Source organism: Streptococcus sp. 2_1_36FAA (assembly GCF_000161955.2).
In the GTDB taxonomy this organism is placed as follows: domain Bacteria; phylum Bacillota; class Bacilli; order Lactobacillales; family Streptococcaceae; genus Streptococcus; species Streptococcus gordonii.
Map to the genome: position 1 here is coordinate 57,672 of NZ_KI391976.1, position 57,671 is coordinate 115,342.

Annotated in this window: 52 protein-coding genes and 1 pseudogene (2 of these 53 cut by a window edge); 8 read left to right on the forward strand and 45 right to left on the reverse strand. The window is 40.3% G+C overall.

What is annotated here, in order from left to right; all coding sequences use genetic code 11:
- From HMPREF0847_RS08155 to HMPREF0847_RS08205, 12 genes and pseudogenes are all read right to left on the reverse strand, one after another.
- Positions 1-1,297 carry the 5' portion of a Na/Pi cotransporter family protein gene (locus HMPREF0847_RS08155; protein WP_008808552.1) on the reverse strand. The gene continues 335 nt to the left of window position 1, outside the view, so only the first 1,297 of its 1,632 coding nucleotides appear in the window; it begins with the start codon at positions 1,295-1,297; its stop codon lies beyond the left edge, outside the window.
- Between the two features lie 144 nt (positions 1,298-1,441).
- Positions 1,442-1,789, reverse strand: coding sequence for a 30S ribosome-binding factor RbfA (rbfA, locus tag HMPREF0847_RS08160; RefSeq protein WP_008808551.1), 348 nt, complete (start codon positions 1,787-1,789; stop codon positions 1,442-1,444).
- A gap of 185 nt (positions 1,790-1,974) precedes the next feature.
- Positions 1,975-3,705, reverse strand: coding sequence for a translation initiation factor IF-2 (gene infB, locus HMPREF0847_RS11590; RefSeq protein ID WP_371106298.1), 1,731 nt, complete (start codon positions 3,703-3,705; stop codon positions 1,975-1,977).
- Positions 3,706-4,052: 347 nt separating this feature from the next.
- Positions 4,053-4,836 (reverse strand): annotated as a pseudogene (locus HMPREF0847_RS11595) (translation initiation factor IF-2 N-terminal domain-containing protein); the annotation flags it as partial.
- A 17-nt stretch (positions 4,837-4,853) separates the two neighbouring features.
- Positions 4,854-5,153, reverse strand: a complete 300-nt coding sequence (locus tag HMPREF0847_RS08170) for a YlxQ-related RNA-binding protein (RefSeq protein WP_008808549.1) — start codon at positions 5,151-5,153, stop codon at positions 4,854-4,856.
- Complete coding sequence (rnpM, locus tag HMPREF0847_RS08175) at positions 5,146-5,442, reverse strand: RNase P modulator RnpM (RefSeq protein ID WP_008808548.1); 297 nt, start codon at positions 5,440-5,442, stop codon at positions 5,146-5,148. Before rnpM ends, HMPREF0847_RS08170 begins: the two co-directional genes overlap by 8 nt.
- 10 nt (positions 5,443-5,452) lie before the next feature.
- Positions 5,453-6,694 carry a transcription termination factor NusA gene (gene nusA / locus HMPREF0847_RS08180; protein ID WP_008808547.1) on the reverse strand — a complete coding sequence of 414 codons (1,242 nt, stop codon included), beginning with the start codon at positions 6,692-6,694 and terminating at the stop codon, positions 5,453-5,455.
- A 44-nt stretch (positions 6,695-6,738) separates the two neighbouring features.
- The gene (rimP, locus tag HMPREF0847_RS08185) at positions 6,739-7,227 is read right to left on the reverse strand and encodes a ribosome maturation factor RimP (RefSeq protein ID WP_008808546.1); all 489 of its coding nucleotides are present in this window, start codon (positions 7,225-7,227) and stop codon (positions 6,739-6,741) included.
- A gap of 111 nt (positions 7,228-7,338) precedes the next feature.
- A complete protein-coding gene (trmB, locus tag HMPREF0847_RS08190) occupies positions 7,339-7,974 on the reverse strand; it encodes a tRNA (guanosine(46)-N7)-methyltransferase TrmB (RefSeq protein ID WP_008808545.1) in 636 nt (211 codons plus the stop codon).
- Positions 7,971-8,765: a cell cycle regulator CcrZ gene (ccrZ, locus tag HMPREF0847_RS08195; RefSeq protein WP_008808544.1), complete on the reverse strand. Its 795-nt coding sequence runs from the start codon at positions 8,763-8,765 to the stop codon at positions 7,971-7,973. Before ccrZ ends, trmB begins: the two co-directional genes overlap by 4 nt.
- Before the next feature lie 40 nt (positions 8,766-8,805).
- Complete coding sequence (locus tag HMPREF0847_RS08200; RefSeq protein WP_008808543.1) at positions 8,806-9,861, reverse strand: ABC transporter permease; 1,056 nt, start codon at positions 9,859-9,861, stop codon at positions 8,806-8,808.
- Entirely contained in the window at positions 9,858-10,589 is a 732-nt protein-coding gene (locus HMPREF0847_RS08205) for an ABC transporter ATP-binding protein (protein ID WP_008808542.1), read from the reverse strand. Before HMPREF0847_RS08205 ends, HMPREF0847_RS08200 begins: the two co-directional genes overlap by 4 nt.
- 138 nt (positions 10,590-10,727) lie before the next feature.
- On the opposite strand from HMPREF0847_RS08205, the gene HMPREF0847_RS08210 reads away from it, so the two are divergent.
- The gene (locus HMPREF0847_RS08210; RefSeq protein ID WP_020992775.1) at positions 10,728-11,144 is read left to right on the forward strand and encodes an HIT family protein; all 417 of its coding nucleotides are present in this window, start codon (positions 10,728-10,730) and stop codon (positions 11,142-11,144) included.
- 10 nt (positions 11,145-11,154) lie between these two features.
- Positions 11,155-11,457: a hypothetical protein gene (locus HMPREF0847_RS08215; RefSeq protein ID WP_008808540.1), complete on the forward strand. Its 303-nt coding sequence runs from the start codon at positions 11,155-11,157 to the stop codon at positions 11,455-11,457.
- A 49-nt stretch (positions 11,458-11,506) separates the two neighbouring features.
- Here the strand turns inward: HMPREF0847_RS08215 and lytR are convergent, their stop codons facing one another.
- The 5 genes from lytR to HMPREF0847_RS08240 form a co-directional block, all read right to left on the reverse strand.
- Positions 11,507-12,721 (reverse strand): glycopolymer--peptidoglycan transferase LytR, encoded by a 1,215-nt coding sequence (gene lytR / locus HMPREF0847_RS08220; RefSeq protein WP_037622565.1) that lies wholly within the window; start codon positions 12,719-12,721, stop codon positions 11,507-11,509.
- 6 nt (positions 12,722-12,727) lie between these two features.
- Positions 12,728-13,252, reverse strand: coding sequence for a GNAT family N-acetyltransferase (locus HMPREF0847_RS08225; RefSeq protein WP_008808538.1), 525 nt, complete (start codon positions 13,250-13,252; stop codon positions 12,728-12,730).
- Complete coding sequence (tsaE, locus tag HMPREF0847_RS08230) at positions 13,252-13,698, reverse strand: tRNA (adenosine(37)-N6)-threonylcarbamoyltransferase complex ATPase subunit type 1 TsaE (protein WP_008808537.1); 447 nt, start codon at positions 13,696-13,698, stop codon at positions 13,252-13,254. The genes HMPREF0847_RS08225 and tsaE overlap by 1 nt, the downstream gene beginning before the upstream one ends.
- Before the next feature lie 82 nt (positions 13,699-13,780).
- Positions 13,781-15,205 carry an NCS2 family permease gene (locus HMPREF0847_RS08235; RefSeq protein WP_008808536.1) on the reverse strand — a complete coding sequence of 475 codons (1,425 nt, stop codon included), beginning with the start codon at positions 15,203-15,205 and terminating at the stop codon, positions 13,781-13,783.
- 105 nt (positions 15,206-15,310) lie between these two features.
- On the reverse strand, positions 15,311-15,913 hold the full coding sequence (locus tag HMPREF0847_RS08240) for a DUF1361 domain-containing protein (RefSeq protein WP_008808535.1): 603 nt from the start codon (positions 15,911-15,913) through the stop codon (positions 15,311-15,313).
- 160 nt (positions 15,914-16,073) lie between these two features.
- On the opposite strand from HMPREF0847_RS08240, the gene HMPREF0847_RS08245 reads away from it, so the two are divergent.
- Positions 16,074-16,886, forward strand: a complete 813-nt coding sequence (locus tag HMPREF0847_RS08245; RefSeq protein WP_008808534.1) for a Cof-type HAD-IIB family hydrolase — start codon at positions 16,074-16,076, stop codon at positions 16,884-16,886.
- Between the two features lie 149 nt (positions 16,887-17,035).
- On the opposite strand, the gene ilvA is transcribed toward HMPREF0847_RS08245, so the two are convergent.
- The 7 genes from ilvA to HMPREF0847_RS08280 form a co-directional block, all read right to left on the reverse strand.
- Positions 17,036-18,286: a threonine ammonia-lyase IlvA gene (gene ilvA / locus HMPREF0847_RS08250; protein WP_008808532.1), complete on the reverse strand. Its 1,251-nt coding sequence runs from the start codon at positions 18,284-18,286 to the stop codon at positions 17,036-17,038.
- Between the two features lie 186 nt (positions 18,287-18,472).
- Entirely contained in the window at positions 18,473-19,495 is a 1,023-nt protein-coding gene (gene ilvC, locus HMPREF0847_RS08255; RefSeq protein ID WP_008808531.1) for a ketol-acid reductoisomerase, read from the reverse strand.
- A gap of 91 nt (positions 19,496-19,586) precedes the next feature.
- The gene (gene ilvN, locus HMPREF0847_RS08260) at positions 19,587-20,063 is read right to left on the reverse strand and encodes an acetolactate synthase small subunit (RefSeq protein WP_008808530.1); all 477 of its coding nucleotides are present in this window, start codon (positions 20,061-20,063) and stop codon (positions 19,587-19,589) included.
- Entirely contained in the window at positions 20,056-21,771 is a 1,716-nt protein-coding gene (locus HMPREF0847_RS08265; RefSeq protein ID WP_392391711.1) for an acetolactate synthase large subunit, read from the reverse strand. The genes ilvN and HMPREF0847_RS08265 overlap by 8 nt, the downstream gene beginning before the upstream one ends.
- Positions 21,772-22,236: 465 nt before the next feature.
- Positions 22,237-22,923, reverse strand: coding sequence for a Bax inhibitor-1/YccA family protein (locus HMPREF0847_RS08270; RefSeq protein ID WP_008808528.1), 687 nt, complete (start codon positions 22,921-22,923; stop codon positions 22,237-22,239).
- 17 nt (positions 22,924-22,940) lie between these two features.
- Positions 22,941-23,432, reverse strand: a complete 492-nt coding sequence (locus HMPREF0847_RS08275; protein WP_008808527.1) for an HD domain-containing protein — start codon at positions 23,430-23,432, stop codon at positions 22,941-22,943.
- 44 nt (positions 23,433-23,476) lie between these two features.
- Positions 23,477-24,217: a TrmH family RNA methyltransferase gene (locus HMPREF0847_RS08280; protein WP_008808526.1), complete on the reverse strand. Its 741-nt coding sequence runs from the start codon at positions 24,215-24,217 to the stop codon at positions 23,477-23,479.
- A 68-nt stretch (positions 24,218-24,285) separates the two neighbouring features.
- Here HMPREF0847_RS08280 and HMPREF0847_RS08285 point away from each other — a divergent pair, with 68 nt between their 5' ends.
- Together HMPREF0847_RS08285 and yidC are read left to right on the forward strand one after the other, a co-directional pair.
- The gene (locus HMPREF0847_RS08285; RefSeq protein WP_008808525.1) at positions 24,286-24,564 is read left to right on the forward strand and encodes an acylphosphatase; all 279 of its coding nucleotides are present in this window, start codon (positions 24,286-24,288) and stop codon (positions 24,562-24,564) included.
- Between the two features lie 76 nt (positions 24,565-24,640).
- Positions 24,641-25,573 (forward strand): membrane protein insertase YidC, encoded by a 933-nt coding sequence (gene yidC, locus HMPREF0847_RS08290; protein WP_008808524.1) that lies wholly within the window; start codon positions 24,641-24,643, stop codon positions 25,571-25,573.
- Positions 25,574-26,226: 653 nt separating this feature from the next.
- On the opposite strand, the gene greA is transcribed toward yidC, so the two are convergent.
- The 12 genes from greA to nrdR form a co-directional block, all read right to left on the reverse strand.
- Positions 26,227-26,709 (reverse strand): transcription elongation factor GreA, encoded by a 483-nt coding sequence (greA, locus tag HMPREF0847_RS08300; RefSeq protein WP_008808523.1) that lies wholly within the window; start codon positions 26,707-26,709, stop codon positions 26,227-26,229.
- Positions 26,710-26,806: 97 nt separating this feature from the next.
- Entirely contained in the window at positions 26,807-28,450 is a 1,644-nt protein-coding gene (mltG, locus tag HMPREF0847_RS08305) for an endolytic transglycosylase MltG (RefSeq protein ID WP_037622567.1), read from the reverse strand.
- Between the two features lie 63 nt (positions 28,451-28,513).
- The gene (locus HMPREF0847_RS08310) at positions 28,514-29,014 is read right to left on the reverse strand and encodes a GNAT family N-acetyltransferase (RefSeq protein WP_008808521.1); all 501 of its coding nucleotides are present in this window, start codon (positions 29,012-29,014) and stop codon (positions 28,514-28,516) included.
- 3 nt (positions 29,015-29,017) lie between these two features.
- Complete coding sequence (locus HMPREF0847_RS08315) at positions 29,018-29,527, reverse strand: GNAT family N-acetyltransferase (protein ID WP_008808520.1); 510 nt, start codon at positions 29,525-29,527, stop codon at positions 29,018-29,020.
- Between the two features lie 12 nt (positions 29,528-29,539).
- The gene (murC, locus tag HMPREF0847_RS08320) at positions 29,540-30,871 is read right to left on the reverse strand and encodes a UDP-N-acetylmuramate--L-alanine ligase (RefSeq protein ID WP_008808519.1); all 1,332 of its coding nucleotides are present in this window, start codon (positions 30,869-30,871) and stop codon (positions 29,540-29,542) included.
- Positions 30,872-31,028: 157 nt separating this feature from the next.
- A complete protein-coding gene (locus HMPREF0847_RS08325; protein WP_008808518.1) occupies positions 31,029-31,679 on the reverse strand; it encodes a hypothetical protein in 651 nt (216 codons plus the stop codon).
- Positions 31,680-31,730: 51 nt separating this feature from the next.
- Positions 31,731-34,820, reverse strand: a complete 3,090-nt coding sequence (locus HMPREF0847_RS08330) for a DEAD/DEAH box helicase (protein WP_020992778.1) — start codon at positions 34,818-34,820, stop codon at positions 31,731-31,733.
- A gap of 325 nt (positions 34,821-35,145) precedes the next feature.
- Entirely contained in the window at positions 35,146-36,456 is a 1,311-nt protein-coding gene (gene der, locus HMPREF0847_RS08335) for a ribosome biogenesis GTPase Der (protein WP_008808516.1), read from the reverse strand.
- A 42-nt stretch (positions 36,457-36,498) separates the two neighbouring features.
- Positions 36,499-37,215: an NADPH-dependent oxidoreductase gene (locus tag HMPREF0847_RS08340; protein WP_008808515.1), complete on the reverse strand. Its 717-nt coding sequence runs from the start codon at positions 37,213-37,215 to the stop codon at positions 36,499-36,501.
- Entirely contained in the window at positions 37,212-38,111 is a 900-nt protein-coding gene (gene dnaI, locus HMPREF0847_RS08345; protein ID WP_008808514.1) for a primosomal protein DnaI, read from the reverse strand. The genes HMPREF0847_RS08340 and dnaI overlap by 4 nt, the downstream gene beginning before the upstream one ends.
- Positions 38,112-39,266 (reverse strand): DnaD domain protein, encoded by a 1,155-nt coding sequence (locus tag HMPREF0847_RS08350; protein WP_008808513.1) that lies wholly within the window; start codon positions 39,264-39,266, stop codon positions 38,112-38,114.
- Positions 39,267-39,740 carry a transcriptional regulator NrdR gene (gene nrdR, locus HMPREF0847_RS08355; protein ID WP_008808512.1) on the reverse strand — a complete coding sequence of 158 codons (474 nt, stop codon included), beginning with the start codon at positions 39,738-39,740 and terminating at the stop codon, positions 39,267-39,269.
- Between the two features lie 178 nt (positions 39,741-39,918).
- On the opposite strand from nrdR, the gene HMPREF0847_RS08360 reads away from it, so the two are divergent.
- The gene (locus tag HMPREF0847_RS08360) at positions 39,919-40,335 is read left to right on the forward strand and encodes a hypothetical protein (protein WP_008808511.1); all 417 of its coding nucleotides are present in this window, start codon (positions 39,919-39,921) and stop codon (positions 40,333-40,335) included.
- 142 nt (positions 40,336-40,477) lie between these two features.
- On the opposite strand, the gene HMPREF0847_RS08365 is transcribed toward HMPREF0847_RS08360, so the two are convergent.
- From HMPREF0847_RS08365 to HMPREF0847_RS08390, 6 genes are all read right to left on the reverse strand, one after another.
- Positions 40,478-41,293, reverse strand: coding sequence for an endonuclease/exonuclease/phosphatase family protein (locus HMPREF0847_RS08365; RefSeq protein ID WP_008808510.1), 816 nt, complete (start codon positions 41,291-41,293; stop codon positions 40,478-40,480).
- Positions 41,294-41,310: 17 nt separating this feature from the next.
- Entirely contained in the window at positions 41,311-43,503 is a 2,193-nt protein-coding gene (locus HMPREF0847_RS08370) for a PTS transporter subunit IIBC (protein ID WP_008808509.1), read from the reverse strand.
- Between the two features lie 359 nt (positions 43,504-43,862).
- Positions 43,863-44,552, reverse strand: a complete 690-nt coding sequence (locus HMPREF0847_RS08375) for a response regulator transcription factor (protein ID WP_008808508.1) — start codon at positions 44,550-44,552, stop codon at positions 43,863-43,865.
- 12 nt (positions 44,553-44,564) lie between these two features.
- Positions 44,565-45,989 carry an NADP-dependent phosphogluconate dehydrogenase gene (gndA, locus tag HMPREF0847_RS08380; protein WP_008808507.1) on the reverse strand — a complete coding sequence of 475 codons (1,425 nt, stop codon included), beginning with the start codon at positions 45,987-45,989 and terminating at the stop codon, positions 44,565-44,567.
- 139 nt (positions 45,990-46,128) lie between these two features.
- Positions 46,129-47,610: a flotillin family protein gene (locus tag HMPREF0847_RS08385; protein ID WP_008808506.1), complete on the reverse strand. Its 1,482-nt coding sequence runs from the start codon at positions 47,608-47,610 to the stop codon at positions 46,129-46,131.
- A 102-nt stretch (positions 47,611-47,712) separates the two neighbouring features.
- Complete coding sequence (locus tag HMPREF0847_RS08390) at positions 47,713-48,243, reverse strand: YceD family protein (RefSeq protein WP_008808505.1); 531 nt, start codon at positions 48,241-48,243, stop codon at positions 47,713-47,715.
- A gap of 97 nt (positions 48,244-48,340) precedes the next feature.
- Here HMPREF0847_RS08390 and HMPREF0847_RS08395 point away from each other — a divergent pair, with 97 nt between their 5' ends.
- A complete protein-coding gene (locus tag HMPREF0847_RS08395; protein ID WP_008808504.1) occupies positions 48,341-49,210 on the forward strand; it encodes an Rgg/GadR/MutR family transcriptional regulator in 870 nt (289 codons plus the stop codon).
- A gap of 339 nt (positions 49,211-49,549) precedes the next feature.
- Complete coding sequence (locus HMPREF0847_RS08400) at positions 49,550-50,785, forward strand: MFS transporter (protein WP_008808503.1); 1,236 nt, start codon at positions 49,550-49,552, stop codon at positions 50,783-50,785.
- A 150-nt stretch (positions 50,786-50,935) separates the two neighbouring features.
- Here HMPREF0847_RS08400 and HMPREF0847_RS08405 read toward each other — a convergent pair whose 3' ends face one another.
- The 3 genes from HMPREF0847_RS08405 to htpX form a co-directional block, all read right to left on the reverse strand.
- Complete coding sequence (locus tag HMPREF0847_RS08405; protein ID WP_008808502.1) at positions 50,936-55,666, reverse strand: glycoside hydrolase family 70 protein; 4,731 nt, start codon at positions 55,664-55,666, stop codon at positions 50,936-50,938.
- A 66-nt stretch (positions 55,667-55,732) separates the two neighbouring features.
- Positions 55,733-56,626 carry an XRE/MutR family transcriptional regulator gene (locus HMPREF0847_RS08410; protein WP_008808501.1) on the reverse strand — a complete coding sequence of 298 codons (894 nt, stop codon included), beginning with the start codon at positions 56,624-56,626 and terminating at the stop codon, positions 55,733-55,735.
- A 385-nt stretch (positions 56,627-57,011) separates the two neighbouring features.
- Positions 57,012-57,671 carry the 3' portion of a zinc metalloprotease HtpX gene (gene htpX, locus HMPREF0847_RS08415; RefSeq protein WP_008808500.1) on the reverse strand. Its footprint extends 234 nt past the window's final position, so the window shows 660 of its 894 coding nt (coding positions 235-894); its start codon lies beyond the right edge, outside the window; the stop codon is at positions 57,012-57,014.

Consider the following 57,671-nt stretch of genomic DNA (forward strand, 5'->3'; position numbering starts at 1 on the left):
GAAGCAAGGCTTCACCGTGGTCCCCAATTCTCTCCAAATCTCGAGAAGAGTCTAGGATATTGGTTAAGACTTCACTTTCTTTTTGATTCAGCTGTTCTCCAGAAAGATCAATGAGATAACGTGTCAGTTCTTCGTCAATAGCATTGATGGCCACTTCCGTCTTATGACCCTTGTCTGCAGATTTTTCAGTATGGTTGATCAAATAATCATAGGACAGTTCAAAAGATTTGACAGCGTAGCTTCCCAAATGAAGCAATTCTTTCTTAGCATTTCCTAAGGCTAATGATGGTGCTTGCTTGATCAGGATCTTATCCAGATACAGAGGTTCGTACTTAACAACCTCATCTTCACCAGGGATTAGTTTGGTCACTATATAAGCAAGAAAACCAATCAGTGGGAATTGAATAATGGTATTGGTAATGTTGAAGGCACCATGAGAGAAAGCAATCGTCATCTCAGGCGATAGATGCAAGGTCGATTGGAACCACTGAACCATATTGGTAAAGGCCCCAAGAAAGAGCAGACAGACCAAGGTCCCAAAAACGTTAAAAAGCACATGAGATGCTGCAACACGTTTAGCAGCAATATTAGCACCCAAGGAAGCAATAATAGCTGTTATGGTCGTCCCGATATTGTCCCCAAAAAGCACCGGTAGGGCTCCTTGAAGACTAATCAAATCACTAGCATATAGATTTTGCAAGATACCAATCGTAGCAGATGAAGCCTGAATCAGCAAAGTCAATCCTGTTCCGACAAAAACTCCCAAGACTGGATTTTTGCTGAGCTGAATCATATAATCTTTGAAGACCTGTAAATCCTTAAGAGGTTCCATCGCTCCGCTCATCAGATTCAGCGCAAAGAATATCCCTCCAACCCCGAAGAGGATCCGACCGATATTGTTTATAGCACGGTTTTTAGTAAAGAATATACAAACTGCCCCGACAAAGAGAATTGGAAGGGCATATTCCCCAAGCTTAAAACCAATGATGAAGGAAGTCACTGTTGTTCCGATATTGGCTCCCATGACAATCCCGATGGCCTGGCGCAAGGTCAGAAGCCCCGCACTTACCATACCGACAGTGATAACTGTCACACCTGAGCTGGATTGGATAAGTGCTGTCATCCCAATTCCAACTAGGATACCTAAGATAGGATTGCTGGTATACTTATCGATAAAATAACGTAGGCGATCACCAGCGGCTTGTTGCAGACCATCACCCATCATCTTGATACTATAAAGAAATAGTCCCAAACCACCTAAAAAGTTAAAAATAATATCTTGCCAATTAATGGACATTCTTTGCCTCCTAAAACCTCTTTCGAAGTATTCCTTTTATATTTTATAGAATAATCTTCAAAGTCACAAGACTTTTTTCAAAAAAAATGAAAAAACTATACTATTTTGTGCAAGAAAAAAAGACCACAGAAGGTCTTTTTCCTATTATTTATCCAAATCCCGCAACATTTGGTCAATCTTATTGCCATACTCAATTGACTGATCTTTAACAAATGTCAAGTCTGGGATCTTATACATTTTTAAATTGTGTCCCAACTCACGTTTGATGGTTCCAGTTGCTTTTTCAAGTCCCAACTGTGCTTTTTGATTATCTGATGCTAGATCACTCATAATAGTATAGTAGACCTTGGCCATTGATAAATCACCCAGCATTTGCACATCAGTGATGGTCACACCTTGGACACGCGGATCGCGGACTTTCTTTTGCAAAATCTCATTGACTTCGCGCTTGATTTCCATTCCAACCCGGTCCACACGGAAATGATTTGCCATTGGATTTCCTTTCTATTTCTTTCTCTGTAAGATAAGCTAGGCTCAGCCTAGCTTATTTTTATTTGGTGATAGAAGCTAGCCGTCTCATTTTGAGAAATGACTTGATCTAGGATTTCAGTAGAATCTATCATCCCTATCAACATTGATCTCATGAATACGGACTTAAAAACTTCAGGATTTAGCTTTTATTTTTTAATTTCTTCCATGATGTAGGCTTCAATTGTATCATCTACTTGAATATCATTATATCCTTCAATCATGAGACCACCTTCACGGCCGTTTGTAACTTCTTTGACATCGTCTTTGAAGTGCTTCAAACTAGCCAGCTGGCCGTCATAAATCACGACGCCGTCACGAATCACACGGACCTTAGAGTCACGGGTAACTTTACCGCTGACAACCATAAATCCACCGATGGTACCAACTTTAGAAACCTTAAATGTTTCACGGATAAGGGCTTCACCGATAATTTTTTCTTGGTATTCAGGGTCCAGCATTCCCTTCATGGCGTCTTCCACTTCTTCGATAACCTTGTAGATGATGCTGTGGAGACGAATTTCAACGCTATCAGACTCCGCTTGCTGACGAGCTTGTGGAGTAGGGCGGACATTGAAACCGATAATAACGGCATTTGAAGCTTCAGCCAAGGTTACGTCTGATTCATTGATAGCACCAACCGCTGAGTGGACGATGGTTACCTTCACTCCCTCTACTTCAATCTTTTGTAGGGAAGCAGCCAAGGCTTCAACAGAACCTTGTACATCGGCTTTGATGATGACATTAACAGACTTCACTTCACCCGCTTTAAGGGTATCAAATAGATTTTCAAGGCTGACACGGTGAGTGGCTTGACGTTGCTTAAGCAGAGCCCGTTTAGCACGTTCTTCACCGGCTGCACGCGCAGCTTTTTCATCTTCATAAACAGCGAAATGATCACCAGCCATTGGTGTTTCGTTCAGACCTGTGATAGAAACTGGTGTAGATGGACCAGCCACTTTGACACGACGACCTAAATCATTTGTCATCGCACGGACACGACCAAAGGTATTACCGACAACGATAGGATCTTGAACGTTCAAGGTACCTTGTTGGACAAGCAAGGTCGCAACAGCACCTTTTCCTTTATCCAAACGGGCTTCGATAACGGTACCGATGGCACGGACTGTTGGGTCAGCCTTAAGTTCTTGAATTTCAGCTACAAGAAGGACTGTTTCCAACAATTCATCGATATTTTGGTTAAACTTAGCTGAAATTTCCACAAACTCAGAGTCTCCTCCCCAAGCTGTTGACATAACGCCATGCTCTGCCAATTCACCGATAACACGTTCAGGATTAGCGCCTGGCTTATCAATCTTGTTGATAGCAACAATGATTGGAACGTTAGCTGCTTTTGAGTGGTTGATCGCTTCAATAGTCTGAGGCATAACTCCATCATCAGCTGCAACGACCAGGATAGTGATATCCGTAACAGAAGCACCACGTGCCCGCATAGATGTGAAGGCTGCGTGTCCTGGTGTATCTAGGAAGGTAATCTTCTTGCCACCTTCGACGATTTGGTAGGCACCGATATGCTGAGTAATTCCTCCCGCTTCACCTGTCGCAACGCGTGAATTACGAAGAGTATCCAAGAGTGTTGTTTTACCATGGTCAACGTGACCCATGATAGTCACAACTGGTGGACGTTCTTCTAAAGCATCTTCATTGATGTAGCCTTCTTCGACAAAGAAACGTTCAATATCAGCAGTGTCAACTTCGACCTTCTTCTTAGCTTCGATACCATAGTCTACCATAAGGAGTTCAATAGTATCACCATCAAGAGATTGGTTTTGTGTTGCCATAACGCCCATCATAAAGAGCTTCTTAACGATTTCTGCTGGTTCACGTTTGATCCGTTTTGCAATTTCTGCCACGGTCATGCCGTCTGTATATTCAAATTCTGTTGGCAATTCATGGAATTTACGCTCTGTAACAGGTTTTGGAGTCGCATTATTATTCCGATTGTTTTTGCCTTTTTTCGTTTTCTTATTGTTATTCCAATTACTATTCTTTTGATTTCTCACTTGATTTTGACTGCTTCGATTCTTTTGTTGTTTTCTTGGACCATCTTCTTCGTGATCAAAGTTATCACGTTCCTTATCTGGTCGTGCTTGTTTCTTCCGACGCGTATCTACAGCAGGCTCTTGAGTTGTTGGAGCTGGTGTTGCTGGTGCTTGCGCTGTAGTTTTTGGAGATTCTACTTCTACAAATAAATCTTCCAATTTAGCTTGTTCTTTACGCTTATTCTGCTCCCGCAAAGCTTCCTTGTTAGCCTTAGCCTGTTTAAAGCGCTCTTCACTAGAACGAGCATACTCAGCATTTTGCTCAGCTTTCAAGGCTGCTGCCCGCGCTTTAAAGTCAATCTTTGGCCCCTGGTTAAAGGACTGGCGTTGTTGATTGTATTGTGATTGACCTTGATTGCGATGTTGATTGCCTTGCTCTTGACGATTACGACGATCATTGCGATTTTGACTATTACGGTCATTGCGATCGTTTTGGTTATTTCGGCGATCGTTGCGATCATTGCGGTTTCCTTGCGGTCTTTGTTGACCCTGTTGTTTACGACGCTCTGCCTGCTCTTTCGCCCGTGCCTCTCTTTCCGCTTTAAAGTTACGGCTTTGTGGACGTGTAACTTTTGGAGCAGTAGTTCCTTGTGCTTGTTCTTGCTTACTAGCTGGGGCTTTTGCACTAGCTGCTTCCACAGGCTTAGGAGATGATGCTGGGCTAGGTGACGGCTTGTTTGTTGCCTGTTCAGTCTTATCCTTTGCAGGCTTAGACGGTGTCGCCTCTGTTTTTATTGGTTCAGTACTTGGTTTTGCTTTAGCCTCAGAAGTACCAACCACTGCCTTTTTTGCAGAAGCAAAACTGGCTACAATCTTATCCGCAGCAGCAGCTTCAACACTTGATGAATGACTTTTAACATCCAAGCCTAGCTCTTTTGCCCGCTGAACAATTTCCTTACTTTCTTTTCCCAGTTCTTTTGCGATTTCGTATAATCTTTTTTTAGACAAATCCTTGTCCTCCTGTTCTATTGCATAATAGACCTCATTTTCTTTGTAAAACCAGCATCTGTGATGGCAAGCACTTTTCTTGCTTTACCAATCGCAGAGCTCAATTCCAGTGTTGAAAACACGGTTGATACATCTACTTGGTAATAGTGGCTTTTATCTTTAATTTTTTTACTCAAATTTGGAGCAGCGTCATGGGCTAGAAAAACCAGTTTGGCCTTCCCTTCTTGAATAGCCTTAACGACTAATTCTTCACCAGAAATAATCCGTCCTGCTCTTTGTGCCAGACCTAGTAGATTTGCGACTTGTTGTTTATTCAAGACCTAACTCTCTTCTTTTCACTTTGTGATCAACATAAGCAATCAATTCATCATAGAAAGCTTCGTCCACTTCCATATTAAAACTGCGATTAAAGACTTGTTTCTTTTTAGCTTGAAGCGCTTCTTCGTTATCCAGTTTGATATAAGCGCCGCGGCCATTTGCCTTACCGGTTGGGTCAATAAATACTTGACCTTCCTTGTTTTTAACAATTCGCAGTAAATCACGTTTGTCAATCACTTGGTTTGAAACAACTGATTTTCTTAAAGGGATTTTTCGTGTTTTTGCCATACTTGCCCCCTTAGTCTAGCTCTGTAACTTCGCTTTCTTCAAGGTCTGTTGCTAGTGCTGCTGTAGTCATTTCTTCCATTGCCTGGTCAGTATAGGTCAGATTTGCATCATCTTCGTAGACAACTTCCTCTGCCACTTCTCCAAAGCCACCCAATTCATTAGCTGCTTCCATCGCTTCAAACTCACTTGCTGATTTGATATCAATACGATAGCCTGTCAAGTGAGCAGCCAAGCGAACGTTTTGTCCGCGACGGCCGATGGCCAATGACAACTTATTATCTGGAACGACCACTAGGGCACGTTTATTATCTTCTGCGTTAAAGATAACTTGGTCCACTTCAGCTGGTGCAATAGCATTGTAGATGAATTCAGCTGGATCTGCTACCCATTCGATAACATCAATATTTTCTTCAACAGGAACCATGCGATCGCTCTTGGCATCGTATTTTGCTGGGTGGAATTTGCTAGTGATTTTCTTGATATTAGCTCCACCACGACCAACGATTGTACCAATCGCATCTACATTTGGATTGTGGCTACGCACAGCAACCTTCGTACGATCTCCTGCTTCACGAGCCACACTCATGATTTCTACAGTTCCGTCGTAAACTTCTGGGATTTCTTGTTCCATCAGACGTTTAATCATTTCAGGATGGCTACGGCTTACAAAGACATTCACTCCACGTGGGTTGTCTTCAACCTTGTAAACGAAAACTTCGATCCGATCATGTGAAGCAAAGACTTCGCCAGGAATCTGATCTTGTTTAGAAAGTTGGGCTTCGATACTACCTAGGTTCACATAGATAAAGCGGTTGTCAAAGCGTTCTACTGTACCTGACATGATTTCATTTTCATGTTCCTTATAAGTGTTATAAGTAATGGTACGAGTTTGCTTGCGCATCTTTTCCATAATAGTCTGTTTAGCAGACTGAGCGGCCACACGACCAAACTCAGCAGGAGCTTCTTCAAATTTAATCTTATCTCCTAGTTCATAAGCAGAACTAATAGCAAGCGCATCTTTCAAGCTGATTTCTAAACGACTGTCAAAGACTTCGTCAACCACTTCACGAACTGTATAAACATGGAAGTCACCCTTTTTCTCATCGAAATCAATCAAAGCACTATCTGCTTGACCATAACGACGACGATAAGCAGAACGAAGAGATTCTTTAACTGCGTCAATAATGTCTTCTTTTTTGATACCTTTATCTTCTTCTAAGATGCGGAAAGCATCTAGCATTTCTTTACTCATGTTTTCTTCGCTTTTGCTAGGCAAAAGCAATCCTTTCTTTTATTCTAAAACTTAACAGCGAGTCTTGCCTTGGAAACAAGACTATAGGGAATGTCAATTTCTTTCTTACGGGTTTTGTCCATATATTCTATGGTCAGAACATCCTCTTTAAACTGGAGCAAGGTCCCTTCAAATACCTTTTGTTTATCTAAGGATTTATACAAACCAACATGAATATATTGACCAACTGCTGCTTCCACCTGCTCTTTGGTCTTAAGTGGCCGCTCCAAGCCAGGGCTAGTCACTTCAAGGAAGTACTGCTCAGGAAAGGGATCCGGCTTAATCGTATCCAGCAAGGGACTGATAATATCTGTCAAATCAGCTGTATCATTGACGGTGATTCCTTCTGGCTTGTCCACAAAAACACTTAGGACATAGTCGCTACCTATCTTGCCATACTCTACATCAACCAATTCAAATGGCGCTGTAATAGCTGGCTCAATCACTGCCGTTACTAACTCTACAATTGTTGCGATAAGACTGCACCTCCTCATAGATAAGAGGCGAAGAATGATCTCCGCCTCACTTTCTAATATTCACTAAACTGTATTATAGCACTCCTCTCTTTAAAAAGCAAGAGATAGAGGCTTTTTCAGCATTTTTTATTAAAATACTGCTTCTACTCGGTAAATAACCTGCCCTTTGCTAGAAAATTTTTGTTCATACTCTGTCAGAACATTTCCTTCAAAGTCGCTCGTATGTAAGTCAAGCCAGACCCCTTTCAGCTTCATACCATACTGAGAAAAGCTAACCAGGCTGTACTCAAACAAACCACGATTGTCTGTCTTAAAATGGACTTCTCCTTTTTCAGGTAAAATCTGCTTAAAGGTGTCTAGAAAAGACTTATAGGTTAAGCGTCGTTTCTCATGGCGTTTTTTGGGCCAAGGATCAGAAAAATTCAAATAAAGTCGCTCAATTTCCCCGTCAGCAAAATAATTGGTCAAATCAGAACCATCCACCCAGAGCAATTTGATATTAGGGACATCGGTTGCCAAGACCTTGTCAAGAGCGTAGCTGAGAACTGATTTTTGGATATCAATTCCGATATAATTGATATTTGGGTTGGCCTTGGCCATACCAGTAATAAAGGCCCCTTTACCACTTCCAACTTCAATATGAATCGGGTGATCATTACCAAAAAGCTCCTGCCATTTTCCTTTAGCATCAGCTGGATTTAAGACGACATATTGGGGATTGGCTTCTAGAAGCTCTGTAGCCCCCTTGCGATTTCTTACTCTCATGATTCCTTTCTGTATTTGGCCCGGAAATTGCGCAAGGCATAAATTTCACGGTTCACATTTTCTAAATCGTTATTCTCATAATACTTTGCGACTTGGCAAAGGTAGCTATACTGGCTGTACCAGTAGAGCTTCTCTAAGACCTTTTCATTGTATTTATAGCCATAATAAATCAGCCATTCTTCCCAACGTGCTTCTGGAATATAGTGACTGAGCAAATGCGCTACGTCGAACATTCTATCTGTTAAGCGGACAGAGTCCCAATCAACGAGGTATATCAATCCACTCCTTGTTTCTACCCAGTTACTATGACGCACATCCCCGTGCACAATAGTTGCATAATCTTCTCGGAAGGCAGGCAAGTTTTTACGTAAGTCTGCAATGATGGACTGTAAATACTGGTTGCTCTTCAAGGCCATAGGCACTTTTTCTACCCAGTTATCTAAGAGATCATTAGGATGTTCTAAAGCGTAACCTAGTTTTGTCAACTGAGTCATCAGTGGCCGTGACCGGTGCAGTCGGATTAAAATATCAAAAATTTGCTTTCTTTCCAAACCATCTGGTCCTAAAATTTCACCAGACAGCCATTCTTGTGCAGTCATCACATTGCCATCAGGAAGACGGCGGCTCCATAGAAGTTGCGGAGCAATTTGTTCCTTAGCAAGCCCTGCCAAAATTGGAGTCGTATTCATCTTCACAAATACACGCTCTCCATCAGGATAACTGCCCATATAAGCCTTCCCGCTCTTACCATTTATAGGCGTTAGGGTCAGTTCATTATCGTTCAAGTCCATTCTTACCCTCCATCAAAGTTTCCAATCTATTTTACTAGTTTTAAGCCCTTTCGTCAACCAATCCTTTAAGCTTATAAGGCAGATAAACTGCGTAAAGTATCAGGTATACAAGAAGGATAAAAAGGACCATTATTTTTTCTTTAAAAAATAGCAGAGCTACCAATAATTCTACGAGCAATACGACTGCTCCAATGCTAGTGATAACTCGTTTAGCTCCTTTTACCTTTGCACTTTCCTCTAGAGGGAAGAGTTTGATTAAATATTGATAATCATAAGCATCATACAAGGCTAGAAGCTGAAAGAGCAAGAGGTACTGAAAAAGACCGACAAAGATTGTTGCAATCATGCTTTGAGGTAGAAAAATAATAATCAGCAAAGATAAAATCAGCAAACGTAGACTAAGAGCAAAAAAGTCCCCATTTCTCAAATAAGAACGCAAGAAGAGATTGTCCCAAACTTTCTCTTGGTTCTTGGATAGGCGGTTGGTCAAGAAATCTAAATAAGCTCGTCTTTTTACGCTACTTGATATGCCCTTAACATTCGTAAAAAGAGCAAAAAATTGCAAAATTCGCTGTTTACGTCTCTCTTCGTAAGCAATTAAAGACTTCCAATCAAGCCCTTCCTGCAAATAGAATTTCCGACTTTTCCATTGAAATACCAGAGCTTTCAAAGCAAATAGGAACAAACAATATAAAGTAAAGCCCCATATAGGCACACCTAAAGCTAGAAATAGAGGAGCCAACAGAAGCAAAGCCAAGGTTTGCAAAATTCCCCAAAGAATAAAAGAATTTCTCGTTTGTTTTCCGACATAGACACGGACTTCTTCTTCCTTAGCCAAAAGAAAGAGGCTATCTGGCTTTTCAAGATAGGTAGCAATCCTGCCCATAAAAACCAAGCCCAGTGAAAGGAGGACTAAGGCTAGCCAGATAGGCAAATGATTCTTAGGAAAATTTCGAAGCAGCTGGCTGTATTGAACCGCTGTAAAACCCAAGAAAACCATTAAAAATAGAACAAAGTGGTCATTCAAAACATAGCGCAGATATTTTACACACTGGTTCCGAAAATCCAGTCTGCGCTTAGCAAATACTTCTCTCATAGGGCAGCCTCTTCTGTCAAAGCTAGGTAGATTTCATTGAGACTTGCTTCTGGCAATGAAAATTCTTCTCTCAACTGTGCTAAATTTCCTTTAGCCCGTACCTGACCCTTGTGCAAGATAACAAAAGAATCACACATTTTCTCTGCCGAATCAAGCACATGAGTACTCATCAGGATAGACTTCCCTTTAGCCTTTTCTTCTGCCAAGAGCTCAATCAAATCGGAGATGGCCAGAGGATCCAATCCTAAAAAGGGTTCATCCACAATAAACAAACTAGGGTCAATCACAAAGGCACAGATGATCATAACCTTCTGCTTCATTCCCTTTGAGAAATTAACCGGAAACCAATCTAACTTGTCTTTAAGACGAAAAATCTGAAGCAATTTTTCCACTCGATCTATTGCTGTTTGCGAGTCAATGTCATAGGCCATAGCAACCGTCTCGATATGTTCCTTCAAGGTTAATTCTTCGTAGAGACTCGGTGTTTCAGGGATAAAACCAATCTTTTTGCGATAGGCTGTCCTGTCTGACTTCAGACTCAAACCATCTATCAAAATCTCCCCTTGATAAGGCGTCAATAGGCCGATTATTTCATTGATGGTTGTTGATTTTCCAGCTCCGTTTAGACCAATCAGTCCGACAAGCTGACCGTCTCCAACTTCAAAACTGACATCTTTCAAAACAGGAATATTGACATAGCCACCTGTAAGCCCTTTTATTTCTAACATTTTTTCTCCAATTTCTGGTATAATATCTGTATTGTGGGTACTGCTCTTGAGCCAACAAGACGTCTCCTTTTTAAGACGATAAGCTCAGTATTGCAGTCTCCTCTATTATATCAAAATCTAGCCAAAGAGGTGCATTTTATGACAGATTGTATTTTTTGTAAAATTATTGCAGGAGACATCCCTGCGGCTAAAATCTATGAAGACGAAGCCGTTCTAGCCTTTCTTGATATTTCACAAGTAACGCCTGGTCACACACTTGTTGTCCCAAAGCAACACTTTCGTAACCTTCTGGAGATGGACGGAAGCAGCTCTAGCCAACTCTTCGAACGTGTGCCTCAAATCGCCCGTAAAGTTATGAAGGCAACTGGTGCAGCAGGCATGAATATCATTAATAATAACGAAGAAATTGCTGGCCAAACTGTTTTTCATACCCATGTTCATTTAGCGCCACGCTATGATGAAAATGACGATTTAAAACTAACCTTTGTTGCTCATGAACCTGACTTTTCTGAACTAAGTCGCTTGGCAGCAGAAATTTCTCAAGCTATAGATTAGGAGGCTTATAATGAAATTATCTAACCTCTTTCTCTTTACCGGAGCAGCCGTCACTAGTTACTTACTGGTAAAAAATCGCGAAAGCATTACAGACGAAATCAGTGATACTGGCCAACTATTACACAAAGCACAAGACAGCCTATCTGAAATCCAAGCTAACTTAAGTTACCTAAGAGAGCAAAAAAGCACACTGGAAGATATAAGCAAAGACCTCCAATATAAGATCAATGTTTTTAACCAAGAAGCGCAAGCAAGATTTGCTGAAATTCAAGATATTTGGGAATCTTCTCCTATCAAACAAAAAAATAATTAGATTTAAAAAGAGTCAAGTTTTCAAATGCTGAAAGCTTGACTCTTTGTTATTATTGCGCTTCTGTTCCAGTCGCAGTAGATTGTTCCTGGGTCGTAGGCGTTGCTGTTGCCGTCTGATCCACTGAACTAGGTGATGTAATTGTATTCCCCTGACTAGTACTAGCCGGAGTTGAATAAGAGTAAGTATTGTTTGAATAAGTCGTTTCTGTGTCCGTCGCATCCGATAAGGACGAAGAATAGCTAGCAGAAGAACTTGTTGAAATTCCACCACTTCCATCTATTTCATCATACAAGACTGCATTGGTCTCTAATTTTGACAAAGTACTTAATCCAAGTGACTTACGCAAGATATTTTGCATTTCTAACAAGTGGTCCCGTGTCACGATTTGGTAACTTCCACCATCAGCTAGAGTCGCATCTTCGCCTCGTAATTGCTGGCTATCAATTCGTCTGAAAGCATCCTTGTAGCCCAAAAGCTGAGGTATACTTCCAGATGTCAATTCAATATTGGTTTGCATATTTGAACTAACTGCCTTCAAAATGGCCTGGTAGTGACTCACACTATTTAGGCTGAGAACCTTCTCAACAACCTTTTTGATAACTTCACGTTGGCGTTTTTGACGACCATAGTCTCCTTCTGGATCTTGATAGCGCATCCGAGCGTACACCAAGGCTTGGTCCCCATTAATCTTTTGAACTCCCGGCTCAATCTTAGCTGTGTATTCTGGTTCGTTTTCTTCGATGGAAATAGGAAAATCAAAGGTATTATTAACTGTAATGCCCCCGACAGCATCCACCAATTGAACAAGGCCCTTCATATTAATCAAAACATAGCGATCAATATGAATATTCATCATCTCCTGGATAGTGGAAATAGCCAACTTAGCCCCACCTGAAGCATAGGCTGAGTTTAATTTTGCCTCAACTGTTTCACCATCTTTATCCTTGAACTTGGTAAGAATATCTCTTTCCAAACTCATCATAACTGTCTTCTTAGTTGTTGGATTGACAGACAGTAGAATCATACTATCACTATTTCCAGCCCATGTATCTTCACGAGAGCCACTACCTGTATCCACTCCCATCAGGAGAATCGTCATAGGTTTCGTAGCAGAGATAACATCTGTTTCTCCTCCCAGACTCTTATAGGTCTTCTTCGAGAGTTCCCCAGTAGCTTGATCATAAATAGTCCAGGCATAGGCCCCCACTCCCATGACTGTCACCAGCAATAAACTTAAAAACATTAATAAGGTCTTTTTAAACATATATTTTTAATCTATCAGTTTTCCCATGAGGTAAACATCTAGAAATTTCCCTTCGTTTAGATAGGCTCCACGTTTTTGTAAGCCTTCAATCTCAAAGCCTAAACTTTGATAGAGATGCACTGCTCGTTCATTTCTTACTTGCACACTTAGAGCTAATTTGCGAATCACACCAGACTGGCTAGCCCAATCAATGGCTTCCTCCATGAGAATCCTACCCAAACCTTGGTTCCAGTATGATTTTCTTACAGCAATGAACAGTTCGCCAATATGGCAAACACGCGCATGACGATCAGCAGTAATATTGATTAGTCCGGCCAAATTTTCATCTAGGAAAGCCAGAATTGAAATTCGATTCTCCAAGGAAGCCTGTAAGTCTAAAAATTCAGCCATTTGCTGCACACTCATCATGACTCCCTCCTCATCCAAAGTCGTATAATCAGACTCTTGACCAATCTGGCTGAGAAAGTCAATCAGAAGTTCCGCATCACTAGCTTCAGCTTCCCTCAGTAGCAAATCATATTCTCTTGGCATTAACGGATTTCGCTTTCTATCTTTTGCAAGAGATCCTTTGAAGCTTGTCCAACAGCCTCGAATAAAATCCGCCTTCCGTCTTCTTCTTTGACAAGCTGAATCTTCAGGTAATCTTGTGGCAAACTATCTTCCAAAAGCTCTCCCCACTCGATAACAGTAACCCCATCACCATAGAGGAAGTCATCTAGGTCAATTGAATCTGGATCTTCTCCAATCCGGTAAACATCCAGATGATAGAGTGGCAACCGCCCTTCGTACTCTCGAACAATGGTATAGGTAGGACTCTTGATCATTTGCCTAATATCCAAGCCTTGAGCAATCCCCTTGGTCAGGGTTGTTTTACCAGCCCCCAAATCACCTGACAAAATCAGCACATCACGCGCTTGCAACAATCGCCCTATTTTTTGACCAATAGCAATCAGCTCATTTTCATTATGACTAAACATAAGTCTTATTATACCAGAAAAAATTTTTTCATGCATAAAATCACAACATAAAAAAGAAGCTGGATAAATCCAACTTCTCTGATTATTTTGCCAAAGCTAGACTGACGAAGTTTAAAATGAAGAGAGCATCTAAAATCCAAATCATAGTATGAACTTCTTTGGCCTGTCCCTTTACTGTCTTAACCAGAGCGTACATGATAAAACCAGCTGCGATACCATGAGTAATACTGTAGCTGAATCCCATGAATATTGAAGTGAAGAAAGCAGGGATTGCTTCAGTCAAATCATCCCATTCGATGTTTTTCAAACTTCCCAGCATCATAATCCCAACAACAATCAAGATCGGAGCTGTCGCAACAGTTGGAACGATTGCCAAGAGAGGACTAAAGAAGCTAGATATAGCAAAACAGATTGCTACGACTAGAGCTGTTAGACCTGTCCGTCCACCTGCTCCAATACCTGCTGCTGACTCTACATAAGTAGTAACATTTGATGTTCCTGCAATTGCACCGATAGAAGTCCCAATCAAGTCTGAATACAAAGCCTTATCCAATCTCTCAGATTCATGGTTTTCTCCAGAACTTGCCACAATCCCAACTTTTTCTCCTGTACCGATTAAGGTACCGATTGTATCAAAAATGTCTGTCAAGGAGAAGGCCAAAATAGCCATAAATGTCTGAGGTAAACGAGCCGTATCAGTAAAGAGAGCTCCTAAACCTTTTGGACCAACAGCTACACCAAAAATTTCTCCTAACTCTTTAAAGGCTGTGTCAATATTATTTTGACTTAAGTCAATAAAGGACAGGTTTACTAGACCAACAGAAATTGCAACAACAGTTGTAGCAAAGATGGATAGAATAACTCCGCCCTTAATTCCTTTTACTACAAAAAAGACAGTAATCGCTAAACCTACCAAGGCAACTAAAACAGCAGGATCATTAAAAGCAACTAGGCCTGGCGTAGCAGATGAGTTAGCAGTAATAGCCGATTGAGCTTTCTCGACACTTTCGCCAGCAACTGTATAGGTCCCTGGGTCAATAGAAAACTTCAATAAGCCTGCATTTTTAATCCCTACATAAGCTAAGAAAACACCAATACCAGCTGAAATTGCAGCTCTTAAGGATCCTGGAATAGACTCAATAATGGTCTTCCGAATCTTGGTCAAGGTAATAATCAAAGAAATGATTCCACAGATGAAGACCATTCCCAAGGCTTCCTGCCAAGTATAGCCTAAACTAAAGACAACTGTAAAGGTGAAAAAGGCATTCAGCCCCATCCCAGGTGCTTGTGCGTAGGGCAGATTAGCATAAAAGGCCATCATCAAGGTACCAGCCACAGCACCAATAATTGTTGCTAAAAATACTCCTTGTGCTGGCATACCAGTTTGAGATAGCATTGCTGGATTGACAAAGAGAATATAACTCATCGCAAAGAATGTTGTTAAGCCAGCGAGAATTTCTGTACGAACGGTCGTACCATTCTCCTTTAATTTAAAAAGCTTGTCCAATTCATAACTCCCATCTATAGACAAAGATTTTAGTTCGTTTTAAACGAACAACGAATCCATTATAACAAAAAAACATTCATCTTTTCAAGACAAATGTTTATATTTTTATTGTTTTTTATCATCTCTTGCCATAAAAACCAAACTCATGAATTGAATAAATGTAAATCCCAGTATAAAAAACAAGCGTTCCCTTTGAAAAGTAGCTAATAACTTCTCAACTACTTGACTGGGATTATTAATTAAATCCCACGTATTTAAGCGGTCATAACGACCGATATAGATTGCTAAACTAGAGATAAAAGAGAGGCCACCTGTTACGAGTAAGTCCAGCCACCAAGTTAATCTCAAACGCTCTCTAATAATGATCCAACTTTCAATTCCACAGTATACACCAAACAAGATGCTTGGAACAAAAGCCATAAACAAATGCAAACTAGTCTTATTCCATAAGGTATCTCCAACCCAATGCATATGAACAATATCAGTTATCATATAAAAAGTATTGGGATAAAAGACCAGCCAAAGGATGAAAAATACGGGAAATAACCAAGCCCGTTTAAAATAACGAGTCAAAATAGCAAAATCATAAGCAATCAAAGCCAGCATCATGTTCCAGACTAAGTCAGGACCTGACTTAGTTATTCCTTCCATGTATACTAACAAGGAAATCAATAGAAAAAATAAATGAATCATGAAAATTTTACGCATACAAGAAAACTCCTTACTTAGAAATAAAAAATCCAACCAGATGTAATTGTTCATTACAACCATCTGCCTCGACCATTGGAAATTCATTATAACACAAATCACTACCATTAAACTTAAAATCTGCTATAATAGGAACTATCATACATGAAGAGGATTTAACATGGCGCATAAAATTATTGCTGTAGACCTAGATGGTACTTTGCTTAATTCGCAAAGTCAATTGTCAGATTTTACTAAAGAGACCATAAAAAAAGTAGCTCAAAAAGGACATAAGGTGATCATTACAACCGGCCGCCCATACCGTATGGCTCATCAATACTATGAAGAATTAGGACTGGATACTCCTATGATTAACTTCAATGGCTCTCTAACACATCTACCAGGTAAGAAATGGAAATTTGAAAAATCTTTGACAGTCGATAAATCATATCTGATTGATATGGTTGCTCGAGAAGAAGAAATTGAAGCAGACTTTATTGCCGGTGAGTACCGCAATAAATTTTATATTACCAACACTAACGAAGAAATTGCCAATCCTCAATTATTCGGCGTAAATGCTTTTGTTCCCGAGAATCAGTTTAACCCTCAGCTCGTTACTAAGAATCCTAGTGTCATTCTCTTGCAGACACGAGCAGAAGATAAATATGCTCTAGCTGATCAAATGAGTTCATTTTATCAACACGAGCTTACCATCAATACCTGGGGTGGACCACTCAACATTCTTGAATGTACTCCCAAAGGAGTCCACAAGGCCTTTGCCTTGAAGTATCTTTTAAACATCATGAATGCTGATCGTAAAGATTTGATTGCTTTTGGTGACGAACACAATGACACTGAAATGCTAGAGTTCGCTGGTACTGGTTATGCTATGAAAAATGCTAATACTAGTCTTCTGCCTTTTGCTGATCAACAACTGGGGTTAACAAACGATCAGGACGGTGTAGCCCATGAACTAATGAGATTGTTCCTTTAAGCACCTAACCTATAAATAAAAATCAACACCACAAGACAGAGATTTTGTGGTGTTTTTCAATGTTCAAAAAACTTAGAAGAACAAAAAAGATCTGGCCTTGTATGCAACAAAACCAAACCTTCCTTTCCTAATCGTAATCAAAGACTCAATCAGACCAAGAGGTTATACAAACTCTCATTACCATGAAGATTAATGTATCCAGGGTCGAACTCTGATAAGCGTGAAAGCAAAGCTTCATAATCATTCTTATCGCCCAGAGCAATACCGATTAAAACCGGACCTGTTCCCTTGTTGGCACGTTTTATATATTCAAAACGCGTGATATCATCATTGACACCTAAAATGTTATTCACAAATTCTCGAAGAGCTCCTGGGCGTTGCGGGAAATTAACCACAAAATAGTGCTTAATCCCGTCATAAATAAGAGCACGTTCTTCCATTTCCTGCATCCGGTTGATATCATTGTTTCCCCCTGAAATAATGCAGACAACGTTTTTTCCTTTGATTTCTTCTTTCATTACCTCTAACGCTGCAATGGAAGCTGCACCTGCTGGCTCAGCAATGATCCCCTGTTTTGAATACATATCAATCAAGGTCTCTGAAATCAGGCCTTCATCCACACCAACCAGTTTATCAACATATTTACGAGCTACTTCATAAGTTGATTGCCCAACCTTTTGGACAGCAATTCCGTCCGCGAATTTGTCAATTTCCTCTAACTTAACTGGCTCTCCGTGATCAAAGGCGGCTTGCATACTCTGAGCACCCGAAGCCTCAACTCCAATCACTTCCATTCCAGGTTCAACATACTTAATATAAGTTGAAACTCCTGAAATCAGACCTCCCCCACCAACTGGAACGAAGATCTGATCAAAATCAACACCTTCTTCTTGGGCTTGTTCATGGATTTCGTAAGCCACCGTTCCTTGACCGGCCTGAACATTTAGATCATCAAAAGGATCAATGAAGGTTAGTTTTTCTGATTTGGTGAATTCTTGTGCGGCCTTAGCAGAGGCATCAAACGTATCTCCTACCAACTTAATGGTTACATAATCGCCACCAAAAAATCGCACTTGTCCAATCTTTTGCTGGGGTGTCGTAACAGGCATAAATATAGTCGCCGGAATTTTCATCTCATGGCAAGTAAAAGCTACTCCCTGCGCGTGATTTCCCGCCGAAGCACAGACCACTCCTCTTTTTTTGTCCTCTTCAGATAGCTGGTGAATGGCGTAATACGCACCACGAATCTTAAAGGAGCGTACCTTTTGCATATTTTCGCGTTTCAGATAAACAGTCGCCCCATATTTTTCAGATAAATAACGGTCAAAGTCCAGTGGAGTCCGTTCAACTACATTTTTTAATACTTGATGGGCTTTAAAAATATCTCTAGCTGCAAGCATACAATTCCCTTCTTTATGTATTATCCTTGTAAGCGTGGAAATCAATTAACCACACCAAAGCCAATCCCAGCTGTTACCATTTTTTTAACAAGGAATCTGGCATCATTAAATACAGCAAGTTTTCATTTGATAAGAAAGGAGGCAGGAAATTCATTTCTCTGCCCCATCTGTTTCTTTCTTTACCGATTAGTTGTAGATTTTAAATGCGTCGTCGTCATTTTTACCAACAAATGGCATTGCTTTACGCAATTCAGCACCTACTTTTTCGATTTCAAGGTTGGCTGCTTGTTCACGGTAAGCAGTGAGTTTTGGACGGCCAGCCTTGTAGTCATTTACAAAGTCATTTGCAAATTTACCATTTTGAATGTCTGCCAAAACAGCCTTCATGTTTTCTTTGACTTGCTCAGTAATTACACGTGGGCCTGATACGTAATCACCGTATTCAGCAGTATTTGAAATTGATTGGCGCATTTTTTTGAATCCACCCTCGTAGATCAAGTCAACGATCAATTTCATTTCATGAAGAACTTCAAAGTAAGCCAATTCAGGAGCGTAACCTGCTTCTGTCAAGACTTCAAAACCTGCTTCGATAAGGGCAGTCAAACCACCACAAAGAACAGCTTGTTCACCAAAGAGATCTTCTTCAGTTTCTTCTTTGTAAGTTGTTTCAAGCAAACCAACACGAGCTGCACCAACACCTTTACACCAGTCCATAGCAATGTTTTTCGCATTTCCTGTTGCATCTTGGTAGACTGCATAAAGAGCTGGAACACCAAATCCTTCTTCAAAAGTACGACGAACCAAGTGACCAGGACCTTTAGGGGCACACATAAAGACATCTACATCAGCAGGAACTTTGATAAATTCAAAATGGATATTGAAACCATGGGCAAATCCAACTGCATTACCAGCTTCCAAGTTTGGAGCGATTTCTGCTTCGTAGAGTTCTTGTTGAATTTCATCTGGCGCCAAAATCATGATGACATCAGCCAACTTAGCTGCCTCTGCTACTGTGTAAGTATCAAAGCCATCTTCTTTAGCCTTATCGAATGACTTACCAGGGCGAACACCGATAATCACATCATGGCCTGTATCACGCAGATTTTGTGCATGAGCATGACCTTGTGAACCATAGCCGATTACGGCAATTTTCTTACCGTCAAGCGCTGCTACTTTTACATCTTTTTCGTATTCCATTTGAACTGCCATAGTTTTTCTCTCTTTTCTATTTTTTTATTGCCTTAAAGGCTGGTTTAACAAATTTAAGCTGGATTTTTTACTCAATGAAAATCTAAGAGTATTAGTCGCGGGTAAATCCAGTTGCACCCGTACGAGCGATATTTTTGATACCATATGGTCGAATCACTCGCAATAAAGCTTCACTCTTTTCAGCATTTCCAGTCATCTGAATGGTAATTGAGTTTGGAGCCACATCCACTACCGTTGCACGGAAAGGTTGGATAATGGCCAGGATCTCTGCACGCTTCTCAGCTGGAGCTGAAACCTTAACCAGAATCACTTCACGCTCTAAGTGAGGACGATCTGTGATATCTCGAACTCGAATCACATCAATTTGACGATTGAGCTGCTTGATAATCTGCTCTACTTCTGCTAATGAAGTCACATCAATGATGATGGTGATACGTGATACTTCAGGATTCTCCGTCGTTCCGACTGATATACTCTCAATATTAACCTGACGTCTGGATAGAACACCAGTGAAGCGATTTAGAACACCCGAACGGTTTTGGAGTTTAGCGGTCAACATTCTACGCATGGAACTTCACCCCCAACATCTCATGATTGCTCTTACCAGCTGGTACCATTGGCAAAACGTGCTCCTTACGAGAAATGTCCACCTCGATAAACATTGGTATATCTTCCTTCAGCACTTCCAAATCCTGAGCAATAGTCTCTGGATTGTCAAATTTATAAGATTTAACACCATAGGCCTGAGCCATGAGCTGGAAATCTGGCAAAGTATCAAAGACTGACTCAGAGGTACGACCATCATAGAAAGCTTCCTGCCACTGGCGCACCATTCCTAGTGAATGATTGTTTAGCATGATAACTTTAATCGGAATCTTATAGATATTGAGAATAGCCATCTCTTGGTTTGTCATCTGATAGCCACCATCACCGACAAAAAGGATAACTTCCTTTTCTGGATTAGCAATCTTAGCTCCAATAGCAGCAGGGACTCCGAATCCCATGGTCCCCAAGCCACCAGATGTAACTAATTGACGCTCATTCTGATAAGGATAATATTGAGCTGCCCACATTTGGTGTTGCCCTACGTCTGTTACAACAATGGCATCCCCATTCGTCAACTCACCGATGCGTTCAATTACCGCCTGAGGCTGAACTACGCGCTCCTTCTTATCATAAGACCGGACACGATTCTTATCCTTCGTAACTTTTTCAATCCACTTTTCAGTATTATTATGAACTGTTGGTTCTGCTAGAAGCATCTGTAAAGCTTTTTTAGCATCGCCCACTACAGGAATATCTGCACTGATAATCTTACCGATCTCAGCAGGATCAATATCGATATGAGCAACCTTGGCATTCTTAGCAAAAGTCTTGGGATTTCCTGTCAAGCGGTCATCAAAACGACAACCGATGCTAATCATAAAGTCTGTTTCTGTCATGGCAATGTTAGCTGCAAAGGAACCGTGCATACCTCCCATCCCAAGAAAAAGTGGGTGGCTCGTTGCAATAGTCCCTTGACCCAAAAGACTGGTCACAACAGGGATTTGATAGCGTTCTGCAAATTCATTTAATTCTTTAGAAGCTTCTGCGTAACTGATACCCCCACCTGCCAACAAAACTGGTTTCTTGGCTTTAGATAGTTGTTTCAAGATTTTCTTGATCTGCATATCATTCGGAACAAGCGTTGGTTGGTAACTTGGTAAATTCACCTCTGGTGAATAGATGAAGTCTGTCTCTAAAGCTGATACATCCTTGGGCAAGTCAATGACGACTGGACCAGGACGACCAGTTGTTGCAATATGAACAGCTTCAGTGATAATTCGTGGAATATCAGCCGTCTCACGTACCTGGTAATTGTATTTGGTAATTGGCATCGTAATACCAACAATATCCGCCTCCTGAAAGGCATCCTTCCCAATCCCTGCTCGAGCAACTTGTCCTGTAAAGACTAAAAGAGGAACGCTATCGCTCATAGCATCTGCAATCCCTGTAATAGCATTTGTTGCTCCAGGTCCACTAGTGACAATGGCGACACCCAACTTTCCAGTTGATTTGGCATAACCTTCAGCTTCATGCAAGCAACCTTGCTCATGGCGACCTAGAATATGACGAATGCCTTTAAAATTATAAATCGCATCATACAAAGGCAAGACTGCACCACCAGGATAACCAAAAACTGTGTCTATACCAAGTTCTAACAAGGTTTCTAAAACCAGTTCAGAACCATTTTTTGGTTCTTTTAATTTGATTTGCTTCACAAGTTCCTCCCTCATAGATAAATTCCGAATTGTCAAAAAATTCTAACTTCTGCTACCAATAATAACATTTTTCCCCAATAAATCAAGAAAAAAGTAGCTATTCTTTTTATTTTTAATAAAGCACAGAAGCAAGTCTCACATCCTAAAAGTCTTTATAGATATATCTCTCAAGCTCTTAGTCCTATCTTGACATCACTTTTTTCAAAAACGTATACTTTATGTTACCATTTTTCACCATAATGTCAAGGAATTTTCAGAAAATTTAGTATTTTGGGACAGATTGTTTTTTCACAAACTTTGATTTTCCCCTAGTTAAGAAATTCTAAGACCAGTAGACTCCTTCCCCTACACAAAAAAGAGTCAGGACTAAAAACTAGTCCTAACTCTGTTATTCATATAGCAATGAGAAAGATCTCTTCTCATACAGTATGGAATTCTCTACTGGCAATCTCAAGCAAGGAGAAATCCATTTTTCATTAATTAGTCGTTTCGACCAAATAAACGAAGAAGGCTGAGGAAGAGGTTAATAAAATCAAGATAAAGACTCAAAGCAAGGGATACTGCCCAGCCATTTTCAACTTGACCATTTGACCGTTCATATACGTAACGAATCTTTTGATTATCCCATGCAATCAAACCTGAGAAGATGATAACACCTGCGATACTAATCAAGAAGTCAAAACTTCCATTTCTTAAGAAGATATTCACAACACTAGCAATAATCAAACCAAACAAGGCAGCTCTCAATGCTCGTCCCATTCCAGAAAGATCTTTCTTAGTCACCTTCCCAATAAAGGCCATCGCAAAGAACATAGCTGATGCCGTTACAAATGCAGATAAGACAGATGATTGAGTATAAAGGGCAAGAACAATACTCAAGGTAAAGCCATTTAATGCAGAATAAACTAGAAAGAGTGGTAAAGCTGCAGGGCTATTTTTAACTGCCATACCAGAAGCCGCAAAGACTAAAATAAGTTCAGCAGCAATAGCCACATAGAATATCCAAGTAGAGCCCATCAATACAGAAACAATAACTGACTGAAACATACTCAACATCAGTGCCGACACTATCGCTGAAATTCCAAGTCCGACTCCAACAAGAGAATAAATTTTTGCATAAAAAGTATTGATGCCACTTGCATCCTGAATGATTGTACGATTGTTCATAACATCTCGTCTCCTTTTTAATTCTTTAACATCTTACGATGAAATAACTTTCGATTACGAATCTTTTGTCTCCACGGAGAGGTTGCTTCTTTGATTGCCCAGTATTTATCAACAAGAGTTACAATATAAGCTTCCTTGTAACGCGGTGGCGCAATTGTTAAGCCCCACATATGCTTAATGATAATATCCTCTTCGACTTTATTCAATTTGGTTAGCTTCCGAGCATTTCGAACCGCCAAACGGGGATGAACCCAAGCATGGCTTTTCTTAAATTTAGTCACCCGCCAATCATAATAGAACAAATCATGAAGAAGAGCACCTCTAGCTGTACTGCGCTTATTCCAGCCCAATTTTTTCGCAATCTTATAACTAGTATAACTTACATTGATAGAATGTTCAAGCCGATTGGAATACAAATGATGTGGAATGCCCTTCAAGCGCTGGACGCTGGGCTTCTCAATCAAATGTCCCACGTGGGCCATAAACTCATCATCATTTTGATAAGGCATAGAATCACCTCCATTTGCCTTTATTATAACCTAATTCCTAAATTTTAGCTTAAATAAAAGATTAAAATTCCAGCTGCTACCGCCACATTTAAACTTTCAGCCTTCCCCTTCATAGGTATATGAACCAACTGATCAGCTGCAGCTTCTATCATAGAGCTAATCCCCTGTCCTTCATTGCCCATCACCAAGATAAAGTTTTTGCTCCCCTTTAATTTTTGGTAATCGATTGAATCATCAGAAAGGGTAGAAGCAAGAATAGGAAGATCTGATTTTTTTGCCAAGTCAATCAAGTTAGCTGTTGCTAAGCGATAGATTGGAAGATGAAAATGACTCCCCTGCATGGACCGTAAGGTCTTCAGATTGTACAAATCTGCCGAATGTTCAGAGATAAAAATCCCATCAAAACCTGCTGCATCTGCTGTCCGAATAATCGTCCCTAGATTCCCTGGATCCTGAACATCTTCTAGAAAAAGATATTTCCCTGACAGTTTCTCTGGCAAGACTTCTTGTTGGAGCCTAACCTCGGCAACAATTCCTTGCGGGGTCTTACTATCAGCTAAATCCCTCAGTAAGTCAGGGCTCAACCAATTTACTTGTTCACATCCAGACAGGCGATCTGCATATTCTGGCAAAGCAAAAATAGAGATAACTTCAGCCCCACTCGAAAGAGCCTCTTCAAACAAATGCCAACCTTCTATCAAATAGGAATCTGTTCTGTATTTCTTTTGATGGAGTTTTTTAGCTTTTTTTACCACATTATTAGCTTTAGAGGTTATAATATTCATAAGAATAGTATAACATAAATTTTAAGAATAAAACTCATGCTCAAGTCGGATATAAAAAGGAGGCTGACATGCAAAAAGTTAAAATGATTGCTCAAGGACGGGTCCAAGGAGTTGGTTTTCGCTGGGGAGTCTATTCCCTTGCTTTAGAAATCGGTGGCATTACAGGGCGTGTATGGAATAATGAGGATGGGACTGTCAGTATTCTTGCCCAGGCAGACAGCCCCGCTTCTATGGCTAAGTTTATTCAAGAAATCCGAAAAGGTCCCACACCATTTTCTAAGGTAAGTTATCTGGATGTAACAATGGCCAATTTTGATTCTTTCTCAGATTTCAAAATTTCAAATTAGGTCTAGGGAACTATTGTATATTTAAGAAAAAAACAGTAGAATAGAAAGGTATCATTTAAAAAAGGAATATAGAATCGTGAAAACATTTAAACGTTTATTATTTTCAGGAATGGGCTTAACCCTTCTTCTGATTCTCTCTGGCTGTGTCCAGACCAATAAACAAGGTCAACCAACAGGTCAAGGCTTTGTTTATCAATTCTTGGTTGCTCCTATGAGCCAAGTCATCAAATACTTTGCCAGTGATTTAGGCTTGGGCTTTGGTCTTGCTATCATTTTGGTAACAGTTATCGTCCGCTTGATCATTTTGCCACTTGGACTTTATCAATCTTGGAATGCAACCTATCAGTCCGAAAAGAGAAATTATTTAAGTCCAATTTTCACTCCTATCAATGAGCGCATGAAGAATGCGGAAACTCAGGAAGAGAAATTAGCAGCCCAACAAGCTTTAATGGCCGCTCAAAAAGAAAATGGCATCAGCATGTTAGGTGGTGTTGGATGTTTACCTCTCTTAATCCAAATGCCTTTCTTCTCAGCTCTCTTTTATGCAGCTCGCTACACTAAGGGAATTGCTGAAAGTTCATTCTTGGGAATCAATCTTGGTCAACAAAGTATGATTCTTATTGTTGTCGTCGGAGTTCTTTACTATATTCAATCACTTCTATCACTCGTTGGACTAGATGAAGAACAAAAAGAACAAATGAAGAAAATGATCTATGTGAGCCCGCTCATGATTGTCATCTTCTCCCTCACTGCGCCAGCTGGAGTTACTCTTTACTGGGTAGTCGGTGGTTTTGTTCAAATCTTGCAACAGTTCATCATTAACTTCTTTATCCGCCCTTATATGAAGAAACGGGTAGCAGAGGAGTACGAAAAGAACCCACCTAAAACCATGTCAGCCAATGCTTATTTGAAAGACGTTACACCAAAAGCAAACCAGGCTATTGATAACCGCCCTAACAATAACAAAAAGAAAAAGAATCGTAACGCTGGCAAACAACGTTCAAGATAAAGAAAAACCTTTCCGTTAGTAGCGGAAAGGTTTTTCTTTACACAAGTCCCTGACTGGATGGCATTGTCTATAGATACCCCAAAATGGTAAGTAATTTCCTTTTTTAAGCGAGAGAACTATTAAGAAATTTGTCGATTCAACTAGCGACCACTAAGAATTGACCAAAACAAAAAAGAAGTGGGGTTAGCGTCTTTTTACCCTAATACTTGAAAATACGATACCTAGATTTCTTCCAATAGCATAAAGCCCCTTTACAACAAGTTCTTCTCTTTATTGATTGTATTTGATTAAGACAAGCACACCGGAAGCAAGTACCGTTAATAGACTAAGGGCATTTAACTTTAAGGGACTAATTTTATAAAAGCAGGATAACAGCAAAAGAACTCCATTACTAAGGATTAGTAATCGATAAAATTCTCCCTGTATTTGTTGCCACTTTTTTAGCGAAGAAAAAGCAATAGGAAAACGCAGTCCTATCGCTGCATTTCGACTTGGAAAGTATCTATTGAGGATCCATAAAATCAGTGAGAACAAGAAGACAAGCTTGACTAGCATCAGCATCCCTTTCGTTTAATCTTTTTTCACGAACATTATACTCCTTTTACGTGAAAGTTCAAGACGAAAAAAAACGAGCAGAAGCTCATTTTTTAGAGTTATTTAGTTTTTTCAACCTTAAGAATTTTAACATCGTAGCTTCCAACTGGCGTTTCAACAGTTGCGATGTCCCCTTTTTTCTTACCAATCAAAGCTTGGCCAATAGGACTTTCATTTGAAACCTTACCGGCAAAGGCATCTGCACCAGCTGAACCTACAATGATATAAACCTCTTTTTCAGTTTCACCGACTTCTTGAATCGTTACAGTCTTACCGATTCCTACTTCATCTTTAGCAACTGCATCGCTATCTACAATTTCTGCATAGCGAATCTTAGTTTCTAAACTTGAAATTTGACCTTCTACAAAGGCTTGCTCATCTTTAGCTGCTTCGTACTCACTGTTTTCAGACAAGTCACCGTATGAGCGAGCAATTTTTATTCTCTCTACTACCTCAGGTCGACGGACTAATTTCAATTCTTCTAGTTCTTTTTCTAGTTTTTCCTTTTCCGCAAGGGTCATTGGATATGTTTTTTCTGCCATTTTTATTTTTATCTCGTTTCTATAAAATCTTTAAAATAAAATTGAGGGTGGACACAACAAACTAATAAGCCTTAGAGTTCTGTCCCACTCCCAATTTTTAATTTGAACTGCTTGATTGTGTTAATTTGCTATTGACATGCTCTTCAACATTTTTTGCATGCTCTTCATAAGTTGTCGCGAAGTAGACTGTTCCAGTCTCAGTATTGGCAACAAAGTAAAGGTAATCTGTCTTGTTTGGATTAACAGTTGCTTCAATCGCTGAAAGACTTGGACTATCTACAGGTCCTGGCATCAAACCTGGATTTTTATAAACATTAAATGCTGAATCAATATTAGTATCAATCGCCGCATCTTCTGCTAAGGTTGTTTTTTTGCCAAGTTTACCTTCCGCATAAAGAATCGCAATATTACTTTGAAGTGGCATACCTTGGTTCAACCGGTTATAGAAGACACTTGCAATATTCTTACGGTCTTCATCCGTTGAGCCTTCTTTTTCAACTAAGGAAGCCAAGGTCAGAACATCATTCACTGTTAAATTTTTACTTTCTAACACTTCGTAATAGGTGCTCAACTTGCTATCCATAGTTGCCAGCATTTGATCAATCAGAGTTTCTGCTGTTGTGTCACTCGTGTAATTATAGGTTGCTGGGAAGAGATAGCCTTCCAAACGGTATTTGACCCCACTATCCTTGGTCGGAAGTCCGCTCAATAATTTAGGATATTTGGCCACCATTTTGCTAATAAAGCTTTCATCCTGCACTTTGGATAGAAAATCCTTCGCACTAATGGATACCTTTTTATTACCACTTTTCTCAACCGCTTCAGCTATTTGATTCAAAGTATATCCTTCTGGGACAACTACCTTGCCAAGAGTTGGTGGCTGAGGAGTATCAGTCCCACCTTTTTGCAAAGCTTTCGCAATGGTGTCTAGATCCATACTCTTTTGAAGATTATAGTAGCCAGATTGGAAGTTAGCATAGCTCTTAAACTTACTGTAGTAATTGAAGACTTGACCGCTCTTAATCAGTCCTTTCTTCTCCAAAATCGAACCAATTTCCTTAGCACTTGATCCGGCAGGAATCTCAAGAGTTACATATTCAGTATCATTAGCATTGACTGGCTTCAAGGCGGAATCAATATAGCTGTATACAAAGACACCTGTCACTGCCAAAGTAACCAATAAGAGGGCAATAATCGTCCATACAATTTTTTTAGCTACATTGTTTTGACGTTTTTTCTTATTAGCTTGTCTTTCTTTTGCAGAACGAGACAAGGTTTCCTTAGATGTCAGATCATCTCTTCTATATGTCGCAGTCTTCGCCAATGGCTCTTCTTTTGACACGTTTGGTTCCTTTGATTGGTTTTTATAGGAAACCTTCACTGGAACTTTAACGGATTCAGGCTCATCCAAATAACTTTCTGATTTTTGCGAAACCGTTGTCTCAGCTTGACTTTCACTTGCTGAATCAGTTGATAGAGAATCTTTTCCTAGAACCTCAGCTAGGGAAGAATCCCCCTTCTGCAGTAGTTCAGATAGAGAAGGATCCTCTTTGGTTCTTTCTTCCGCTAATGCTTTATCTACTTGTTCAGATAGAGAAGGACCTTCTTCCTGGGAAGATACTTCATTTTTTTGAGAATTAGCAAACTCTTTTAAAATCTGCTCTTTAAAGCTCAATTTTTTTTCGTTATCTTGTGAATTTTCAGTCAAAAATTTGACCTCCTTCTTCATAATCCTTAACATTATATCTTAAAACTTTGATAAATGCAATAAGATAAGGCTTCCTTTCATAATATATTAAATTAATTAGTCCTTAGAAGGAACTTCCCAGACCATATCATACCAAACTTCATCAGCATAAGTTGACTTAGATAGTCCATGATTCCTAAAGCCATGCCTTTCATAATAGGCCGTTAAATAATCATGACAGGTCAGATTGATACCATCACGTCCATTTGAAATGGCGATTTCTTTCATTGCTTCCAGAAGCCTACGACCAACCCCCATGCTCTGAGCTTCTTTGGAAACCGAAAGACTGGTTATTGAAATATACCCCCCTGCTTGATGGCTGAAATCTTCAATCTCCATTGTAAAGGAGATATCCAAGAGGTATCGTTCCGGTCTCACTGGACCTTCAAGAAAGCCTAAAATCTGATTATCTTTCTCAGCAACAAGGAAAGTTTCGGGTAAAAGTTCGATGTGCCTAGCCAACAATTCCTGACTCATAGCCTCTTCAGGACTAAAATTTTCACATTCAATCTTGTAAATGGCAGGTAAATCAGTTAAATCGGCAAGTCTTATCTTCATGATTTACTCCTTAAAATAGGGATTCTCCCAAATCATCTCAATGTGTGGTTCGTCTCCATAAGTAGTCTCAAAAATTCCTGAATCAGAAAAACCATTCATTACAAAATAGGAAAGCAAATGATCCTTACAAGCCAGATAGATTCCTTGGTTTTGAAGATCAACTACTACTTCCTTCATAGCCGCAAGCAAGAGAGTACCAACTCCCTGACCCTTAAAATCTGGATTAATCGAAAGTCTCTGAAGAAATATGAAGTTAGATTTGTCTAAATTTCTCATTCCCTTTACTAGGCAATCTGCTGACTGGTGATGTGAAGAAACCGCTGACCCAATGATGTAGCCAGCGATTTCTCCATTCAAATCAGCGATTAAAAAAGTATTTGGAATCTTTTCAATTTGTTCTTTTAGTTTCTCAGGGCTAGTAGCTTCTTCTCCCAAGAAATTGGCTTGCTCAATCCGAACTATTTCCTCCAAATCAAGCAACTTGACTTGTCGAATTCGCATTGGTGATTCCATGACGACTCCTTCTTATTGAACATTGCTAGTCAAATTAGACAAGAGACGTTCAAATGAATATTCATAGGTCTGGATATCTCCAGCTCCCATAAAGACATAGACAGCATTGTCATGGTCTAAAAGTGGAGATACATTATCTACACTTACAACTTGGACACGTTTAACAATTTTTTCAGCTAGGTCTTCGACTTTGACATCTCCATGATCCACCTCACGAGCTGAGCCGTAGATCTGAGCTAAATAAACGGCATCCGCCTGATTCAAGGCATCAGCAAATTCATCCAAAAGGGCAATAGTGCGAGTGAAGGTGTGCGGTTGGAAGATTGCCACGATTTCCTTGCTTGGATATTTCTGACGAGCTGCATCTAAGGTCGCAATAATTTCAGTTGGGTGATGAGCAAAATCATCAATAATGACAGTGCCATTAACAACCTTTTCAGTAAAGCGACGTTTTACACCAGCAAATGTTTTCAGGTGTTCTCTGACTAAGTCCAAGTCAAAACCTGATACATACAAGAGTCCAATGACAGCTGTCGCATTCATAATATTATGACGTCCGAAAGTCGGGATGTGGAATTCACCTAACTCTTGACCACGGTAAGAAACTTTAAAAGTAGAGCCCGTTGTTGAACGTAGCAAATCATGGGCAACAAAATCGTTTTCCTTTTCAAAGCCATAATAATAGATTGGTGCTTCTGACGTGATACGACGTAATTGCTCGTCCTCTCCATAAATGAAAAGCCCCTTAGTAATTTGCTTGGCATAATCATTAAAAGCATTAAAGACATCTTCTAGACTAGTAAAGTAGTCAGGATGGTCAAAGTCAATATTCGTAATAATAGAGTATTCTGGATGGTAAGGCATGAAGTGGCGCTCATACTCATCAGACTCAAAAACAAAGTACTTAGCACCTGCTGAACCGCGACCTGTTCCATCTCCGATCAAATAACTCGTGTCGGTAATGTTGGATAAGACATGAGAGAGAATTCCTGTTGTAGAAGTCTTCCCATGGGCTCCGGCCACACCAAAACTGACAAAATCACGCATAAAGCTACCCAAAAATTCATGGTAACGTTTATAGCTAATTCCGTGTTCATTTGCATAGGCAATCTCTACATTATTATCTGGACGAAAGGCATTTCCAGCAATGATTTCATAATCAGCCTGAATATTCTTTGGATCAAAAGGCAGAATTTTTATCCCTGCCTGCTCCAGTCCTCTTTGAGTGAAATAATATTTATCCACATCACTCCCCTGAACCTTGTGGCCCATTTGGTGCAACATCAAAGCCAAGGCACTCATACCTGAGCCCTTAATTCCGATAAAATGATAGATTTTTGTCATGAGTATGATTCTTTCCTTTCCTGTTGAGGGAGTCCTACCCCCAAACTTCGAATAATTCGAATGCCTCTTAAAGGCAAAACGAAGAAACTAGAAAGCATATGCTCTAGTTAAAAATTTAGCTAGTAATCTTCTAGATAGATATTAAGGTCTATTGCTACTAAGCTTGATCAAAGCGTGTCAAATTCAATTCAGCCGCAACTTTATTTTCTTTTTTATCGCGCAACTCTTTTTTATTGTAGACTTGGCTAGTCTTCAAAAAATCATAGTTGTTTTTCTTTTCAGTCTTTGGTGCTTCGACTTGGACAACTGGCTCTGCAGACAAATCAGCCACAATATAGTCTTCTTGCTTCAAGTGCTGACCGTACTTTGCAAATTCACCTGGGTTTTCTTTTTGGAAAAAGGCAGTTGGCTGAGCTTTTGTCGTTGTAGACTTCCGCGCAGAAAAGCCAATTTTGCTACGATGTTTTTTTGAAACGGCATCACTGGTCAAGTAGGAAGCAGAGCGTTTCTTTTTCAAATCAGCTCTAGCCTCTTCTCTTGCCACCTCGGCATAACTTTTTTCTTGAACTTTAGGCGAGATGGATTGATTCACCTTGTCGGCAATTACTTGTTTTCGTTTTTCTGACTGTGAAGATGGAATAGGCTGAGCTACCGTTTTACTCGACGAAGAAGAATCAGCAAAAGTCTTCTCCTGATAGTCACCTTTGATATTACTAATAAAGTCAAATTCATCATAGAGATCCATATGAGGAACTTCTGAAAAAATTGCTTCGTTGTCAGAGATTAGAGGAAACTTGGTCTTTGTCATGCTTTTTTCCTTTCAACACTTCATTATAAACTATTCTGGTCGATTTGAAAACTATTCTATTGAAATTCCTAGGATTTCTCGGATATCTGCTAGCGTCAGACTTGAACGTGATTCCGTTCCATCCAAAATAGTAGAAATTAAATTTTTCTTACTTTCCTGCAACTCTTGAATTTTTTCTTCAATAGTTCCACGAGTAATCAGGCGGTAAACTTCCACATTTCTCTCCTGCCCCATTCGATGCGCTCGCCCAATCGCTTGGGCCTCAACGGCAGGATTCCACCAAAGGTCCACCAGAATAACGGTATCAGCGCCTGTAACATTGAGACCTACACCACCAGCTTTCAAGGAAATTAGAAATGCATCCTTTTGACCATCATTAAAAGCGGTTGTCATTTCTTGACGATCCTTAGCCGGAGTAGAACCGGTTATTTTAAATGATTCCATTTCAAGACTTTGTAGTTCCTGCTCAATCAGATCTAACATACCTCTAAATTGAGAAAAAATCAATACTCGATGATTGCTGGAGTGAATTTGTTCTAAAAGCTCTCTCAAACTATCTAGTTTTCCGCTATCCCCCTGATACTCATCTAAAAAGAGAGCAGGGGTGTCGCAGATTTGACGCAGGCGCATGAGACCAGATAGGATCTCTATCTTATCTCGGTTCAGTTCTTCATCCGTTGCAGAGCGCATGCGTTCCTGCATTTGCTGCAGTTGTGCCAGGTAAATCGCCTTTTGGCTATCCTGTAAGTCGTTTCGATAAACGACTTCTGTCAGATCCGGCAATTCTTGAAGAACATCTTCTTTCTTACGGCGCATGATAAAGGGTTGAACATAACGTGCCACTAGATCTGCTGGCATTTTTAAAAATTCCTTTTTAGCAGGTAATAAACCAGGGAGGACAATTTGAAAAATAGACCACAATTCACCCATATGGTTCTCAATTGGCGTCCCAGATAAGGCGAAAGTATTTTTTACCTCAAAGTTTCGTAAGTGCTGAGCAATCTTTGTTCGATCGTTTTTCATGACCTGTGCTTCGTCTAAAATCAGATAATCAAAACTCAGACGACCATATTCTTCTACATCCTGACGAAAAGAGGCATAACTGGTAATCATCACCTGATGTTTTTCAGCTATTAGATTATCCCGAAGAGGCTTGGGCCCATAGACAACTGCTATATCCAAATGTGGAGCAAACTTGCCAAATTCATCCTGCCAGTTGTAAACCAGGCTTGACGGTGCTAAAATCAAAGCATTTTGAGACTCTTTTAACACTGCCGTCAAAAAGGCAATAGTTTGCAAGGTCTTCCCAAGCCCCATGTCATCAGCTAGTATCCCTCCAAAGCCATAATGATTAAGCATGCTGAGCCATTTTACTCCCAGCTCTTGATAGTCTCTCAATTCGGCTTCAACCTGTAAGGATGGTAGTTGAAATTCTTCTGGGTGTCTCAGATCATAAGCTAACTTCCGAAATCCCTCTGAGAAAGAAACATTTTCTTGATCTTCTAGGATATCTGTCAGCTGAAGGGCAGCTAAACGGTTAGTCCTTATCTGACCCCCCTTTAACTTTTTGGCCCTTAATTTTTGCAAGGTTTGACTTACTTTTTTAGTCTCTTCATCAAAAACCAATACCTTGCCTGATTGACTGACAAAATAATCACGAGATTCAAATAGGGCAGATAAGGCGTCGTCCACTTCCGCTGGGTCAATATTGGCAAAATCAAAACCAATTTCCAACAGGCTTCCTTTTGTTTCAATAGCGATCTTCGGTTTTTCTACCTGATAAAGAGCTAATAAACTAGGGCTAATCTCTACTCTTCCTAAGGAGCGGAACTTTTCCATGGTATGAGTAAAGAAAGTATAGACATCCTGAGGCAGTAAAACAGGTCTACGACTTTCAAATTCTGCTTCAAATCCTGCCTGTAGTAAAGTTTGAAACACCTTTTGTTCCATTCTAAAATCGCTGGCAAAAGGAAGGTTATCTAGTTCTTCTTGACTAGCTACAGTTAGAGATTCGTAGGCAAAGACAAGCTTAGCTTCAATCTCACCTGAAGCCAGCAGATCAAAAGAGAAATGAGGCTGAAACTCATGAATCATGAGTTCTTTAGGTGCTGATAAACTACCCATTTTCTTGAATTCTAACAGACTAGTAGCCAGCTTACCTTGATCAGAACTATCAAATTGCAGACGTTTTTTCCTATCTGAATCTATAGGCAAATCTCTCAGGGCAGCCAGTATACGTTGTTGCTGATGATTGAGTTGAAAGAAGGTATCTCCATAAAATAGGAATTCACCATTGTATAAAAGTTTGTAGTACTGTTCAGAAATCACAAGTTCTAAGTAATCATCAGTCTCCTCTAGTTCAAAGGAGAAAATGCCCGCATCTTCATGTAGATCTTGGAAAAAGACCTGCTGGAAATCAAAGACACTATACGCCAAATGGAAACTGTTTAACTCCATCAAGCGTGTCACTCCCTCTTCGAGCAAAGAAGCAGGAAAGGTTATATGTCGGCCAGCATTTTGAAAAATCAAAGAATCATCCTTAGTCGTCAAGAATCCCCGTAAGAACATTAATAGGTCTTGACTAGGTCTGTCAAATTCCTCAAAACGAAGGGGTTCAAAGTAGCTTTTACCAATCTGGTAAGGAGCTTCTTTTTGGATAGTTTGTAAAAAAGCGCGAATATCCCTTACCACATAAGATTTCTCATCTGGTAAACGACTGAGACGCAGAGTCCACAAAAACTCGCCTGTATAAGTATCTTCTTGACCAACTGCTGATAATTGATACTTAGCATTTTCCTGATCCATGGGTAAAATCTTATCTAAAAAGAGACTCCCAAATGAAACCTTTCCTTGTGTCTCTTGCTGACTCGTTTCCTCCAACTCCAACTTAGCCAATACTTCCTTGCCTTCTGCGTCATTTTTTAGGAAATACTCTAGTCCAGCTAAATGGGCGCAATATTGTTTTTTCTGGAAAAATTCACAAGAACAGAACACAGCATCATCAGCCAAACTGTATCTCAAATTATAGTCTGAAACTCGACTATAGATAATCCGATTTTTGACTTCACTAATGCTGATTTGACCTTTTTCATAAAAGCTTATTCCCTCGGTTCGAATTTTCCCTGGAATTAATTTCGCCATACTTACCACCTTATATTTATCTCTCCATTATACCATAGTTTTCAGGCAAAGAAAAAAGTAAGCCTTTTTGCTTACTTCTTTTGTTCTAGATAGGTAATAGACATACCGGATTTTTGATTCTCATTTTTGCTTAATTGGTAGTCTAAACCTTGATAAATAGCGACAAGATCCAGTGACTCCATTCAAAATATTATTTCTCGACAACCTTCATAGCTTGGCCAATAAAATAATTTCTTTGAAACTCAGACACCCCCAAAAATGTAAGAGACAAAATTAATGTTCTACAAAGAAAGCTATGAACCATTAAACTAGAGGAAATCTGTCTCTACTTCCGCTTCCTTGCAATTAAGTGAATTGGAGTACCTTCAAAGACAAAGGCCTTGCGGATTTGATTTTCCAAGAAACGTAGGTAAGAGAAGTGCATAAGCTCTTCTTCATTGACAAAGATGACAAAGGTCGGCGGTTTGGTTGCTACTTGAGTCGCATAGAAAATCTTGAGACGTTTGCCCTTGTCAGTCGGTGTAGGATTAATCGCGATAGCATCCATGATGACATCATTGAGCACTGCTGATGGAATACGGGTATTCTGACTCTGACTGATTTGCTTAATCATGTCCGGTAGCTTATGGAGACGCTGCTTGGTCAGGGCAGAAACAAAGATAATTGGCGCATAAGACAGATACTGGAATTGGTCTCGGATATCTGCTTCCCAATCTTTCATAGTATAGTTATCTTTTTCCAGTGTATCCCATTTATTAACGACGATAACAATACCCTTTCCTGCTTCATGGGCAAAGCCAGCGATTCGCTTGTCATACTCACGAATTCCTTCTTCGGCATTAAGCACCATCAAAACGACATCTGAGCGATCAATGGCCCTCATAGCTCGCATGACAGAGTATTTTTCTGTATTTTCATAGACCTTGCCTGACTTACGCATACCAGCCGTGTCGATCATGGTAAATTCCTGACCTTCACTGTCCGTAAAGACCGTATCAATGGCGTCACGCGTAGTACCGGCAACAGGACTGGCAATAACCCTATCCTCACCTAGGATGGCATTGATCAAGCTAGACTTGCCGACATTAGGCCGGCCAATCAGACTAAACTTAATCATATCAGGATTTTCTGCCACTTCTTCATTTGGAAGATTTTCAACGATGGCGTCAAGAACATCTCCAGTACCAATCCCGTGGACTGAAGAAACTGGGAATGGATCGCCCAAGCCCAGCGCATAGAAATCAAAAATCTCATTGCGCATTTCGGGGTTATCCACCTTGTTGACCGCCAAAATAATTGGCTTATGGGTCTTGTAGAGCATGCGAGCCACATACTCGTCCGCATCTGTGATACCTTCCTTGCCAGATACGACAAAAACGATGGCATCTGCTTCGTCCATGGCAATCTCAGCTTGGTGTTTAATTTGCTCCATAAAAGGCGCGTCAACATCGTCGATTCCGCCCGTGTCAATAATACTAAACTTGCGGTTAAGCCAATCTGCTGTCGCATAGATTCGGTCGCGGGTCACCCCTTCGACATTTTCCACAATGGAAATCCGCTCACCGGCAATCCGATTGAAAAGCGTTGATTTGCCGACATTGGGACGGCCGACAATGGCAATAGTTGGTAAGGCCATGTTTTTCCTCTTTCATTCTTTAGGACAGAGCCAAACTCCGTCCTATTTTTCTAATTTCTTTTCTTTGAATAGTTGATCGATAGCTTGATTAGGCTCCTGACCAAATTGAGCAGCTAGACGCTGACTCCAAGTTTCCTTAGCTCGCTCGCCGGCATATTCAGTCTGAACGCGGTCATAGGCTTGAATAACAGAATCATCCTGTTCACGATATTCTTCCTCAAAGACTACTGCTTCATAAGGCAGACGTGGCTTAACTGCATGGTTCTGGTCGGGAGTTCCCAGAGCTATCCCAAAGACTGGATAAGTGTAGTCTGATAGCTTAAAAAGCTCTGCTATTTGACTGGCAGCATATCGAACCAGCCCAATGATTACCCCACCAAACCCTAAACTTTCAGCTGCTAAGAGAGTATTTTGACCAACCAAAGCAGCATCTACTGAGCTAATTAGGAGATTCTCCGTCCCCTCAGGGTAAAAGTCTTCCGTGTGCAATTGAACTCCCTTTTGAGCTCGATTGAGGTCGCCGACAAAAAGCAGGAAGGCCGAAGACTGCCGAATGGCTTCTTGGGGCACCAAGTCAAAAAGGGCCTCTTTTTTCTCTTTGCTTCGCACCACAATGATAGAATAGGACTGGAAATTCTTCCAGCTGGACGCTGCTCGCCCAGCATCAATGATGGCACGTAATTCCTTATCCGAAATCTGCTCCTCCGTAAAGCGGCGAACAGACGTGTGAGACTTCATCAAGTTAATCGTTTCATTCATCGGCGGTTCTCTCCTTCTAGGCGTACCTCCTGAGCCAGAAACTTAATTCGCTCCATAACTCGCTTGGCCTGCCAAGTCTCATCGCCATTCTTAGAGCTGGCAAAGTGACGCTCCAAATCCGCAAAACTAAAGTTAGAAGTAAAGAAAGTTGGCAGATTTTCCTGCATGCGGTGCTGGAGAATGACCTGCAAAATCTCATCCCTCATCCAAGGACTGGATTGCTCTGCACCAATATCATCCAAAATCAGCACTTGAGCTGTCTTGACCTGGTCAATCTTCTCCTTGACCAAGCCAGAACTGATTGCATTCTTAACATCCAGAACAAAGCTTGGGTAATGTAGAAGAGTCGTTGAAACACTGCGCTTCTCTGACAAATCATGCGCCAGAGCAGCCATCATGTAGCTTTTTCCGACTCCAAAATCCCCATAGAGATAAACAGCCTTCTGGTAATGCGGAAACTCAGTAGCAAAGTTGGTCAACAGTTCAAAAGCTTTATCGCGACCAACATCATCGAGATCTACCTGTGCTAGACTTGCTTCCTTGAGACTACTTGGCAGATTGATCAGGTTAAGCCTACTCTTAATTGCTTCATTTTTTTGCTGCTCGACCAGCTCAGCTGTCTCTTCATAGGAAACATCCGCATAGCCTGCATTTTTAATTAAAATCGGTTTGTAGCCTTTCGCAATATAAGCTTCATCCCCCAGTAGAAATCGTTTTCGTTCACTGATGTACTGATTAAACTTCGAGATGCTACGGGAAATTTCAGATTGACTGAGTTTTTCTTGCTTAATAAATGCTGCCACATCTGGATCTTCTACGATTTGACGAACCAACTCCTCATAGTTGAATTGACGAGCAGGATTTTTATGTGAAAGGGTCTCTCCAATCTTTTCCATCTAGTCACCTCCTTGTTCTAATTTAGCAAGCAAGCGGCGTTTTTTCTCTTCAAGCTCAGCCTGCTTCTCTGCACTCGTTTCATTTTTATAATCCGGCTGGCTCCATTCAGGAACATTGCTTTTAGCAACTTTCTGGCTAGATTTAACTGGTCTACTCTGACTTTGTTGGTTTCGCTCGCGGATTTTCAGAACAGCTTCCTCAGCACTAGTCACCTTTTGATAGGCAAAATCATTGGCGACTTTTAGAGCGTACTTCTCATTTAGATTGGCTGAATCAACCTTATTTAAAGTCAGAAGTAAGACAATATTGATGACCTCATCTAAAAGACCTAACTTAGCCAAGTCCAATAAAAGCTGTCTTTCTGATTGGGTAATTGTTGCCTGACGCTTTTTTTTAAGCTCTGCTAAGAAAAGCATTGGCACCTTACTTTTGGCAGCGCGGATTATGATTTGTTCATCCTGAGTAAATTTCTCATCGACACGTTTTTGAGCCAATTTTTGCTTCATACGCTTGACAGAAATAACATGTGAAATCGCGGTTTCTCTAGCCAAGACATAGGTTTCATACCAGGTCCAATTTTGTTGCTCAGCAATAGCAAACAAATCTAGTAAATCTTCTTTTTCATCAGCAAAACGTAAATTTTCCTGAGCCATTCTTCGCTTAAAGTTAGTCAGGTCAAAGTCTGCTTGCTTCTTCTTAATCACTCTGACTTCATCTTCCACATCAAAGACTGTCGATAATTTCCTAGCCAAAGGCTGACCCTGAGGCTGACCTTCCATTAAATCTTCAACAGCCGTTTCACCAATTTTCTTTTCTAAAAGTCGTTTGTAAACGTTATGCTGGAAAAATTCATCCGCCGAAAGCAAACTAAAAAGTTTGATCTGATAAGTCGACTCTCCTTGATAGAGTTCTAGCAAGTTCATGGCACTTAAGCGTTCAAAGCTCGTCTTTAAGACTTCCATTCCCATATTTAGATGATTCAAAATATGGCCAAAGGTATAGGTCTGACGACCGTTGTCCCAAAAAGCCAGACAGTACAGATAGAGACTGACTGCTTCTCGACCAATAATCGGCAGATAAAGACGGATCAGATTGTTTGTATCTTGACTAACCAGATTGTTTTTCAAATAAGAAAACTGATCGTTTGGCCTCATCTATTCTTCTCTCTTCTTTTTTACACCCTTAGTAATTTGCTGAAGCAGACTTTCTAATTCACCAACATCTTTAAAACTACGATAAACACTGGCGAAACGAACATAGGTAATCTCATCCAATTCAGCTAGTTCATCCATAACAAGATTTCCGATAAAGTCACTGCTAATTTCATTCTCACTGCTACTTCGTACTTTCTGCTCAATGCGATTGACCAAAGCTTCTATCTCATCACTAGATACTGGCCGTTTTTGAGCAGAGCGAATAATGCCATTAAAAATCTTGTCTCTTGAAAATTGCTCCCTAGTCCCATCTTTTTTGACAACGACTAGGGTTCTCTCTTCTACCCGTTCATAAGTTGTAAATCGATGCTGGCAATCTTCGCATTCACGACGGCGACGAATAGTATTTCCATCCTCAGCTTGACGGCTATCAATAACACTGGATTTGCTCCCGCCACATTTTGGACAACGCATACGATTTCCTCCTCAAATCTTAATACTCTATTTTACCATAATTTTGCCCATAACAAAAGTAAGGCAAATCTAAATTAGTACGCAGAACTATTAAAAGTATTTCTCCTACATTTTATACTAAAAAAGGAATCCTCTTATGTTATAATGCTAGAAAATTATCTCTGTATAGGAAAAAATAATGAAAAAAAGAAAAATGCTCATCCTTGCAATCGCATCAACTCTTATCATAGGAGGAACAATTGTGGCAGTTAAAAATAAAGATTTATTCGGCGGAATTGATCACCAGAAATATCAAAGCACCAAAGAAAAGCAGTTGGCTTATTTGAGGAAGCATAAAAAAGAAATAGAAGATTTTGTAAAATCTTTAAATCCTAAAGTGGAATCTGTACAGATCAATTGGAATGAAACCAAGTGGGAAGAAATTGGAAATGGTACACCGCAAGGAGGAGGTGAAGTTGTAATCGTTGGAGGCAGCTTCAATAACATAGAAGGATCGACATGGCAATTCATGTTTGAAATTAAAGATGGACAAATTATTTTTGATACCATGATGCAAGGAAGCCCATTGCGAGTAGGAGGTAGAATTTTTGACTAATAGTAATTTAAAAAATTTTGACAATTTCTCCCAAAAAGATATTCTCTTATATAAAAAAGTTCCAAGTTGAACTGAAACTCGAAAGTTAGGCTTTTAAGCTAACCTCGCTAGTACAGTTCATTTAACTTGGAACTATTTTTTTCTAAAATTTTGCCTCTACTTCTATACCAAAATGGTCACTGACAACGGGGGTTTCCTTTCCGTCAAAGACCACAGCAGAGCTTTCAATTTGGATGCCTTGACTTGTAAAGATATAATCAATCTTCAGAGCATCTTGGTTGCCATCCCAGCCAGCAATGGCGCCTTCAACTGTTGCCTTACCACTAATCTTTCGAGCAACCTTATGACTATCCTGCAATTTGAGTGGGCTTTTTAAGATATGCTGATAGCCTTCGTAATCAACAGGATTGTTAAAATCACCCATGAGAACCAGAGGAGTTTTGACCTTGACAAGCTCTTCTTCAAGCTTAGACCACTCCCCTTGGAAGCCCTTGTCCCACCAAGATAGATGGCAAGAGGCGATAGTCATCAATTGACCCTCTACCTCAGTCTCCGCTAACAAGACCTTACGGGTATGATAATCCCTAGGATCATTCACTTCTGAGACCAAAACTTCTTTAGGAGTCAGAGGATTCTTGGATAGAATCGTCACCCCTTCATTGTAAATGTCAAAACCGATATGATTATAAGCCCAAGACCAATGATAGTCCAGTCCTGCTTCAGTCAATTTTTTTACCAAGCAAAGAGCAAAGTGATCCTGATGAATCGCAATCGCTCCTTCAACTGCCTGATAAAAAGGAGCCTGAACAACCTGTTCAGACTCCATTAATTGATTGACTTCCTGCAGGCAAATGACATCATATTTTTCTTGAAGAATGCGTTCTGCAAGCTGATTTAGCTTAGTTTCTTGCTCTTCTTCCATCCAACTATGAGTATTTAATGTCAGGAATTTCGCCATGATTTCTCTTTTCTATTTTACAATTCAACCTTGGCAACAACTGTCTTAGCAGATGCTTGACCAAGTTTTTCTACAGTCACAGACTTAATAGCCGCCGCGTTTGTGAAGACAACAACTGTTGAAGTTTCACGACCAGCTGCCTTGATAGCTTCCAAATCAGCTGTCACAAGTAGATCACCTGCAGCAACCTTTTGGCCTTCTGAAACATGAACTTCAAATGGTTTACCTTCTAAGCTGACAGTGTCTAAGCCGATGTGAACCAACACTTCTAAACCATTTTCTGTCAAAATACCTAAAGCATGTTTCGTAGGAAATACGCTTGTTACAGTACCTGAAATAGGTGAGTAAATCTTACCATTTTCTGGCTCAACAGCAAATCCATCTCCCATCATCTTTTGTGAGAATACTGGATCTTTAACATCATCAATTGCGATGACTTGACCATCTGCAACAGTTTCTACTTCTTCTGTTACACCTTTGTAAGCAACTTCAGTAGCTGCTGATTCTGCTTTTTGACTTGGAAGAGTTTCAGGAATCACTTCACCAGAATCCAGCAAGTCTTGAATATCAGATTTAAGAACATCAGCTTTTGGTCCATAGATAGCCTGAACACCTTGACCTTTCATAACCAAGCCCATAGCGCCTTCAGCTTTCCATTGCTCTTCAGTTCCAACTTTTTCAGCATCCTTGACAGTTACGCGCAGACGAGTCATACAAGCATCTACATCAACTATATTAGCACGACCACCTAGCAAATTGATAACATTGACTGCTTGAGATGCTTCTGCAACCTTGCCACTGCCAGCTTCTGATGAAGAAGCTTCATCTGATCCATCTGCAGTTTCATAGTTACCATTGCGTCCTGGAGTTGCGTAGTTGAATTTCTTAATCATGAAGTTTGCAATGAAGTACATTGCTACACCAAAGAGAATTGTTACCCAAATGAAGTTGATGATATCTCCACCAAGACCAGCATTGATTGCCATTGGTGTACGAGTTAAGAACTCAATAGAACCGAATGAGTGCACACGTAAAGCAACAATATCAGCCATTGCAAAAGCAGCACCTTGAACAAGTGAGTAAACCAAGTAAAGTGGAGTCGCAACAAACATGAACATGTACTCGATTGGCTCAGTAACCCCAGTCAAGAAGGTTGCCAATGCAGTCGCAATCATCATACCTTTATATTTGTGCTTCTTATCAGCATCTACATTGCGGTAGATAGCTGCAGCTACCCCAATCAAAATACCAAATGAACCAATCATTTGTCCAACTTTAAAGCGGGCTGGATGGTATGCTTCAAGCAATTGATTGTAGCTTGCCATATTTGAACCTTTAAGGTTAACAAGGTCAGTTACCCAAGCAAGCCAAAGTGGGTCTTGTCCGAATACTTGTGTACCTTTTGCAGCACCAGTTAACACTTCATATGTTCCACCAAGAGCAGTATAGTTCATTGGGATTGTCAACATATGGTGCAATCCAAATGGAAGCAAGAGACGTTCCAAAGTACCATACAAGAATGGCGCAAAAACCGGCGCAGTATCTTGTGAATTAGCGATCCAAATACCAAAGTTATTGATTCCAGTTTGAATAACTGGCCATACAAATGAAAGTGCAATCGCAACAATCGCAGAACGCAAAATTACAACAAATGGAACAAAGCGTTTACCGTTAAAGAATGAAAGTGCGTCTGGCAATTTACGGAAGTTATAGTATTTGTTGTAAGCAGTTGCTCCAACAAAACCAGCAATAATTCCGACAAATACACCCATGTTTAGGGCAGGCGATTCTAGAACGCTGATAAAGTAATCAGAAACCTTAATTGTTCCACCTAAAAGAGTGTGAACAGTTGCATCTGGTTTTTTTAGCAGGTCACTAGTAACACCAAACATCACACCAGTGATACGGTTAATCAGGATAAAAGATAAACCTGCAGCAAAGGCACCACCGGCACGTTCTTTAGCCCAGCTTCCCCCAATTGCAAGAGCAAATAGAACGTGGAGGTTCCCAATAACACCCCAACCGATTTGCTCTAAAACACCACCTGTCGTTACCAACACACCAAAATTAGGATTAATCATTGGAAGCGACTTACCAATACTAATCATTAGACCAGCTGCGGGCATAACCGCAACGACCACCATTAAAGCTTTACCGAATTTCTGCCAAAATTCAAAGCTAAAAATGTTCTTGAATGAATTTTTCATCATCCAGACCTCCTTCTTTTTTACAAACTTCTATATGAAATCGTTTGCATTGCACACTACTATTTTATCACTTTTTTTAATTTTGTAAAGGGTTTTCATAAAAAAAATTAAATTTTATTATTTCCTCTTTTATTCTCACTTTTTTTACCCTAATTTTCATCTACCCGCAAAAAAGTTGATTTATCAAGCTGTGTGAGGTCTGTGATCAACATAATAATATAGATTATGACCTCTTTTTTGTCTTTCAACTAGTAAACCCAATCTATTAATTTTAAGCAAACGATTGCGTGAATTAATCTAATTTCGACTAAAAATCATATTAAAAAACTCCAATTCTCAAAGAATTAGAGTTTTATCATAGATCAACCCTGCATGGAATAACCAATTCCACGAACGGTTTTAATATAACTTTCTTGTCCCGGAAGATCGATTTTACTACGGAGGTAACGAATATATACATCCACTATATTCGTTTCAGATGCACTTTCATACTTCCACACTCGGTCTAACAGTTGCTCACGGCTCATCACCTTATTACTGCTCATTAGAGTCACTAGTAAATCGTACTCTCGTCTCGTCAAAGCAATAATTTCATCCCCTCGATAAACCGTATGATTTTTCAAATCAACCCGCAAATTACGATAAGCAGTAGGAACTTTTAACTGGCTACATTTCTGATCAATAAAATCTCGTCCACGAAAGATAGCAGATATCTTATCAACCAAATCACTGATAATAAAGGGTTTTACCATATAAGAAACTGCAAACTGCTGAATCTCTTCAGCCGAATCCGCAATTTCCTCTCGGCTCACCATTACAATGATTACTGCAGCTGGTTTTAATAAACTTAATTGTTGAGCAAAGGCAAAGGCTGTTCCATCAGCAAACTGATTATTTAGTAAAAGTAAATCATAATCGTTTTCCTTTGCTAGAGCTAGTCCCTCTTGCCCTGTTTCCGCTAGGTCTACTTGATAACTTTCCTTTTGTAATTCCAGCATGATAAATCGTGCTAGATTCTTTTCATTTTCAACTAATAAAATCCGCTTCGCCATTGACCTGTCGTCCTATTTTTCGTCGTACCAAGAATAGTGGAAGGTACCTTCTTTGTCTTTACGTTGATATGTGTGTGCTCCAAAGTAGTCACGTTGTGCTTGGATCAAGTTAGCAGGTAGATCTGCTGAACGATAGCTATCAAAGTAAGTAATGGCTGCTGAGAAAGTTGGCACTGGAACACCTGCTTGAACGGCAAGAGCTACGATATCACGCACAGATTGTTGATATTTAGCTGTTACATCAAGGAAGTATTCATCCAAAAGCAAGTTAGCTAAGTCAGCATCACGGTTGTAAGCATCTGTAATCTTTTGCAAGAAACGAGAACGGATGATACAGCCATCACGCCAGATTGAAGCAATATCCGCAAATGGCAAGTTCCAATTGTTTTCACGAGAAGCCACACGCAATTGAGCAAAACCTTGTGCATAAGAAATGATTTTTGAGAAATAAAGAGCTTGACGGATCTTTTCGATCAACTCAGCTTTATCTCCTTCAAATTTGAAGGTAGATGGTTTTGGCAAGACTTTGCTGGCATGTACACGTTCTTCTTTGTAAGCTGAAATATAGCGGGCAAACACAGACTCAGTAATGAGTGACAATGGCACGCCTAAGTCAAGTGCTGATTGGCTAGTCCATTTACCAGTTCCCTTGTTACCTGCAGCATCAAGGATATAGTCTACGATTGGCCCCTCTTGGCCTTCATCGTCTTTACGGCTCAAGATATCAGCAGTGATTTCAATCAAGTAGCTATCAAGCTCGCCCTTGTTCCACTCAGTGAAGATTTCAGCCATGTCTTCTGCAGAAAGTCCGAGCAAATGTTGCATGAGGTCATAGCTTTCTGCGATTAATTGCATATCTCCATACTCGATACCGTTGTGGACCATTTTCACATAGTGACCCGCTCCGTCAGGGCCGATGTAAGTCACACATGGTTTGCCATCTTCAGGTGCTTTAGCAGAGATTTCTTCAAGAACATCTGCTACCAATTCATAAGCTTCTTTTTGTCCACCAGGCATGATAGAAGGGCCTTCGAGGGCACCTTTTTCACCACCAGAGACACCAGTACCGATAAAGTTGATGCCTGAGTTTGCTAACTCTTCGTTACGACGGATAGTATCTTTATAGAAAGTGTTTCCTCCGTCAATCAAGATATCACCTTTATCCAAGTGAGGAAGAAGTGCTTGGATAGTCGCATCTGTACCAGGTCCAGCTTGAACCATGAGCATGATACGGCGAGGTTTTTCGATTGAGTTTACAAAGCTTTCAACGTCATAGCTTGGCACAAAGTTCTTTTCAGGATGGCAAGCAATCACGTCTTCTGTTTTGTTCGCTGAACGATTGTAGATGGCTACTGTATAGCCACGAGATTCAATATTAAGAGCAAGGTTACGACCCATAACGGCCATACCAACAACACCAAAATTTGCTTTAGTCATTTTTTTCTCCTATAGTTAGTTGGTTTGTTTTATTTTATCATGTTTAAGCTATAAAATAAAGAATTTATCTTGAAATGTTCGAAGAGGAATAATCCCTGAGTAAAAATAGGATGAAGGCTGGCCTCATCCTAATCATTTTTTATTTCTTGTCATCAGTCGTAATTTCTTGAGCTTCAATCACTGGCTGTTCATCTTGTTTAAGCTTGTTGACAGTCATATTAACACCAAGAGCGCCTGCTAGGAGTTGGCGGATATCGAAGCCTGCACCTTGCGATACTTGGTCAATACTCTGCATGATATCACCAACCATCTTAGAAGCATTGCCTTCACCATACATGGTGATTTTGTCCACTTTAGTAAGCGGCTCTGCTACAGCACGGGCAATTTCTGGCAGTTTGTCTACAATCATCTCAGTAATGGCAGCTTCCTGCATCTTCTTCATGGCTTCTGCTTTTTTATCCAAACCTTGAGCCTCTGCTTCTAGCTTAAGACGAATAGCCTCCGCTTCAGCACGTCCCTTGGCTTCAATGGCTTCAGCTTCTTGCAATTGTGCAAATTTTTCAGCCTCGGCTTGAGCCTTGCGAGCCTCTGCTTCTTTTTGAGTTTCAAAAAGTTCTGCTTCAGCTTGACGTTGACGCTCAATCAATTGCGCTTCTGCTGCTTGTTGACGAGAGTATTTTTCTGCCTCAGCCTGTTTGCGGATGTTAGCATCCAGTTCTTGCTCACGAACCTTAACTTCACGTTCCTTGACTTCAGCTTCTTTCTCTTGCTTCATGATGTTAGCTTCAGCAGCCACGCGCTCTTGCTCACGACGTTGAATTTCTGCCTCAATCCCTTTAGCTGCATCAGCCTTAGCTTGCGCAATATCTGCTTCCTGCTTGAGGGCTGCTTGCTTCAGTTTCAACTCATTTTGCTTTTGAGCAATTTCCAAGTCAGCAGCTACTCGCTTGTCGTTAGCCAATTTATCCTGCTCAGCTTCTACTTCCTTGCGCTCACGTTCCGCTTTGGCCTTTGCAATTAAGGCATCTTTTTTGATGGTTTCGACATTTTCAATACCGAGATTATCAATCACGCCACCTTCATCTGAAAAAGATTGGACAGTAAAGGCAATGACTTCTAATCCCATCTTAGCCAAATCAGGAGCTACATTGTCCTGCACTTTTGAGGCAAATTCCTGACGGTCATTGACCATCTTACGCAACTCCATCTGACCAATTACTTCCCGAAGATTTCCTTCCAAGACATCTTGAACAGAGTTAGAAATGTCAGTTGTATTCCAATTAAGGAAGTTTTCTGCCGCACGGGCAATCATTTCGTCAGTCGTTCCAATTTTCAGCTTCACAGCTGCATCAGCTCGCACATTAATGAAGTCTAGAGTTGGCACCGCCTCAGACGTACGAACATCTGTTGAGAACTGCTCAATATCCAGATAAGAGCGTTGTTCAACAAAAGGAATCATAAATCCAGCCTTACCTCGCAAATGGCGTTGTTTGCGAAGTCCTGTGATGACGACTACTTCATTTGGTCGAGCATTGACATATCCCTTAGCCAAAAGAACAAGTACAATAACTAAAATAATTGCACCGAGGATCAGCCAAGTTGGAAAGAAAAATGTATCCATAATAACTCCTTTTTCGACAAGAAAGCTTGTCCAATTTATTTTATTATCTTAGTATACCAAATTATCTTTTAATTCCAATTTTTTTCTAGAAAATTTTATCCCTCATTCATCAAAAAGACCTTGTAAACCTGCAAATGGACTATTCTCTTCTTTTTTATCCGCTTGGTACTTCTGATAATCTTCCTCCGTCATAACCTGCCAATCTCTTCCTGTTGGCAAGTCTGAACCAGCCTCTTCAGCAGCTGTCAAAACTTTTAGGGGAATATTCAAAAGGATATTGTCAGCTACACTTTCTGCAACATTTATCTCACCATTTTCAATGGGAAGCACCAGATCCTGATCAATCATTTCCTGAGAAGCGACTTGTCCATCTTCCATAAAAATTTCATTAACCAGGTAAGATTCTTTTCGCTCCACGGGCTCCATACTGCGACTAGAAGCCAAAGTAATAGTATAAGAAAGTTCATAATCTAAGAAATAGAGTCCATCCTCATACTGGACTCTCCCACTAGCAACAATATCCTGAACATCTAAAATCTCAGCATTGCGTTCTTTTAATTCTTCAGCCAAGTCTAGCTTCTTTTCAAAAGCCAAACCATCTGGATTTTTGCGAATTTCTTGTATATTTAACATAAGTTCCTCTTTGTTTTTTCTTTTATTATATCATGTTTAGTCGCTCCGCTGTTATTGAAAATTATTTTGTTATAATAAATGGCAAGGAGGGAAGACAATGGCACAATTAGGGCAAGTTTTTAGATTTTTTCGAGAGGCAAGGCACATCTCTTTATCTGAAGCCACTGGCGGAGAATTCTCAAAGTCCATGCTTTCCCGCTTTGAAAATGGGCAGAGCGAGCTATCAGCTCAGAAACTTTTCAGCGCGCTCAGCGCCATTCACACAGAAACAGAAGAATTTACAGTTGCAGCTGGCATCCAGGATCATCATTCTCATAAGGAACTCTTAAACCAAATTCAAGAACTGCTCCAAACCAATCAGCTCAACTTATTAGAAAAACTTTATCTAGAGAAGAAAAAAATCAGTCAAAAAAGTAAAGAGTCTAATGATTGGGTTGAGCGCCTGATTGTTAAGGCCTACCTCTGTGCCCTCAAGGAATCTGAAAAAGCTAGTCCAGACGAGCTAGATTTCCTCCATGATTATCTCTTTTCAGTTGATATTTGGGGTCGCTATGAACTGAAGCTTTTTTCTATCTGCACTCCGGTTTTATCTCTAGACTTGTTTTCCCAATACACCAAAGAAATCCTCTCAAGAAATGATTTTACAGCCTTATTTGCCAATAATCGCAACACCTTGCATACCACTTTTTTAAATGGTTATCTTCTAGCCATCAGTCAGGAAAATATCGCCCATGCAGACTATTTCCAACAAGTCATTGAGCGACACTTTTATGAAGAAAATGAGACTTACTTTCGAATTGTCTACCTCTTTGCTCAGGGAGAGTTAGCTTGTTTGAAAGGACAAAAGAAAGAAGGGCTCGCCCAGATGGAAAAAGCAGTCGATATTTTCCAAATCTTGAACTGTCAACATAGCGCTGATTACTACCAAGAAGCTCTCGAAGCTGCTTTTCAAAAATATAGCAAATAAAACAAACCTCCACTTTTAAACTCGCCGATTTTGAGTTAGAAAGTGGAGATTTTTTGATATTAGACGATCTCTAGCTTACCAATTTCAACAACTTCCATTAAATTCGTTGAATATATGCAACATTTTCTGCTTCTTAAATCTTTTATTTTATACTGAAACTAGAAAGAGCTCTCGCAAGTCGCTTTTAGAACCTGACCACTTACCTAAGAGACTTAACCACTTGCGGAAAAGCTATTGAAATCAAGACTTTTCCTGCTATAATCAAAACTATCAAGGCCTTGTAGTTATTGACTATTTTTGAAAAATCTTTCAAACCATTCATTACTAAAGGAGATTTTTATGAAACTTGCCTTACGGAATAAATTATTTTCTTTTATTAGCCTCTCACGAATCTTCAACACCCTGGGAGCTTCTATTTTCAATATTGTTTTTGTTGTATTTGCGTCTAGCATGCCCAGTCCCAAGTTTGCTATTGCTGTGGCTAATTTTATCGTCCTGGTTCCGACTTTCTTTACTATCTTCGTCGGCATCAAAGCAGATAAGACCATCCATAAAGCTCGCTGGCTGATTCATTTTGGTTATGTACAAGCCCTGCTATTTGTTCTTGTCGCCTTTATGACTCGCTCTAGCTCATATCTAGCCTTTTCAGTGGTCTGCTTCATGAATATTCTTTCTGATATTATCAGCGACTATCGAAGTGGTCTGCAAATGCCAATTTTGAAAAAGAACATTCCCGAGCAAGATCTAATGGAGGCCTTCTCCTTTACCCAGCTTATCAGTTTTCTTTGTAGCTTAGCCGGACAAGCCTTAGGAGTTTGGCTCTTGGCAATCAGCCAACAAAACTTTTTCCTAGTAGCTCTAGTCAATTCTTTGACCTTCCTTCTCTCCTCTACTACCCTCTATCTAGTCCGACGTCGATTGACCCATGATCCGGTAACCATTTCTGAGAATAAACCTCCTCTCAAGGAAGAACTGAAAAAAATGTATACATCTTCCAAACTCATCTTTGAGCAGGAGGGATCTAACAACTTTCTCAAGTTGCTGGCTCAAATCTTGGTCATTAACGCTATGGCAGGTTCTCTTATAGCACTTTATAATCTCTATTTGCTAGACAACCCCATCTTTCATCTATCTTTTAGCCAGTCGCTCTTGATTCTTCAGACGACGCTTGTCCTAGCCATGATCATTGCTAGTTTGACTCCCAACGATTACTTCAGCCGTCTATCACTAAATCAGCTCATCATCTGGGCCGCTGTTATGATGATTCTGCTTGCTATCAGCAACTTCTTACATCTGCCCGTTTTCGTCGGTATTACTTTTGGATTTTTTCTTGCTTATGCTTCCGGCAAGATCAATCCCAAAATCAACACCCTCTTGCTAAGTAAGCTACCTTCCGATGTTCTCGCTCAGACTTCCAGCTTTCTGAGTTTGCTCTTCTCCTTCTCCGTTCCTCTGGGAACTATGATTTTCTCCAGTCTAGCTCTTTGGAATATGAATGCTAGCTGGCTAATCTTCAGCTTTATCGGCGTGATCGCTCTGCTCTTATCTATTGAAAAAAAGAAAGAGATAAAATAAATCCGATGAATGCAATTCTATTGACTTTGAGTTAAAAGCACTCTTATTTTAGACAGTAAAAAACGACAACTTCCAAATAAGGAGTTATCGTTTTTTTGAGTCATGGAAAGCTAAAAGATCAAGTGTCATTTAGCTTATGCTCTTTCGTGATTAGTTTCTGCCAAAGCGTCTGCCTCTACCATTTCGGTCAAAGTACATCCAGGTTCCGTCTTCTAGACGAATCCATTTGTTACGAACCATATCACCTGACTTCGGATCAAAGTATCGCTCAGCACCATTAACATAGACAACTTGACCCTTGACCTGCTTGCCATCTTGGCCGAAGTAGAGAACTTGATTGTTAATTGTCTTAAGACCCGTTACAGCTTTGCCGTCTTGATCAAAGTAATACCATTCATTTTTAGCACCTTCTGCAAATTTGTTGACGGCCATCTCACCTGAATTGGCATCGAAGTGACGAATGCTCTTATCTGCTAGTGTCACTACTTGACCCTTGACCTGCTTGCCGTCTTGGCCGAAGTAGAGAACCTGCTTGTTGATCGTTTGGAGACCTGTTACAGCTTTGCCGTCTTGGTCAAAGTAATACCATTCATTCTTTGCACCTTCTGCAAATTTGTTGACGGCCATCTCTCCTGAATTGGCATCAAAGTAACGAATGCTCTTGTCTGCTAGCGTCACTACTTGACCCTTGACTTGCTTGCCGTCTTGGCCGAAGTAGAGAACCTGTTTGTTGATCGTTTGGAGACCTGTTACAGCTTTGCCGTCTTGATCAAAGTAATACCATTCATTTTTAGCACCTTCTGCAAATTTGTTGACGGCCATCTCTCCTGAATTGGCATCGAAGTAACGAATGCTCTTATCTGCTAGTGTCACTACTTGACCCTTGACCTGCTTGCCATCTTGGCCAAAGTAAAGGGTTTGCTGACCAATCTTCTGAAGGCCTGTTAGAGCGACTCCGTCTGCCCCGAAATAGTACCAATCACTTGGGTTATCACCCTGAGCAAAACGATTGATAACAGCATTTCCTGAATCCTTGTCAAAGTAACGAAGTTTGCCATCCTTAGCACGCACAACCTTGCCCTTGACTTGATAACCATTTTGGTCAAAGTATTGCTGTCCATCTCCTATCTTGACAAGCCCGCGAGCCATAACACCTTTGTCGTCAAAATAACGCCAGTTTTGGCCATCAGAAGTGTAGTAACGGTTGAGAACCTTGGCACCAGTCTTATCATAGTAGTACTGATTGCCATTTTCATCTTCCTGTAAAGCATCACGCAACTGAACCCCATTCTTCATGAAGTAAAGCTGCTTGCCATCAATCTCACGAGCTCCTGTTACTAGATATCCTTGATTATCAAAGTAATACCAATTGCCATTTTCATCCTGGATAAAAGTGTCTTTAGCTTGATTACCACTAGTTGAATAGAACTTAAAGCCATTTGTGTCTTTTACAAATCCTGTGGAAGCTTCTTTGTTGACCAGCTGTTTAGGTAATGCTGTCTCTCCATTCTTGTTAGACAGGTATTCTTTGCTTCCCCAGTCTTTAAGAACATAGTAAGCTCCACGACCTAAGATATTGGTACCATTGAAGTACTTAGCCGACCACTTGGTAATCTTCTCGTCCGTTGTCATCTTTTGGCCGTTGGAAATTTGTACTCGTTCAAAGATTTCTGGGTATTTAGCTTTAAGCTCATCCAAGAAGGCTCCACCATACTTGCCTTGGTAGTCGGTCCCATTGGTCTTACTATTAGCCACATAAAGTTTTTCTTTGATTTCTGCGCCTTCACGGTAGGTTCCGTAGTTGTTGACACGAGTTGCTGTTACCACTTCTTTACCTGGCAGGTTGTAGATTTGGTCTGGCACCCAGTCCGCAATGGCTTGGATATTGACACTGTGGAGAGCACGAAGAGCATTGAGCAAATCTTTTAGAGAACCATATTTATTATTCTTGCTCATCGCCATATCGTAGCGGTCTTCAAAGGCATAACCATTCTGAATGATAGAATCTAAGAAAGTACCGTCTTGGCTAGATACATACTGAGGTGGTAGCTCAAATGAAGTTACTCCCCATTCCTTGAAGAGGTTGACATTTTTAGCAATGACTTTATTGGTATATTGGTCATCGCGGGTTGCAAAGTCTTGGAAGTTAGAGAAGCCTTCATAAATCAACTGAGAATCAAGAGCAGGACTAGATTCGTAAACCTGACCGCTGGCATTTTTCTTCTTGCTGGCTGTTACGCGCGCATCCTGATTCTCTTTAGCACCAACTGGTACCCAAACAGCCAGGTAACCAGAAACTTGGACATTGCTATAGCCAGCGATATCATTCATATCAAAGGTCAAAATACCATTTGCATCTGTCTTCTTCCAGAGCGATTGGGGTACTTCTTCGTCAGTTAGATAGCGGGAAATGCCATCTTTGGTCGTCAGGAGCACAGGGCGATAGTATTGATTCTTATGGGCTGCTCCCATATTGACTTGCAATTTATCCCATTCGTTCAGTTTAAGGTTCGGGTTATTAGAAGCAATAACTGCCATCCCTTGGGTACGGGTTTCTGCTGTACCTTCATCCGTAGCCTCATTAGCACCAGTACCGTAGCGAACAGAAGTCAAGATACCGTTATATGACCATTTATCAGCCTCGCGAGGCACACCCATATAGGTGACTTTCATATCCTGGCCACCAGCTACATACTTAATCCGAGCACGCAACAAGGCATCAATAGCGTCATGGTATGGAGATTTTTTCTCCATGTATTGGCCGTCATCAGTATAGAGGTCGCCATAGTAGACCCGAGTGATAGAGTCTTTATTGGAGAGCATGAGAGCATGGGCAGTTGGGATATTGAACTGCGTATACTTCTTGTCCGCCTTGCGCATATCTTCGTTGTAGATCTTGAAGGCTTGCTTGAGCTCATCCATGGTAAAGGTCAAACCATCCGTATTTGGATTGATATTTTCCCGGATGATGTCGGCAATAACGGTTTGTACTTCACTATCATGAGCCCGAACAAAGATATAGTTTGCCATCCGCTCGCCATTTTTCTTTTCAGTAGAACGATCATTCAGACTATTCGTAATCGTTGGCTCTACTCCACTACGGATAGAAAGCTTACGCATGAACGAATAAAGCAAGGACAAGCGTAGCTTGTTATCAATTGCTAGTTGAGCGCCTTTAGTATCTTTGTTGTAGTCAGGATCGTTATCAGACCAAGCTTCCAAGATAGACAAATGCTTGATGGCTTCTTCTTCACTTTCTCCCACCTTGTAGCGAGACTTGAAGTAGTCAGATGCGATTTGGAGCAAATCTGCGTTGACATTGTCCACCGCATCAACACGAACTCCGTCAAAGTTAGCAGTTGGATCATTGGCTACGATGCTTCCAAAGTTCATCATATAGTGGAGCCAGTTAAGTTGCTCAGCTTGAACAGCTGGATTAGAGTTATCAAAATCATTGGCTAATAGGAATTCATAACCACCATTTGACTTGTCGATGAAGTATTTAGGAGTACCGGTCTGGCTGGTTGGTGTGCGGTTAAGCAGACGATATCTAGAATTGGCATGAGATGTCTTATCACTGTTTGTATAGAGCAGGGCTCCACCTTGCAGATGGTCCTTGTTCGTCCCAGTTGTTTCAGATTCTGTCTTGATATTCCAATTTGGCTGAGTTTTGACAAAAGCACTCATCAGAGTTCTCAACCATTTCGTGTCGCCTTCTTTGCTAATCCTTTCTTCAATTTTTCGCTGTACTTGCTGAACAGCATCTGTTAAAAGAACTTGCTCGGTCTTACTTTCAAAGGCACCGATCCCCAGATTCTCTTGATTCATATAGTTGAGGTAATTAATCTGGGTCCGCTTATCAGGCCACCAAGCCATCAAAAGAGGGCGTAAGTCTGTTTCTGTCGATTCCGTCCATGTTTTTCCATCTTTTAAGATGAACTTTGGACGATACCAACTATCAGCTGTCAAATAGCCATCTACAGTCTCAATATCCTTGTCAGTTGTACCATAAAAAGCATTCTTTTGGGTAAATTCATTATTGAGACTGCTGGTTCCTTGCTGGAACTGATATTCATTTGAATCAACCAAAGCCCCAGTTTCTGCATCAAAATAAAGAATTTTTCCGTTTAGCTCAACAGCAAAGTTTTTCTTAACTGAGCCATCATCCTGAACATAGTATTTCTTACCATCAATCGTCTTGATATGGGCCAACACATCGTCATCATGCTCAGTATTTACCGGCGCCGCTTGTGCTTGAGCAGCCAACATTTTTTCGGTTATTGATTCTTTTCTTTGGGCAGGTTCTGGCAAATGACCTTTCTTTGGTGTCGCTATAATCTTGTCAGAAACGGTAGCTTTTGCTACATTTTCGGTAGTTTCTTCTTGATCATTGGCTCTACTATCTTGTTTAGCCTGTAATGCATCTTGAGCTTTGTCAGTTGACTCAGCCTGATCGGCTACTTTAGGCTCTTGGGAGGAATCATTCTTTTCAGAAGAGTCATCACTTACTTTCTGAGTCAATTCCTGTCTGGAGTCAGTTCTTGTAGTTTCAACTTCTTTATCCTGTTGCGTCGTCTGTTCGTTAGCTGTTGGATTGGTTGCCGCACTAGCTTGATAGGTTTCTTTGCTAGAAGAAGCCTGTTCTTTTGCTTCCAGCTGAGAAGGTTCAGCTCCTTTGTCTGAAATAGCTTGCTCCGTGTCCTTGCTCTGAACAGCGGACTGTTCTTTTACATCGGCCACTTGATTAGCATCATCCGCATAGATCACACCTGATTCAATCCCCAAGGCCTTTGGAGCCACAAGAAGAGCCAGGGAGGTAACAGCAATCGCTACCCAGTTCTTCTTAACCTTATGCATTTTATAATGAACTTTTTTCTCCATCATAAAACCTCCTTCTGAAAATAGTATAAAGTTTTACCCTTATTTTAATCTTTTTCAGAGGAGGTTCTATTCTATTTGCAGATCTGCAACTACTGTTAGCTGAATTCGCTCAAATTGTTCTTTGAGTTTTTGAGCAACACCAAAAGAATCTAAATATTCAAAAGTAGACAAACATTGTTCTATATCATTCCGAGCGTGAGGATTGCCAACCTTATAAGAATAAAGAGCCTTATGATATTTGATCAGCACCCGATCATAAAGATCTGTCTCAGGGATTTTTGTATTATCAATATAATTAAGAAATTTCATAGCTACTTGTAAATGATTGTCTTCTATACAAGCACCTACAACATTAAGTAACATCTTAATAATCCGTCGACGATTCTCCGGCAGGTTATTGTAAAATTGAGTGCGGTTAATCATTTCACTAGCAAAGGTTTCCAGAGTTTCCAAGGTCAATAGATTTACACTGTTGGTAAAGAGCCAAAGCTCATAGCGGCCCCATTCTTCAACAGAAAAGAGATAATCTGTCAAAAATTCAATATCTCCCTTACTGACTTGATAGTCAGGATTACAGGAAGTTAAGGTAGCCCTGATCACAATGGTATTTAACTTGTAGTTCTTTTTTTCTGGAAATTCTTGAGCCATGGCTTCAGAATTAGCTAAAATACTTTCTAATTTGACGATATTATTCTCACGTTGAGCCTCAGAAAGTTTTTGAGACAACACAACATCATCAGCTTCCCTATAATTATGATAAACATACTGAAATTCAGCCAAAGAGACTGACATATTTCTAAGGCAACTATAAAAAGAATCAACTGTAAGGCTACTAATACCTCGTTCATATCGAGACAGCTGGGCAACAGAAATATCACCAGCCGCCACTTCTTTGAGGGACATATTCTTCGATTCTCTAATGATTTTTAAAATTTTTCCCGACGACTTTACGATAAGCATACCTCACTTGCATATATGTAATAAAAATCTATTTTTAATATACTAGTCCTATTTTACAGTTATGTTAAGAGCTGGCAACAAAAGATTTCTCAGTGATTCCATCCTATTAAATTCGATACTAAAACATCTGAAAATACGATGTTTTGAAAGACTTACTGCTTAACTCCGCCAAATAAAAGATATCGGATCTTTTTATCTTCCTTGGCCAAAGGAAAGAACTGTACATACTCGGTATTTAACACCTACACCGTTCATAAGCAAATCTCATCCTTTTTTGTTACGACAAGTATTTCTGTCTGTAACACTGACCATACAATCAACAAATAACTCCTCCCCATCTTTGAAACATTGCCAAAATAAAAAAACTGAGAAAAATCCCAGTTTTTTACATTTTTCTTAATCTTTCTACCCGCTCAGAGATTGGTGGGTGAGTGTAGAAAAGTTTTTGCAGGCCACCTTTTTTCTTCGGGTCGCTAATATACAAGGCTGCACTAGCATCATCCACATGTCGATGCATGGGCTCACTATTATCTAATTTTTGCAGGGCCCTAATCATTCCTTGAGGATTTCTAGTCAGCTCAACACTCGAAGCATCTGCTAAAAATTCACGTTGACGGGAAATGGCCAACTGAACCAGGGTAGCAGCCAAAGGTGCTAATATAATCGCAATTAATGAAAAGACTAACATTAAAAGACCAAGACCACTATCATCATCACGGTCATTCCTTCTTCGTCCTCCACCATACCACATCATCCGACCAGCAATACTAGAAATCATAGTAATAGCACTAGCTAGGGCGACTGCAATGGTTGAAATACGAATATCATAGTTGCGAATATGACTAACTTCATGCCCTATGACACCCTCTAATTCCTCGCGATTCATCAGTTTTAAAAGACCAGTCGTCGCTGCGACAGCAGCATTTTCAGGATTAGAACCCGTCGCAAAAGCGTTGGGAGAATCATCTTCCACAATATAAACCCTAGGCATTGGAATCTGAGCAACCATCGCCATATCTTGAACAATATGATAAAGTTCAGGTGC

What these genes read in the sequence shown, in the direction of transcription:
- rbfA (WP_008808551.1), bottom strand. Translation starts at nt 1,789, where the DNA reads ATGGCAAATCATTTCCGTGTGGACCGGGTTGGAATGGAAATCAAGCGC.
- infB (WP_371106298.1), bottom strand. Translation starts at nt 3,705, where the DNA reads ATGACCGTGGCAGAAATTGCAAAACGGATCAAACGTGAACCAGCAGAA.
- rnpM (WP_008808548.1), bottom strand. Translation starts at nt 5,442, where the DNA reads ATGGCAAAAACACGAAAAATCCCTTTAAGAAAATCAGTTGTTTCAAAC.
- nusA (WP_008808547.1), bottom strand. Translation starts at nt 6,694, where the DNA reads ATGAGTAAAGAAATGCTAGATGCTTTCCGCATCTTAGAAGAAGATAAA.
- rimP (WP_008808546.1), bottom strand. Translation starts at nt 7,227, where the DNA reads ATGAGGAGGTGCAGTCTTATCGCAACAATTGTAGAGTTAGTAACGGCA.
- trmB (WP_008808545.1), bottom strand. Translation starts at nt 7,974, where the DNA reads ATGAGAGTAAGAAATCGCAAGGGGGCTACAGAGCTTCTAGAAGCCAAT.
- ccrZ (WP_008808544.1), bottom strand. Translation starts at nt 8,765, where the DNA reads ATGGACTTGAACGATAATGAACTGACCCTAACGCCTATAAATGGTAAG.
- HMPREF0847_RS08200 (WP_008808543.1), bottom strand. Translation starts at nt 9,861, where the DNA reads ATGAGAGAAGTATTTGCTAAGCGCAGACTGGATTTTCGGAACCAGTGT.
- HMPREF0847_RS08205 (WP_008808542.1), bottom strand. Translation starts at nt 10,589, where the DNA reads ATGTTAGAAATAAAAGGGCTTACAGGTGGCTATGTCAATATTCCTGTT.
- HMPREF0847_RS08210 (WP_020992775.1), top strand. Translation starts at nt 10,728, where the DNA reads ATGACAGATTGTATTTTTTGTAAAATTATTGCAGGAGACATCCCTGCG.
- HMPREF0847_RS08215 (WP_008808540.1), top strand. Translation starts at nt 11,155, where the DNA reads ATGAAATTATCTAACCTCTTTCTCTTTACCGGAGCAGCCGTCACTAGT.
- lytR (WP_037622565.1), bottom strand. Translation starts at nt 12,721, where the DNA reads ATGTTTAAAAAGACCTTATTAATGTTTTTAAGTTTATTGCTGGTGACA.
- HMPREF0847_RS08225 (WP_008808538.1), bottom strand. Translation starts at nt 13,252, where the DNA reads ATGCCAAGAGAATATGATTTGCTACTGAGGGAAGCTGAAGCTAGTGAT.
- tsaE (WP_008808537.1), bottom strand. Translation starts at nt 13,698, where the DNA reads ATGTTTAGTCATAATGAAAATGAGCTGATTGCTATTGGTCAAAAAATA.
- HMPREF0847_RS08240 (WP_008808535.1), bottom strand. Translation starts at nt 15,913, where the DNA reads ATGCGTAAAATTTTCATGATTCATTTATTTTTTCTATTGATTTCCTTG.
- HMPREF0847_RS08245 (WP_008808534.1), top strand. Translation starts at nt 16,074, where the DNA reads ATGGCGCATAAAATTATTGCTGTAGACCTAGATGGTACTTTGCTTAAT.
- ilvA (WP_008808532.1), bottom strand. Translation starts at nt 18,286, where the DNA reads ATGCTTGCAGCTAGAGATATTTTTAAAGCCCATCAAGTATTAAAAAAT.
- ilvC (WP_008808531.1), bottom strand. Translation starts at nt 19,495, where the DNA reads ATGGCAGTTCAAATGGAATACGAAAAAGATGTAAAAGTAGCAGCGCTT.
- ilvN (WP_008808530.1), bottom strand. Translation starts at nt 20,063, where the DNA reads ATGCGTAGAATGTTGACCGCTAAACTCCAAAACCGTTCGGGTGTTCTA.
- HMPREF0847_RS08265 (WP_392391711.1), bottom strand. Translation starts at nt 21,771, where the DNA reads ATGAGGGAGGAACTTGTGAAGCAAATCAAATTAAAAGAACCAAAAAAT.
- HMPREF0847_RS08270 (WP_008808528.1), bottom strand. Translation starts at nt 22,923, where the DNA reads ATGAACAATCGTACAATCATTCAGGATGCAAGTGGCATCAATACTTTT.
- HMPREF0847_RS08275 (WP_008808527.1), bottom strand. Translation starts at nt 23,432, where the DNA reads ATGCCTTATCAAAATGATGATGAGTTTATGGCCCACGTGGGACATTTG.
- HMPREF0847_RS08280 (WP_008808526.1), bottom strand. Translation starts at nt 24,217, where the DNA reads ATGAATATTATAACCTCTAAAGCTAATAATGTGGTAAAAAAAGCTAAA.
- HMPREF0847_RS08285 (WP_008808525.1), top strand. Translation starts at nt 24,286, where the DNA reads ATGCAAAAAGTTAAAATGATTGCTCAAGGACGGGTCCAAGGAGTTGGT.
- greA (WP_008808523.1), bottom strand. Translation starts at nt 26,709, where the DNA reads ATGGCAGAAAAAACATATCCAATGACCCTTGCGGAAAAGGAAAAACTA.
- mltG (WP_037622567.1), bottom strand. Translation starts at nt 28,450, where the DNA reads ATGTTAAGGATTATGAAGAAGGAGGTCAAATTTTTGACTGAAAATTCA.
- HMPREF0847_RS08310 (WP_008808521.1), bottom strand. Translation starts at nt 29,014, where the DNA reads ATGAAGATAAGACTTGCCGATTTAACTGATTTACCTGCCATTTACAAG.
- HMPREF0847_RS08315 (WP_008808520.1), bottom strand. Translation starts at nt 29,527, where the DNA reads ATGGAATCACCAATGCGAATTCGACAAGTCAAGTTGCTTGATTTGGAG.
- murC (WP_008808519.1), bottom strand. Translation starts at nt 30,871, where the DNA reads ATGACAAAAATCTATCATTTTATCGGAATTAAGGGCTCAGGTATGAGT.
- HMPREF0847_RS08325 (WP_008808518.1), bottom strand. Translation starts at nt 31,679, where the DNA reads ATGACAAAGACCAAGTTTCCTCTAATCTCTGACAACGAAGCAATTTTT.
- HMPREF0847_RS08330 (WP_020992778.1), bottom strand. Translation starts at nt 34,820, where the DNA reads ATGGCGAAATTAATTCCAGGGAAAATTCGAACCGAGGGAATAAGCTTT.
- der (WP_008808516.1), bottom strand. Translation starts at nt 36,456, where the DNA reads ATGGCCTTACCAACTATTGCCATTGTCGGCCGTCCCAATGTCGGCAAA.
- HMPREF0847_RS08340 (WP_008808515.1), bottom strand. Translation starts at nt 37,215, where the DNA reads ATGAATGAAACGATTAACTTGATGAAGTCTCACACGTCTGTTCGCCGC.
- dnaI (WP_008808514.1), bottom strand. Translation starts at nt 38,111, where the DNA reads ATGGAAAAGATTGGAGAGACCCTTTCACATAAAAATCCTGCTCGTCAA.
- HMPREF0847_RS08350 (WP_008808513.1), bottom strand. Translation starts at nt 39,266, where the DNA reads ATGAGGCCAAACGATCAGTTTTCTTATTTGAAAAACAATCTGGTTAGT.
- nrdR (WP_008808512.1), bottom strand. Translation starts at nt 39,740, where the DNA reads ATGCGTTGTCCAAAATGTGGCGGGAGCAAATCCAGTGTTATTGATAGC.
- HMPREF0847_RS08360 (WP_008808511.1), top strand. Translation starts at nt 39,919, where the DNA reads ATGAAAAAAAGAAAAATGCTCATCCTTGCAATCGCATCAACTCTTATC.
- HMPREF0847_RS08365 (WP_008808510.1), bottom strand. Translation starts at nt 41,293, where the DNA reads ATGGCGAAATTCCTGACATTAAATACTCATAGTTGGATGGAAGAAGAG.
- HMPREF0847_RS08370 (WP_008808509.1), bottom strand. Translation starts at nt 43,503, where the DNA reads ATGATGAAAAATTCATTCAAGAACATTTTTAGCTTTGAATTTTGGCAG.
- HMPREF0847_RS08375 (WP_008808508.1), bottom strand. Translation starts at nt 44,552, where the DNA reads ATGGCGAAGCGGATTTTATTAGTTGAAAATGAAAAGAATCTAGCACGA.
- gndA (WP_008808507.1), bottom strand. Translation starts at nt 45,989, where the DNA reads ATGACTAAAGCAAATTTTGGTGTTGTTGGTATGGCCGTTATGGGTCGT.
- HMPREF0847_RS08385 (WP_008808506.1), bottom strand. Translation starts at nt 47,610, where the DNA reads ATGGATACATTTTTCTTTCCAACTTGGCTGATCCTCGGTGCAATTATT.
- HMPREF0847_RS08390 (WP_008808505.1), bottom strand. Translation starts at nt 48,243, where the DNA reads ATGTTAAATATACAAGAAATTCGCAAAAATCCAGATGGTTTGGCTTTT.
- HMPREF0847_RS08395 (WP_008808504.1), top strand. Translation starts at nt 48,341, where the DNA reads ATGGCACAATTAGGGCAAGTTTTTAGATTTTTTCGAGAGGCAAGGCAC.
- HMPREF0847_RS08400 (WP_008808503.1), top strand. Translation starts at nt 49,550, where the DNA reads ATGAAACTTGCCTTACGGAATAAATTATTTTCTTTTATTAGCCTCTCA.
- HMPREF0847_RS08405 (WP_008808502.1), bottom strand. Translation starts at nt 55,666, where the DNA reads ATGGAGAAAAAAGTTCATTATAAAATGCATAAGGTTAAGAAGAACTGG.
- HMPREF0847_RS08410 (WP_008808501.1), bottom strand. Translation starts at nt 56,626, where the DNA reads ATGCTTATCGTAAAGTCGTCGGGAAAAATTTTAAAAATCATTAGAGAA.